This window comes from Mucilaginibacter sp. P4_E8 (assembly GCF_056401495.1).
Map to the genome: position 1 here is coordinate 57,672 of NZ_JBFUJG010000006.1, position 57,671 is coordinate 115,342.

Below are 57,671 nucleotides of genomic sequence, written 5' to 3' on the forward strand. Positions count from 1 at the left end.
TAAACGATGTCGCGAATCTTCAAGTACTGCGTGAACGTTATTATTACTCAGGCTAAGCGGGTCGGCATCATTGTGAACATGATGCTGAAATATGCCTTTTGCTCTGTCAAAATAATCCAGGCCGCCACTTTGAGTAGCAATCCATACATTATCCCTGAAATCCAGTACTATCTTATTAATGGTGTTAGCTGATAAACTGTGAGCAGAATTTTCATCATGCAGGTATCGTGTGAACCGTCCAGATCTTATTTCCAGTTTGTTTAAGCCGCTCTTGGTGGCTATCCATATATTGCCAGTGTGATCAATCGCTATGTCACTGATCACGTTATTACTCAGCGAATTGTTATCTTCAGGGTCATGACGGTAGTTAATAAATTTGTATCCGTCATACCGGTTTAACCCATTTCCAGTCCCAATCCACATAAACCCCCGGCTATCCTGGACTATACAGCTTACATCAATTTGTGACAATCCCTCTCTCGTACCCAGATGTTCGAACTTGAGACTTTGGTGCTGAGCAAAGCTACTAACCGGTATAACGAACCAAGTAAAAAGTACAACAAACTTAAACAGGTGAACGAGCGCCCGGGTCTTAATCATCAACAAACAAATATTAAATATGAGCCTTACCGGCAACAGATAAATAACGGATCGGTGATGTTGTATACGAATACAGAATCAACAAGTTGCATGTTAAAATATAAAAAGCCAGCCTCGTGCTATCGTATAGAAAGAGATTTATTTTTTAATCAATAATCATTAAAAGTAAACAGTTTAAAATAAACGATAGCTGATTGATGATGCAGTACAATTCCTTGTTAAATTGCCAGGCTACCATAGGTTTTCAAAATGTAAGGTTTCATTGACCATGAGGCAAATGATGTTAAAGTTAATGCGCCCTGCCTTGTTCGCTGTCGGCACCACCGGTATCGCGCTTGGCTGGCACATTCGTCAATTTACCCAATATATCCATATACAAAGGTTTCACTAAAACAGATGGTATCACCTACCCTGCCACTACAGAATCTTCTGACGGCAAAACCAGGATTACCACAACCACCACTTCTATCGAGTTCAATCCTGTTTTGACGGACAATGACTGGAAAACACCATAAAAATGAAAAATCTGCAGGTTATGAAAAGTCACTGCCTGTGCAGCGCCCCGGTACCAATTATTCTATCCCTACCGGGCGTCAAAAATTATTTGCAATTGCGTTATTTTTTTAAAACCAGGAGCGGTTTCCCTTTTTCAACAATATAGGTTGCGAGTTCTGCACCATTCACTTTACCTACATTTTTGGCCGAATGGTTTTTACCGGCCGGCACAAAAAACACATCCCCTGCCTTAAGCGTTACCGGGCGCTCGCCTTCAATCTCATATTCCAATGTTCCTTCCAGTACATAGATAATTTCTTCGCCCGGATGGGCATGCATTCCAAAAGCAGTACCGGGTTTAAAGTCTACGCGCACCTGAATAGCCTCGTGTCCGGCAACACTGATATCATGCCGCTGAAGATCGGTGCGTACGATTCCGGTCTGCTGCGCTATCGCCTGGCCTGGAATAAAGAGTAACGTTAAACTAAAAATAGTAAGTAGGCTTAAAAGGAGTTTTTTATATGGTTTCATTTCTTTTATTTTAATAATTCACGACTTGTTGATCAGCGGAGATACTTGTCCTTAGTTTCATTCCTACTGGTTATAGAGGGGCAACCAGTTTGAGGTTGCCCTTCGGTTAAGATTTGCGTAATGATTTAAAAGCTGCCCTTAATTCCTCAGCAAAGAGTTGTGGTTGTTCCCATGCTGCGAAATGCCCTCCTTTTGGGGCCTGGTTATAATAGATAAGATTAGGATAAGCCTGCTCTGTCCAGCTCCGGGGAGCCTCATATTGCTCACCGGGAAAAACTGTTACAGCTACCGGGATCTTAACTCCCTTGGCGTTGAAAAAGCCTCCTTTATATTCCCAATAAAGACGGGATGCCGAAACACCAGTGTTTGTAAGCCAATAAAGTGTGATATTGTCCAGAATCTCATCCCGGGTCAGTTCTCCAGTACTGCTGGTAGTTCGGTTAAGACCCGCAGCAACTGTAGCTGCCGGCTGGCTATCAGCATCATTATGATCTAAGAGCCATGAGGCAAGGCCCACCGGTGAATCCGCAATGCCATACAAGGTTTGCGGACGAGATCCCATCAGTCTCGCATAGTCGACTTGTTTAAACGTTCTTACGAGTTGCTCATAAGCACGCTGTTCCGGAGCTGACAAACCTGATGGCATCGGTGCACCAGCCAAAAGTGCCTTATCAACATATGCCGGCACTGTAGCCGGCATATTGGTGTGGATGGCAAGTAATCCCTCGGGTGCCTGCAAGCCCATTTGGTCTACCACAAACGCCCCCCAGTCGCCACCCTGGGCAACGTAACTTTTGTATCCAAGGCGTTTCATTAGCACATTCCAGGCCCGGGCCATACGCTCTGGCCCCCAACCGGTAGTTGTTGGTTTGCCTGAAAAACCATATCCAGGCATTGACGGTATGATCACGTCGAACGCATCTTCGACTTTTCCACCATAAGCAGTTGGATTCGTCAGCGGTTCGATAAGCTTGATCTGCTCAAGCAGTGAGCCCGGCCAACCATGCGATACGATTAAGGGTAGTGCATTTTTATGTTTTGAACGAACCTGGACAAAGTGAATGTCAAGGCCATCAATGTTAGTCACAAATTGCGGTAAGGCATTCAGTTTTGTCTCTATTTTGCGCCAATCGTAATCTGTCGCCCAATAGTGTGCCAGTTGCTGAACTGTCGCCAACGGTACGCCCTGAGACTGATCAGTAACAGTTTCTTTTTCCGGCCACCTTGTTTCTAAAATACGTTGGCGAAGGTTTTTCAAATCGGCATTTGAAAAATTAACCTTGAACGGTCGGATGCTCTCATCGTTTTTTACATCCGATTTTGATACGCCCTGTGCAGCAGCAATCGTAAACTGCAAAGCCAATATTCCCTGTAATAATGTTCTGGTTAAAATATTAAGCGTTTTCATTTTTGACGATTTTAATGTCTGATAGGAATTGTCCATTTTCAGCGGTTGGCTGGCCATATATTTTTCGTTCTTGAACATGAGTTGCCGGGGTACGGTCGATAAGCAAACTAACTAATTCAGGTCGGCTGTAGTGGCCGTTTGCATCCATTAGTCGCTTACGCGCATCTATTTGAGCAAAATCTATATCAGCAATTACTTCACCTTCACCCGATTTTAATGGTTCACCGATTATTTGCCCATCAGGGGCTATAATGGCAGTGAAACAACCTCCTGAAATTGGGCCAATAGGGCCACCTGTATCCTTTGCAATCTGAGCCTGTTGGTCGGCATCAAGCCAACCGGTCGCACAAACTACAAAACAGGCTGATTCAAGGGCATGCTGGCGGACATTAATTTCTGTCTGCTCACTGTGCAATGGGCCCAAAAAAGATCCTGGATACATTGCAGAGTGGATCTGCTCACCGTCAGCTATCATAGCGTATCGGAATAGCGGATTGTAGTGCTCCCAACAAGCCAACTGACCTATACGCCCGACTGCACTGTCAACCGCACGTAATCCGGAAGCATCTCCCTGTCCCCAAACCATGCGCTCATGGTAGGTGGGTGTAAGTTTGCGTCTCCGCTGGATCAAGGTTCCGTCTGCATCAAACAATAGCTGCGTATTATATATGGAGCCACCATCTCGTTCATTAACACCGATCGATACGACCATGTTGGCCAATTTAGCGGCTTGCCCAATAGCCTCTGTATCAGCAGATGGAACTACGATCGCCTCATCCATCAGGAGTTGGTGTTGTTTTCCCATGATGTAGGGAGCCTGGATGAAAGAGAAATACGGGTAATAGGGAATAATAGTCTCTGGAAAGGTTGCAAACTGTACACCTTTTTCTCCCAGCTCACCAATTTTATTGATAATTTTTTTAACTGTCCCTTCACAACTGTATAACACCGGGCTGATTTGTACAGCTGCAACTTTTACAACTCTACTTCCTTTTGTTTTTTTGATATTTTCCATTTTTTTATGATGACGAGATCGCTTCCTTCAGAGTGTACATACAAAATCCCTCGGGTTGGGGATATTTAAATTTTCCATACTTTGAATTCAATTATTTTGTCGAAAACTGTTTAATTTTCGGTTCAAAGGTATTGCGGTAATAGATTAGGGGCAATCACAAACTGGGTGAGTCAGACAAAATAATCGGTGAGCCGGGCGTTCTGATGCCTGGGACAGGATGAAATTTTATATTTATTTTGCGGTTATGACCCACAACCCTTTATATAAGAGTGTTTGTTCAGGGCGTATAAAAAAATTGGGCAAGCGATGAAAATTCATGCTTGCCCAATCCGTTTTCCTGCATGGGCTCGAACCACGATCGTCTGAACCAGAATCAGAAGTGTTACCATTACACCACAGGAAAATAATACGCAGCGGGATGAACATCATGCTGCAAAGCAAATATACTACCTACTGCCTCACTAAGCAAAAATATATGTCAGATATCAGTTATATTATTATCTGTTCACCAAACGCTACCGTTAATCTGCTGACATTTACTTACCCGGTACCTGCTGCAGTAACCACTGTACCACATCGCTTGCAGCTTTATCGTTCTCGTAACCGGCTGGGAGCCTGCCGTTGGTGTATTCATTATATAACCAGGGATCGCCAATGGCAATTACGGTGCCTTTACCATATTTAGCGCTGGCTATGATAGTAGCACCACTACTGTTTTTCAGGACTGACGTTGCAGGGCCGCTTAAGCCTATGGAACACACATCCTTCATGTATATTTTGTGGGCTGTTTTAAATACCTGGTTACCCGTTGTTTTTACGGCACCATCCTCAAAGTGCGCATCATCAATTACATGGTTTTGCAGATCATTATTAAAATGCATCCCGAATTTGGCAGCAAGGGTATTAAAATGAGGCAGCTCCACATTGGCGCTGTCGTTAGCCATCAGTAACAGCACACCGCCTTTTTTTACCCATTTGGCAATTTGCTCTACATCCTTTGGCTCCATATAATTGGGCGCGGGGCTTTCCTTCTTGCTATCAGGATCAACAATAATATAGATGGATACATCTTTTAAATTATCAGTGGTTGGTGCCTGGTCAAGGGAATCTAACTTGGCGCCTGCTGTTGTAAAAGCTTCACCAAAAATGGAGAACCCTGTATTTTGTTTCTCACCCCACAAGTAATGAAAACGTACCTGTTGCCCAGCGGCATCTTTATGTACTTCGTGGTTAAAATAATAATCGAGCGTAACAGTTTGGGCACTGGCCGCTAAACCGGTGCTCATCAACAAGGCTATTATAGCTAACTTCAGGTTCATAAAGGTGCGTTTAWGCAAATATAATGTTTTTAAGCTTGTGTTTTGTCCCCTTCTTGAGTGGGAAGCGCAGGCTTTGTATAATGGCAGGGGTGTGTTATGCTACTTACAGATTAACACACCCCTGCTACATCACAATCTTACCCGCCCCCTCTCAAGAGGGGAACAAAAAATTTATTTCTTATACTCCACCAAATATGGAGAAACCGCCGTCAACACATATCATTGATCCGGTTACAAATGCCGAGGCATCACTTAATAACCAGGTCAGCGCGCCTTTTAATTCGTCGGCATGGCCAAAACGTTTAAAGGGGGTTTGTTTGATCACCAGTTCGCCCCTTTGGGTGTACCCGCCTTCGGGTTTGGTTAATAAATTACGATTTTGCTCGGTCAGGAAAAAGCCAGGTGCCAGCGCGTTCATCCTGATCTTATCGCCATAACGATTGGCCAGCTCCACCGCAAACCATTGGTTATAGCAATCAACCGCGGCCTTGCCAATGTTATAACCCAGCACTTTGGTTATGGCGCGTTTGGAGTTCATGGATGATATATTTACAATACTGCCTGCACCAGCAGTTTTAGCGATAGCCTCGCCAAATATCTGTGTAGGGATAATAGTACCCCAGGTGTTGAGGTCCATTACCTTTTTCATGCCCGCAATATTCATTTTAAAAATATCCTCCTCGGGTGCCAAAACACCTTCGGGCATGTTACCTCCTGCACCATTCACCAGTCCGTCAACACGACCAAATGCATCCACTATTTTATTTTTAGCAGCTACAAGTTCTTCTTCGTTCAGCACGTCGGCCACCAAAGCAATGGCTTTACCACCATTTTTGTTGATAGCATCCGCCCTTTCTTCGGCTACCTCTTTTTTTCGGCCCAGTATGCCTACCGCGCCCCCTGCTTCAACTATCGCGTTTACAAATGCGTCGCCCAGTATGCCGGTACCACCGGTCACTACGATCACTTTACCGGCTAATGAAAATGAATTTTCCAATGTTTGTTATATTTTTTAAATGATATATTGATTATCTGATGTCAGGTATAGCAATGGGGTCCATATCGGTATAGTCCAGGTTTTCGCCTGCCATGCCCCAAATAAAACTGTAGCTGGCCGTACCGCTGCCCGAGTGGATGCTCCATGGCGGCGATACCACCGCGTCATAATTATCCATCAGGATATGGCGTGTTTCCTGGCCTTCGCCCATGTAGTGGAATATTTTCTGCCCGGCGGGTACATCAAAATAAAAATAAGCTTCCATACGGCGGTCATGAACGTGAGCAGGCATGGTGTTCCAAACACTGCCTTCGTGCAGTATGGTAAGGCCCATTACCAGCTGACAGCTTTTTATGCCTTCCAGGTGTATGTATTTATTGATGGTGCGTTTATTGGCAGTTTCGTTTGAGCCCGTATGAACTTTTGCAGCATCGGCATTGGTCATTAATGTAGTAGGATAAACCGCATGTGCCGGGGCCGAAAGAATATAAAATACCGCTGGTTGCGCGCTGTTCTTACTGGCAAATGTTACGCTTTTTGTTCCTTTACCAATGTAAAGGCAATCGAGCTTATTTACCTGGAATGTTTTGCCATCGGCAGTTACCTCGCCATCGCCGGCTACGTTGATGATACCTATCTCCCGGCGCTCTAAAAAATAGTCGGCACGCAGGTTAGGGTAATTTTCAAGTTCGATCGATTTAGCTACCGGATGCGCCGCGCCAACTATCATGCGATCATAATGAGTATAAGTGCAGTTCAGCTTATCGGTTTGCACCAACTGATCAATTAAAAACCGCTCCCTTATTTGTGCCGTTTGATAACTTTTAAAATCTTCGGGGTGTACGCTATGTATTACTTTCAAGGCTTTATTTTTTTTGGTTCAACAATTCTACAACGTATCTTCTTTAAATCAAAAGTATTCGGCTGTTTATTCTACTCAAACGATTGCGCTGCCTGTTAATGCGGGTAAAATGGCATAAAAAAGCCCCCCGATGTAGTCGGGAGGCTTCATAATTATTTAGATGCAATTAGTCTTCGTTAACAAACGAACGCAGCATCCAGGTATTTTTTTCGTTAAACTGCATAAAGCGGTTTACCATATCATTAGTACCATCATCGCCGGCTTCGGCAGTAATATCCAGTATTTCCCTTTCCTTTGCAATTAAAGCAGCGATATCATCAATAATGGCTTTAACCATTTTGGTATCCTTTAAACCAATGGTTTGTATTTCTTTAATTTCTGATGTTTCAATATAATCTTTAAAAGTGCTGTAAGGAGGTTTACCTAAAGTAAGGATCCTTTCGGCAAGTTCATCAATGGTAACCAACGCAGCAGTATATAATTCTTCAAACTTTAAATGCAGCGTAAAAAAGTTTTGACCTTTAATGTTCCAGTGGCATCCGCGCAGCTTTTGGTAGTGAATATGGTAATTGGCCAACAGGTCGTTCAAATGGTCAACAACAGGTTTTACTTTACTTTCTTCCAGACTTATTTCTTTAGCATTCATATATAAATAGTGATTTTAATGTTTAACAACGGCTTAGTTGCAATGTTTTGTAAATATAAACAGATTTGATTTTAATGAGCATATTTGCACACTTTATGACAAAGCAGCTACCTTATATTAACGAACAATTTAACTGGCCTATATGGCGTATGGAAATTGACGAAATAAGCGCCACTTTGTTTGTTGAATTACGGAACAGCGAAGAAAAAAAAGTAGCTTTTGGCGCTGTGAACCTGCTTAACGGCCACGTTAATTTTAAAGATGTTACCACTCCCGAACGCTGGCTCACCGGCATTGAGGCCGCATATAATGAAGTATTGCTGGTGCATAACTACCAATCAACAACAGGGCCGGTACATAAAGGTCTTATAGCCATTAACGGCATTACCGGCGAAACCCGCTGGAGCAATTATACCCTGGCTTTTGACCATTTATCGGCCAATGGTCCGGTTGTATATAATGCTCAGATACAGCCTAAAAAATTATTTTTGGTCGATATTAAAACCGGCGAAACATTAAGGGCTTACGAACCTTTAATAGATACTGTATTACGTAACAACATTAACAGCCCGCAACTGCTGCCCGCTGCTTTTTTAAAAGGGCTGACATTGCCTGCCGAACCTTATGGAAATACGGTGCATTATATGGAGCACAATAGTTATAGAATTGTATCTTTGCACACGTTTTTTCAAGAAAAAATCAAACAGCACTTATATATTATTAACGATAAAGGCGCGATTGTTTACCAGGATTTGTTGAACAGCGATATACAAAAATTGCAGCCCGAGGCGTTTGTAGTACATAAGAATAACCTGATCTATTTAAAAGAAAGATCAACACTGATAGTTTTACACTTATAAGTTACTGTATTATAATTTATTATGAAATTAAAATTTTTTTTATTGTTCGCTCCCCTACTCACACTTTCTATATCCGTTTTTGCAAATCCTGTTGTAGACTCCGTTGGAGTTGAAAACCTGAACGGCAAAAAAGTGGTTCTGCACAAACTTGACCCTAAAGACAATTACTATTCTATCGGTCGCCGCTATAATGTAAGCCCTAAAAATATCATACAGTTTAATAATAACGCGCCGCTTAAAATTGGCGGTATTATAAAAGTGCCTACCGAGCAGTCATTTACACAAACTGCCGCAACAACACAGCCCACGGTTACACAAACCAAACCACAGGTGCAGCCACCGGTTACGCAACAGCAAAACAAACCGCAACCACAACAAGCGGTTACGCAACAACAAAGCAAACCACAACCCCAACAAGCAGTTACGCAGCAAGCCCAGGTAACAATGCAACAGCCAACTGCTAGTGCAACACAATCGGCAGATACTACACCGGCAAAACCGCTTAATTTAGATAATGTACAACAGTACAAGGTATCGGCAGGCGAAACGCTTTTTTCAATAGCCAAACGCTTTGGTACTTCTGTTGAGGATATCACTAAACTTAACGGCTTAACATCAAACAGCCTTACTCCAAACCAGATCATCAAGGTCCGCTCAGGCCTGCCGCCAGAAGAAAGATCAGTAGTAAAACAGGATGTTGTAAAACAACAGGATTCAACCGTGGCTGCTCTTGATAGTGCTGGTGATAAACTCAGGGCCAATAAATTTGGCTTGTATGAAAAGAACGAAACCGGCGTAGCTACCTGGATTGATGATACCAGCCTTGACCCTAAAAAGGAGCTGGTATTACACCGCACTGCCCCTATTGGTACAGTAATAAAAATCACCAACCCTATGAACAACCATACCACCTATGCTAAAGTAGTTGGCCGTTTTACTGATAGCGAAGCCACAAAGGATGTGCTTATTGTAATGACCAAGAACACTGCCGATGCATTAGGGGCTTTAGATAAACGCATTCATGTAAATATCAGTTACGGCAGTCCAACCCCGAATGAATAAACCTTATATTATTGGGATTGCCGGTGGTAGTGGCTCTGGCAAAACCTTTTTTTTGAAATCTTTCCTGGAACATTTTACTGCCGACGAGGTGTGCCTGGTATCGCAGGATGACTATTATTTTCGCGTGGCTCATAAGATGACGTCAGAAGAAAATAAAGAGTATAATTTTGATCTGCCATCCACCATTGACCATGAGCATTTTCAGCAGGATATCAGTAGGCTTTTTAATAATGAAACCGTTATTAAGCCCGAGTATACTTTTAATAATCCCAACATTGTGCCTAAAATGCTGGAAATAAAACCAGCACCTATTTTAATTGTGGAGGGTTTGTTTATCCTGCATTTCAGGGATATTGCCGATATGCTGGACATGAAAATTTTTATTGAAGCCGACGAAGAAGTTGCCATGGGTCGTCGCCTGAAGCGCGACCTGATAGAGCGCGGCTATTCGCACGATGATGCCATGTACAAATGGGTAAACCATGTGGTACCAGCCTATAAAGAATACCTGTTGCCCTACAAAGATGAATGCGACAGGATCATCACCAATAACAGCCACGTTGCCCAGGATATTATTGTTGTAACAGAGGAAATATCTGCCGGCTTGAGGAAGAAATTATTTTGATTTGAAGATGTGCTGATTTGAATATTTGAAAATGATTACTAAAACCAGACATTTTCAACTATTCAAATTCTCAAATTAGCAATATAAATTGCTGATTGTTATGATTGCAGATGAAATTAAAATAAAGTACATAGGCGGCCCAACCGCTTTATTTGAAGCAGGCGGATTAAGGCTATTAACTGATCCTACTTTTGACCCGAAGGGATCGGCTTATCCAACTAACATTTATACTTTACATAAATTGGCCGACCCAGCGGTTAAGGCCGATAAACTGGCACATGTTGACCTGGTATTATTGAGCCACGATCATCATTTTGATAATCTTGATAATGCCGGCCGCGGCTTTTTAAGTGATGCCGGGCAGGTTATTACCACCCCGGCGGGTGCAGAGCGACTTGGCAGCAATTCTGTTGGGCTTAATAACTGGCAAACTATTGACATACCTACTAAAGACAATCGTATATTAAGCATTACCGGTACACCATGCAGGCACGGCCCTGTTGGTGGCGACCGCGGTCCGGTTACCGGCTTTGTACTAAATTATAAAGGCGATACAACCGGCGGCGTTTATATAACCGGCGATACCGTATGGTACGAAGGTGTTGAAGAAGTTTCAAAACGTTTTGACATACAAATTGTAGTTGCATTTTTAGGCGCCGCAGTTGTAAAAGCAGTTGGCCCGGCCCACCTCACCATGACTGCCGCCGAAGCGGTTGAACTGGCCAGGCATTTTAAGAACGCCACCATCACCCCGCTCCATTTTGAAGGCTGGGAGCACTTCACCGAATCGCGAACAGAAATTGAAGCTGAATTTAAAAAAGCCGGACTGCTCAACAGGCTACAGTGGGCACATTAATTTAATTTGAAAATACCTATTTAAGTCAAATCGGGTATTTTCAAATTAACACATTTTCAAATTAAAGAACTATCTCCGGTATCTCGCCTTCTACTATCAGCTTACCGGAAGTGGCATTTTTAATTTCTTCCACGCTTACACCCGGTGCCCGTTCCAGAAGTTTAAAGCCGCCTTCGGGCAGTACATCAAACACACCTAATTCGGTCACTATTTTTTTTACGCAGTGAACTCCGGTTAGGGGTAGCGAGCATTGGGGTAACAATTTTGATTCGCCGGCCTTATTTACGTGCTGCATCGCTACTATAATGTTTTCGGCCGATGCAACCAGGTCCATAGCGCCGCCCATGCCCTTCACCATTTTACCGGGGATCTTCCAGTTGGCTATATCGCCATTTTCTGATACCTCCATAGCACCCAGTATGGTCAGATTAACCTTTTTGGCTCGTATCATTCCAAAACTCATAGCCGAATCAAATATGGCCGAACCAGGTAGCATGGTAATGGTTTGCTTACCCGCGTTAATTACATCAGGGTCCTCCTCGCCGTCAAACGGGAACGGCCCCATACCCAGCAGGCCATTCTCTGACTGCAGCACCACATCCATAGTTTCAGGTATATAATTGGCCACCAATGTTGGGATACCTATACCCAGGTTAACATAGTAACCGTCTTTTATTTCTTTAGCTATTCGCTTTGCTATTCCTTGTTTATCAAGCATGTTGTTAATTTGAAAATTTTTTCATCTTCCCACGCGTCATTGCGAGGCACGAAGCAATCTCTTTAGGACAAGTGCGAGCTTTGCATTTACGACCTGCTTCCTCGCAATGACGCGCGGTTTTAGTCCTTAATCCTCGTGTTTTTACTCCTTATTCCCAATGTCCTTAATCTTTATTCACAAAACCCCTACTCCTTCGCCCTCACCGTTCTTTGCTCTATCCGCTTCTCATAATTTTTACCCTGAAATATCCGGTGTACATATATGCCGGGGGTATGAATATGGTCGGGGTCAAGCTCACCAGGTTGTACCAGTTCTTCTACCTCGGCAATAGTTATTTTGCCAGCCATGGCCATTACCGGGTTAAAATTACGCGCGGTTGAGCGGAAAACCAGGTTACCCATAGTATCGCCTTTCCAGGCCTTTACTATGGCAAAATCGGCATCAAAAGCCATTTCCATCAGGTAATCCTTACCATTAAAATTGCGTACTTCCTTGCCTTCTGCAACTTCGGTGCCTACACCTGCCGGAGTAAAAATAGCAGGCATACCATACCCTGCCGCCATGCAGCGGGTGGCCAGCGTACCCTGTGGCAACAATTCCACTTCCAGTTCGCCGCTGAGTAACTGACGTTCAAATTCAGCGTTTTCGCCAACATATGAAGATATCATTTTTTTTACCTGCCGCTGTTTCAGCATCAGGCCTATGCCAAAATCATCAACCCCGGCATTGTTTGATATACAGGTAAGTTGTTTTGTTCCCTTTTTAACCAGGGCGGCTATGCAATTTTCGGGCAAACCACATAATCCAAAACCACCTACCATTAAGGTCATACCGTCCTCAACATCGCGGATGGCCTCATCGGCACCACTAACTACTTTATTCATATTCAATAATTGGTTGTTTCAAATTTAGATATAAGAATTAAGAGTCAAGAATCAAGACGTAAGAAATACCATAGATAAAACCCGACTAACCGTTTTCCCTTCTTAATTCTAATTTCCTGACGCTATTGGGTATATCTCACCACTTCACCTGCTTATCAATAAAGCCGATCAGATCATCGGCCATAACTTGTTGTTCCTTAGCGCTGGGATGGCCATTGGTGTTTTTATAAGGAAAAAAATGGGTATAAATGCTTTTATCGTTTAAACCGGCAACCGCTTTTTCAATGTAACCGGGCCATGGCGAACCTTCTTTAGTAGCATCCATGCTGCCCAATGCGCAAATGATCTGTGCTTTAGGGTATTTTTTGCGGATGTTTTTTACAAGGTCACGATACGCTTTGATAATCTGCTCTGGCTCCGGCGCTTTGGTGCCAAACCTTTCCTTAAACTGCTGCTCTTCGGGTTTCTTAACTATCCATGAATCGTTTTGGAACAGGTTGATGACCACCAGATCGGGCGTATATTTTGAAAAATTCCATAAGCTGGTGGGGTCAGTAGGATCAAGCCTGTTATACATTTCGGGCATAATGAGCGGGAACCAGCTCACCAAAACCCCAATACCACTTTTGGAGGTGCATACATAATCGGCATCAAAATGGCGGGCGGTAATAGCCGCGTAGCTGATATAGCCGTTTTCATAGGGAGCAGCGCCCCTGTCCTTTCCCGTAGTATCTTCTACCGCATATCCGCAGGTAATGGAGTTACCAAAAAATTCTGTTTTTCGTTTTTTAGCAACAGGCACAGGTAAAATATCAGCCTCTTTGGCTAAAATAAACTGGTAAAAAATGGTTTTGCCCATTTCCCACTCCGTACGTTTAAATAACTCCAGGCTATGCTGCCCGACTGGCAAACCTTCGGCAAGTGTATAAACCCTTTTGGTGTTATCCAGGTGAATAGTATTGATCACTTTATCATCTACTATTATGGTAAAATAATTATCCCCGCGCTCATCCTGCAGCATGGCCGAGGCGCCGGTACCGTTAAAGTTAATTTTAATTGATGAACCTGTCCAGTAAAGTTCTGCCGCTTCATCGGTCATGTTGATACGCCCGGTATAACGGATATGCTGATCCTTGCTTTTAATTACTACACTTTGGGCAGTACAGTTGCTTATTCCTGCAGTAAAAAAGAGAAACAGAATGATAAAGTAGGTTTTGCGCATGTTGATCAGTTGAAATTGGAACTAAAATACATTATTGCAAGGTATGAAGCAAGTGCCTCACCCAACCCTCTCCAAAGGAGAGGGCTTTAAAATGCTTTTTAAAATCTCCCCCTTTGGGGGAGATTTAGAGGGGGCTTTCTGCTTCGCAAATGACTCTTGATGTAAGCCTCCCGCTTTTTACTTCAAATACGCGTAAGTTATCCCATCCCCGCCCCTGTCGGCATGTTCATCTTCCAGGCGGTCAACCTGATCATACTTTTTAAGGTATTGCCGTATCATTTTACGCAAAATACCATCGCCCTTGCCATGAATTATTTTCAGGTTGTTAAATCCCATCATCAGGGCACGGTCAAATAGTTTTTCAATGGCATGCAGGGCATCCTCGGTACGCATACCACGCACATCAATCTCCGGACTAAAACTTGCAAAATCGCCGGTATGTGAGTTGAAACTTTTCCTGATCTCTTTTGGTACAGATGATCTGGAAACTTTGATCACCCGTTTCTTTTTGGCCACCGTACGCAGATCACCAATGGCTATCACTACATTATCTTTTATCAGCTCAATCACCTGCCCGGTGGTTTCTGAGTCGGTTAGTTTTACCCAATCGCCGGGTTTCAGTTCCTCATCAGCAACCGGGTTTGGTTTTACCGGTTCGGCCTTAACCGTGTTCTTTTTAAGCTCTATGTTCAGGTTTTCGCGCAGGTTACGGGTTGTTTCCTTATCGGCGTTACTGCTTTTTATTTCAGATATAGTATTCTCCACCAGTTTATTGGCATTCAGGATGATGTTTTTGGCTTCATCCTTAGCTTCTCTGATCAGTACCTTTTTATTTTCTTCCAGATAGCTTTTCAGCTTTTCGTTCTCGGCTTGCAGTTCGTTAACCCGGCGTTGCTGTTTATCCAGCTTTTGTTTGGTTTCAAATATCTCCCGTTTCTCACGCTCCAGGTCAACCAATAGCGTATCTACCTTTTTTTGGCCTTCGCTTACTTTGTTTTTGGCCAGGTTGAGCACATTTTGTGGCAAACCTATTTTTTGGGCTATTTCAAAAGCATAGGAGCTGCCGGGTTTACCAATTTCCAGCTGATAAAGCGGTTTCATCTCTACGTTATTAAACAGCATCGATGCATTCTCTATCCCCTCGGTATTGCTGGCAAATATTTTAAGATTGGAATAGTGGGTGGTTACCATACCCTTTACCTTTTTATGGTTAAGCGATTCCAGCACGGCCTCGGCAATAGGCCCGCCAAACTGCGGATCGGTACCGGTACCAAACTCATCAATCAGCACCAGCGTTTTGCCGTTGGCATCTTCCACAAAAGTTTTCATTTTGGATAAATGCGCGCTATAGGTACTCAGGTCGCTCTCAATTGACTGGTCATCGCCAATATCAACAAAAAGCTGCTTAAACACCCCTACCACACTGGCTTCGGCTGCAGGTATCAGCAAACCAGCCTGCACCATCATTTGCAGCAGGCCCACGGTTTTCATACAAACCGATTTGCCCCCGGCATTAGGGCCTGATACCACGATAATGCGGGTACCCTCATCAATGTGTACATTGAGCGGCACCACTGTTTTTTGCTCTGTTTTAAAGTTCAGGAACAATAGCGGATGCCGGGCATTAAACAATTTCAACTTAGCCTCGTTAACCACCTGCGGCATTTCGGCCTCAATATCAATGGCAAACAAGGCTTTGGCGCGTACAAAATCAAGCTTGGTTAATAAGCTATGGTACGATAACAAAAGCGGCGTATAAGGCCGTAATTCGTTTGTAAGGGCTGTTAATATTTTAACTATCTCGCGGCGGCGTTCAAATTCAAGGTCACGCACCCGGTTATTGAGCGTAAACACCTCCTCGGGCTCCATGTACACGGTTTGGCCCGATGCCGATTCGTCATGGATAAAACCTTTAAGTTTACGTTTGTTTTCGGCTAATAATGGGATACACAAGCGCCCGTCGCGCACGGTCAGGGAACCATCGGCTGTCCATCCGTTTCCTGATGCTGCTTTAAATATCTGGTCTATCTTTTTACGGGCTTCCTGCTCAGCTTTGGCTATGCCTGAGGTAATTTCCAGCAATTCGCGCGATGCATTGGGCCTTATTTTTCCTTTGGCATCAATAACCTGGTCAATTTTTTTCAGGATAGCTTTTTCAATAGGCAGGTGCTCAAATAAAGCTTCGAGGTTAGGATATAACCCTTCGCGCTCGCTGAAATAGGCAATTACTGCAAACACGGTTTGCAGGGAGGCCTGCACCTGGTAAAATTCTTCCTCAGATAAAAACACGCCTTCAATACGGGCTTTATTGGCCAGGGATTTGATATCGAAAAAATGATGAATGGGTAACGCGGCATCGTTAACCAGTATATTTTTAAACTCGTTGGCCTGGTTTAAAAACTTATATATCTGATCGTAATTGCTCATTACCTGGATCTTGTCAACCATCTGCTGACCCATTTCACTCAGGCAATGCGCTTTTATTAATTCTTTTACCTCGGTAAACCCCAGCTTATCAACACTATTTTTTGGGTAAAGCATCAGGATGTTTTTTGTTTTAACTTTTTAAGAGAATCGGCAATGTGAATGGTTTTTCTTTTTTGCCGTATTGCTTTTCTAATTGAATCGGCCTTTTGAGCTGGCTTAGTCATTTTTTGCATTGATTTTTTCAATGAATCGGCCTTTTGAGCTTTAGCCATTTTTCGCATCGCTTTTTTCAATGAATCGGCGGTATGAGTGGCTTTTAATTTTAGCTGCGTCATCTTTTTCAATGAATCGGCCTTTAGTTCCGACTTCGACATTTTTTTCTGCGCTTTTTTCACTGAATCAGCCTTTAATGAGTCGGCCTTCATTGCGGCCTGGCGTATTTTTGTTTGCACCAGGTTAATTGAATCTAACAGGGTCTTAATTCTGGCATCAACCTGATCATATATAGCCGAAAACTTTTCAGGATCAGTTGAATAATAATCCATACTTTTTTTAAACGCGGCCGAGTCGGTATGAAACCTTTCAAACGCGGCAAGATAATTACCCATGCCATATTTATATAAAGTATCTGGGCTTTGCAAACCCTTATATAAACTGCCGTCAATGAGGTGAATTTCGGTAAGTAAACCGGTCATGACATTCGGTTTAATGATCCCTTTAGGGACGCCGTCACTTTTACAGGCACACAAAAAAAGCGTAACTGAAAAAAACAAGATTAAATATTTATGCATTCTGTAATTTAGCGGCTAATTAATTAAGCAAATTTACGGATAAATGAGCATTGCAGATAATATCAAAAGCTTAAAAGTAGAAACGGGGCCTGGTGTAACTTTATTGGCGGTATCAAAAACAAAACCTGCAGCCGATCTGCAGGAGGCATACGACGCCGGTCAGCGCCTGTTTGGCGAGAACACTGTTCAGGAACTGGTTGAAAAATACGAACAACTCCCAAAAGATATTGAATGGCACCTGATAGGCCATTTACAAACCAACAAGGTAAAATATATTGCTCCGTTTGTGAGCATGATACAATCTGTTGATAGCCTGAAACTGTTGCACGAGATAAATAAACATGCCGAAAAAGCCGGCCGGGTGATTGATTGCCTGCTACAAATTTATATTGCCGATGAGGAAACCAAATTTGGGCTGGGCTTTGACGAAGCTATTGAACTGCTTCGCTCCGAAGAGTTTTGTATGTTCAAAAACATCCGCATCCGCGGCTTGATGGGCATTGCTACCAATACCGATAAAGAAAAGCAGATCAAAGATGAATACTACGAACTGAAAACGTTTTTTGATGGCATAAAGCAAAGCTRTTTCAGGAAAATTGATAGTTTCGATACGCTATCTATGGGCATGTCATCAGACTATAAGCTGGCCATTGAACAGGGCAGTAACATGATCCGCGTAGGAAGTACTATTTTTGGCAGCCGGGTTATTAAACACTGGAAAAACAATTAGATTAGGGTGCGAGTTGCGGGTTGCCGGAACCGGAGTTTTCAGAATTAAAAAATAACAAAATAAGTTTTGCTGGTTTGAATAACCAAATGTCGAATCTAAAAATGGATAATACAACCAATCATATCAATCAAAAACTCCCCCTTCAGGGGGTCGGGGGGCTTAATATTCGTGTTGCACAGCGGGACGATTGTCCGCGTTTAATGGAACTGGTGAATGAGCTCGCGCTTTATGAAAAAGCGCCGGAAGAAGTTACCGTTACCCTGCAGGAATTTGAAGATGCCGGCTTTGGCGCCAAACCGGTATGGAAGGCTTTTGTTGCCGAGGCTGATGGACTTATAGTAGGCTTTGCGGTTTATTACATTCGTTATTCTACCTGGAAAGGCTGTCGTTTATATTTGGAAGACCTGATTGTTACCGAGGACTATCGCGGCAAAGGTGTTGGTAAATTATTGTTCGACCGGTTAATTACCGAGACCAAAGAGCTTGGCTATAGCGGCATGGTATGGCAGGTACTCGACTGGAACGAGCCGGCATTAAACTTCTACAAAAAATATGAGGCCAGTATTGAAGCCGGCTGGCTTAACGGATCTTTATCCAAAGAACAGCTTCTAAATTATTAAAGTATGAAAACCAGATACCTGCTTTGTTCTGTTGCTATTGGCTTCGCGCTTGCATCATGCCAATGGGGTGTGCCTAAACAACAAAAAGAGGCCGTGGTGACCGATACGCTTGTTTATACTTATAAAACCATACATGAGCGCGCGGCAGATTGCGGAGATAAACCCGACAGCTCCTGCACGGTGGTACAGGTGAAATATCCGGTTTTTACCGGTCAAAAAACGCTGAATGATTCGGTTGCGGGCAAGCTGACCAGCATGTTTGCTATGGATGGCAAGCCGGATAGCAGTGTGGCGCTCATGAGCAAAAAGTTTTTGCAGGCCTATATGGACTTTAAAAAAGGCGACCCCAGATCTGAGATGTATTTTGAGCTGAACAGCTATGCCAAAGTGCTGGTACAGGATTCGAGCCTTACAACATTGGAGGTTGGCGGATACTCCTATCAGGGCGGGGCACATGGTGCATCGGCTACGTTTTTTATTAACTGGGATACCAAAGCCAATAAAGATATCGCCTTAGATGATCTTTTTGGAACCGGCTACCAGGATAAATTAAAGAGCATTGCCGAGGCAATTTTCAGAAAGGATGAAAAACTCAGCGATACCGCATCTTTAGCAAACGATTATTTTTTCAAGGACAATAAATTCGCCCTGAACGATAATTTTTCCATCACACCAACAGGCCTTAAGTTTATATATAACCAGTATGAAATTAAGCCTTATGCAGCGGGTATCACAACGCTGGTTATCCCCTATTCACAAATCAAATCATTACTGCGACCAAATACGGTTGTGACCAAATACGCTAAATAAATGCTTGTTTTTAAATTCGGAGGGGCATCAGTTAAGGATGCCGGTGGTATCATTAATTTGGCCAGTGTTGTTAAAAAATATACCGGAAATCAATTGCTCATCGTGGTATCGGCCATGGGTAAAACCACCAACGCGCTCGAAAACCTGACCCGCGCATATGTGGATCAAACCGAAAATATGCACCTTATTTATGATGGTATAAAACAATATCACTTTGATATATTGCAGCAACTGTTTGAACCTAAACACCCCGTGTTTGATGAGATAGCCAATACCTTTGTTGAAATTGACTGGATGATTGAGGACGAACCACATGATGACTATGATTTCATCTACGATCAGATCGTATCCATCGGCGAACTGGTATCAACCCGTATCATCAGCGCTTATTTGAATAAGGATGGCGTAAAAAACCAATGGGTTGACGTACGCGGCTATATCCATACCGATAATACTTACCGCGAAGGTGTTGTGCAATGGGACAAAACAAGGGAGAGCATCAGCAAGGATATTCCTGCATTGCTTGATAAAGGCGCCGTGGTAACCCAGGGTTTTTTAGGCGGCACGTCCGAAAACTTTACCACGACTTTGGGCAGAGAAGGGTCTGACTATACCGCATCCATATTCGCGGCATGTTTGGGTGCCGAGTCAGTTACTACCTGGAAGGATGTGCCGGGCATATTAAACGCCGATCCTAAGTTTTTTACAGATACCGTAAAGTTTGATGAGCTATCCTACACCGAGGCTATCGAGATGACCTATTACGGGGCAAGTGTTATCCACCCAAAAACCATAAAACCGTTACAGAACGCCAAAATACCACTGCTGGTTAAACCGTTCACTGATCCCGGCGCAACCGGAACAATAATCAAGGAAGATGGCATAAATCAGTTTGTAAAACCAGTGATCATCCTGAAACAAAACCAGGTATTGCTGTCGGTATCCACCAAAGATTATTCTTTTGTCACCGAAGATCACCTGAGCGATATCTTCCGCCTGTTTGCGCAAAGCCAGGTAAAAGTAAACGTGATGCAAACATCGGCCCTGAGCTTTTCTGTTTGTTTTGACTTTTATGAGGAGCGTTTTGAAAAACTGCTTGACAACTTTAAACAAGATTTTAAAGTAAAATACAACAGCGGGCTTACCCTGATCACCATAAGACATCATACTGAAAGCGCACTAAAGGAATTAACCGAAGGCAAAACTATTTTATTGGAACAGATCAGCAGGAACACGGCGCAGGTGGTGGTGAAGTAATATTCAGAACAATAAGGATTTTGCAGTCGCTTGGCAGGAATAAAAGAAAGCCCGGAGGCCGTGCGATTCCTTCCCTGGGGAAGGGGAGGTAGGGGTTTAGTAAGCATTGCAAGTTTGTATCGCATGTATAAACCCCTCCCTGCCACAATCCACTTCACCCCTCCCAAGGGAGGGAATATATACTGGGATTACAATCTTCCGAACACCTGCTGGCTCCAGCCGAGCGACTGTGAGGGGTCATAATTAATAGCAATATTCCGTAGAGACACATTACATTTGTCTCCTTTTATACCTGGTTTATCCATTTCTAACAAACAAGCAGCCTCATTTTAGCCTTAATCTGCTATATTTGGGGATGAACGCTATTAAGACAATAAAAGATACAATAACGATCGGAATTGGAATATTATCTGCCGGATTTGGTTTAAAAGGCTTTTTATTGTCGAGTCATTTTATTGATGGTGGGGCTACGGGTGTATCCATGTTGATATCAGATATTACGGCCGCCCCTATTTCTATCCTGATCTTTCTTATTAATGTACCGTTCCTGTGGCTCGGCTACAAAAAACTGGGCCTTCAATTTGCCATTAAAAGCACGCTGGCTATTGGCTTATTATCCGTTAGCCTGGCGGTTATTAGTTTCCCCGATGTTACGCACGACAAGCTACTCACCGCTATTTTCGGCGGGGTGTTTATAGGTACGGGCAGCGGTTTGGCCATGCGGGGCGGGGCTGTACTTGATGGCACCGAAATTGCCGCCGTTTTAGTAAGCAAAAAAACGCAACTGCTTAAAGTGAGCGATTTTATTTTATTGCTCAATGTAGTGATATTTACCCTTGCAGCCTTCTTTCTGGGTGTTGAACCGGCCATGTACTCCATACTTACCTATATGGCTGCCGCCAAAATGATCGATTTTATTTTGAATGGTATTGAGCAATACTCAGGCATTACGGTTATTTCTACCCATAGTGAAGCTATACGAAAAGCCATTACCGAAACCCTGGGCCGCGGTGTTACCATTTACCAGGGTAAAAGTGGCTATGGTAAAGATGGACATATCAATGACCCACGCGATATTGTTTTTACCGTAGCCACCCGCCTCGAGATCCCCTCGCTCAAACAAACCATTCTGGATATTGACCCTAAAGCATTCATTGTGCAGCAAAGCATTGATGATACTACGGGTGGTTTACTAAAACGCAAGGGACTTCATTAATGCAGAAAACTTTTGTTTAACAAGTAAGTATTTTCATTTGCTTTTCATTTATGACTTTTAGCTTTAGGCCCTACGCTAATAAAGTATTTTCTTTGCGGCTTGAACCAAATCATATATGAAAAAAATCCTTATCACAATTATTATTCTTGGCGTTTATACCGTAACATTTGCACAGCAAAAAAAGGGCGATGTTGAACTGGGCTTTAATACAGGATTTAATGTTTCTACAGTAACCAATAATAGTTATACCAACTCCTCAAACATACCCGGAGTTCAATCATACAGAACTGGTTTTAATTTCGGAGCCTCTGCCGACTTTTACTTTTCGAACAGATGGAGCCTGAAAACCAAATTGATTTTTGACCAAAAGGGCTGGGGTAATGGTTTTTTTAGCGATGCAAACAACAAAACTTTTTCTACCAGCTATAACCTGAACTATATTACGCTGCCCGTTATGGCCAACTGGCATTTTGGTAAAAAACGTAATTGGTATTTAAATTTTGGTCCTTATGCCGGTTATTTGGCCGGTGCAAAGGCAACCGATGTTAGTGTTGACGTAAAGGACTACTTTCAAAATATAGATGTTGGATTAACACTTGGAATTGGCACCAAAATAAAGTTAGCTGATAACCTTAAACTATTGCTTGAGTATGATAACCAGGGAGGCATAACAGACATATTTAAAATGAATGACTATTCTGCTGTGCGTAATTCCCGTGCAAGCCTGAATGTTGGGCTTGCCTTTATGTTAAAATAGGCTAAAGGCTAAAGGCTAAAGGCTAAAGGCTAAAGGCTAAAGGCTAAAGGCTAAAGGCTAAAGGCTAAAGGCTAAAGGCTAAAGGAAGAAAAGCGGGGCATGCCCCGCTTTTCTTCCTTTAGTATCACAAACTACTAACTGGCTTTATGCTTTCAGCCTTTAGCTTTAAGCTCTTCTACAATACGCTTACTTTCTGCTTATGCTCATCAATAGCTACAAAGGTGAATGTGCCGGTGATGGCCTTTTCGCGTTCAAAGGAATACATTTCTTCAATATAGATCTCTACCTGTACTTTTAGGCTGGTATTACCAATATGAGATATTTTGCCTATCAGTTCAATGATGGTACCGGCAGGAATAGGCCGTGTAAAATCTATCCTGTCTGACGATACGGTTACCATCCTTTTACGGGTGAAACGGGTAGCGGTAATAAAAGCAACTTCGTCCATCAGGTGCATAGCGGTACCGCCAAAAAGGGTATCGTAATGATTGGTTGTATTAGGGAACACGGCTTTAAATATCCGTGTTTCGGATGTTTTTATTCTTTCTTCTGTTGTCATTTTTGATATTTTGTTGTTTTTCCAGGAAAAACTAAATACACGCGTCATTGCGAGGTACGAAGCAATCTCTAAGCTATACAGAGCAAACAGAAAAGCATAAAACCTGCATGATTGACCTGCCTGTGTAGAGATTGCTTCGTACCTCGCAATGACGCGTTGATTAACAAGTGGTAATTGGTATTAAAGACTTAAGCAGTTCTCAGCTTTCCCCATTTTAAATAGGTGGCACCCCATGAAAAACCAGCTCCAAAGGCGGTTAGTATGATGTTGTCGTTATATTTAAAATCGTCTTTAAAATCCCAAAGACATAATGGTATGGTTGCAGCAGTAGTATTTCCGTATCTGTCAATGTTCACCTTTACCCGCTCGGCAGGTAAGCCTAAATGATCGCCAACGGCATGTATTATCCGATAATTGGCCTGGTGTGGTATCAGCCAGTCAATATCCAAAATGTCAAGATCGTTACGCTTTAATATAGTTGTACAGGTATCGGTCATACCATTAATGGCAGCCTTAAAAACTATACGGCCATCCTGTTGTATAAAATGCTTGCGATCGGCAACGCTTTCGGGTGTAGCCGGGCATTTAGAACCACCGGCAGGTACATACAGGTGCTCCCTGCCCTTGCCATCGGTTTTAAAAACGCTGTCAATTAAACCTACATCATCAGTTGTTGGTTCAATTAATACTGCTCCGGCACCATCTCCAAAAAGGATACAGGTGTTCCTGTCCTTGTAATTTATAATGGCGCTGTTCTGATCGGCCCCAACAACAATAACTTTTTTATAACGACCGCCTTCAACCAAACTGGCGCCCATAGTAAAAGCATAAAGAAAACCACTGCAAGCAGCATTAACATCAGTTGCCCAGGCATTGGTTAAATCAGCCTTATCGCAAACAATACTGGCTGTTGATAACAGCAGGTGATCAGGAGTTGATGTAGCAATGATGACACAGTCAATTTCGTCGGGAGAAACTTTAGTATTATTAAGTAAATCTTTTATGGCCCAGGTGGCCATATCAGAGGTAGCGAGCGATTTATCGGTTAAAATTCTTCTTTCTCTTATCCCGGTTCTTGAAACTATCCATTCACTATTAGTCTCAACCATTTTTTCTAAATCGCTGTTACTCAAAATGTTATCTGGAACATAACCACCTACACCCGTTATAACCGCGCTACTCTTTAATCTCATAAATACTAAAATTCAACAAAAAACAGGCAATTATACGGAAATTGCCTGTTTTACCTGTCAGGAAACTGTTGTTTCTACAACTAACTTACGAAGTTGTTTTGCAGCCTCCACCATATTTACCAACGCGGTTTGCGTTTCGGGCCATCTGCGGGTCTTTAAACCACAGTCGGGGTTAACCCATAAATTACCGGCCGGCAGTAATGCCGATGCTTTCTCGAGCATGCTCACCATCTCATCAACCGTAGGTACGCGGGGCGAATGGATATCATAAACACCCGGACCAATTTCATTTGGATATTTAAAATCGGCAAAGGCGGCAAGCAGTTCCATTTGCGAGCGTGAGGTTTCTATCGTGATCACATCGGCATCCATATCGGCAATGTTACCTATAATGTCATTAAACTCGCTGTAGCACATGTGGGTATGGATCTGCGTTTCGTCCCTCACCCCGCTGGCCGAGATCCGAAACGCCCGTACAGCCCAATGCAGGTAAGCCGCCCAATCCTTTTTGCGCAATGGCAAACCCTCTCTTATAGCCGGTTCATCAATCTGGATCACTTTAATACCTGCCTGCTCCAGGGCAACCACTTCATCGCGGATGGCCAGGGCTATCTGGTAGGTAGTTTCGGAACGGGGCTGATCATCGCGCACAAACGACCATTGCAGTATGGTTACCGGTCCGGTAAGCATACCCTTCATCAGTCTGTTGGTATTGGCCTGCGCAAAGCTGCTCCAACGCACGGTCATATCCGCCGGGCGACTTACATCGCCATAAATTACCGGTGGTTTAACACAGCGGCTGCCATAGCTTTGCACCCACCCGTTTTTGGTGAATAAAAAGCCATCCAAACGTTCGCCAAAGTATTCAACCATGTCGTTACGTTCAAATTCGCCATGAACCAAAACATCAAGACCTATTTCTTCCTGCCAGCGGATGGCATCAATGGTGGCTTTTTCTATCTGTTCGTCATACTGGGCGGTGGTTAGCTCGCCTTTTTTTAGTCGTGCCCTAAGCGAGCGGATATCATCTGTTTGCGGGAATGAGCCTATGGTAGTTGTAGGGTACAGGGGTAATTTAAAGCGCTGCTGTTGTATTTTTTGACGTGTGCCGAATGTACTATCACGCTGGGCATCGGCATCGGTGATGGCGGCAGTACGTTGTTTTATTTCCTGCTTGTGGATCAGTTTTGACAGGTTACGGCTTGATATGGCCTGCAAATTGGCTTGCAACAAGCCATTATCGCCATTAATAATTTCAGCAAGTTCATTAACCTCGTTCAGTTTTTGTTTGGCAAAGGCCATCCAGTTTTTTATTTCGGGGTTGATGGCTGTTTCCAGATCAAGATCAAACGGGGTATGCAGCAGGGAGCAACTTGGCGCTATCATCACCCTGTCTTCACCAATAACTGCTATTGCTTTTTTGATGTGTGATAACGACCTGATATAATCGTTTTTCCAGATGTTGCGGCCATCAATTACTCCTAACGAGAGGCTAAGCTTTTCGGGCAGCAGGGTAAGCACCTCATCCAATTGCTTCGGTGCACGTACCAGGTCGATATGCAGTGCGCTTACCGGCAGGTTTACAGCCAGTTGGGTATTACCCTGCAGGCTTTCAAAATAGGTGGTGAGCAGTACTTTTATACCAGGACAGTTTTTGCTGATCTCGTTATAAGCATATACAAAAGCCTCTTTTTCTTTTTGGGTAAGATCAAGCGCCAGGAAAGGCTCATCTAGCTGTACCCAAACCGCGCCATAGCTTTTCAGCCTTTTTAATACTTCAATGTAAACAGGTACCAACTTTTTGATCATGTCTATCTTATCAAACCCGGCCTGCTTTTCCTTACCCAGCAACAGGTACGATACGGGGCCTATGAGTACTGGTTTAGGTGTTGTGCCGGTATGTTGTTTGGCCAGGGTAAATTCGTCAAATACCTTTTCACTGAATAGCCTAAACTGCTGATTTTGTACAAACTCCGGCACAATGTAATGGTAATTGGTATCAAACCATTTGGTCATTTCCATGGCGGTTATATCCAGGCCATCCTTTTGATAGCCGCGGGCCATGGCAAAATAAAGGTCGATCTCGGTATTGGCCCTGTTTTGTGTTAACACCGGGGTATACCGCTCGGGGATTACGCCCAACATGAGCGATGTATCCAGCACCTGGTCATAAAAACTAAAATCGTTACAGGGGATCAGATCGATACCGGCTTCGGCCTGGGTTTGCCAGTGGCCAATACGGAGCTGACGGGCAACGGCAAATAGTTCGTCGCGGCTGGATAGGCCGGCCCAGTACAATTCACTGGCCTTTTTGAGTTCACGGAGGGCACCTACACGAGGATACCCGAGATTGTTTTTGAGCATACGCATAAAACTTTTTTGGTTAAACATTAAATTGAATTAATGCTCCTTACGGTTTTCGGTATGCTTTCGGGAAATGGTAATAAAAGGCAAAAGCTTAACGCACAAGCATGTGAAAGCCTGCGGTTATTCTTTTTCTTCGACTACTGCTTCAAAACGCGAAAGCATTGTCTTTATACATTGGGGCAAGTATCCTGGCTTGTAACATTGTTGCCGTCCTTCTCATCTGCCTTAAAGCAGACAATGGACCTGGTAAAGGCAACAATTTTTTGTGTTACTTACAGTTGCGCGACAGCCCGTGATTTACACACGGTTCCTTTTTAATCCCTGCCTAAATATAGCAGGAAACCTCATGCAGAAAAAAAGTAAAGAACTTTATTGAGGGCAAATATAGGGAATAGATTGATACGGATGTGCAGATTTCAGATATGCAAATGTGCAGATTGGAGATGTGCACATTTGCATTTTCTTTTAACTCTTTCTAAAATACCTGTTTTTCACGAAAGATTTGATCAGGATACCGGCCACACAACAGGCAACCAATAGATAAACAATTAGGATGTGTTTCTGCATTTTGGTTTATAATTTTCCTAAATGTAACGGATGTGATACAAACAATGCAAGTGATTTGAAAAATAATCTTCTAACCGATTTGGATAAAAAGTCAGAGAAGTGTAATTTTTGAGCGCTATTTGAAGGTAAATGAAGTCTTCTCAAGTCAGACAAGTGTAAATTTAAATCATATTTTACCGTAGCTGCAGTGACTCCCACAGGTCCCCACGAGAGACCCTGAGGGGACGAAAAATGCAACTTTTCACATTCCCGGCTTTTTTGCCGAACCAATTAAATTTACATCTACAACCTCTAAAAAGCTAACCATGTGCTGAACGGTTTCTTTGTACTTTTTAAAATGCGGGGCTTGTATATGAGCTTTGTATGCTGTTGAATCGGCGTACACTTCAAAGATTGTAATGTGAGAAGGTTGTTTTTTGTCGGCAACTGCATAATAACTAAGCACTCCCGGTTCAACACGAATAGCAGTAGTCATTTGCTCCTTTAAAGCAATATTATACTTATCCAGTTGTGCCGGGTCGACTTGAATTTTAGCTATTCTATACATATGGATATTTTCCTGACCCATACCTTTTGTATTTATAATAAATGCCAGTAACACACTGCCTATGACWTAAAGTATCTTCTTTTTCATTGAGTTGTTGTTTACCCTAAGATACGAAAGCCCATTAAATAAAAAGGCCTTATTTCTACCCCTCTGGATCTCCTGAAGATATACCTGAGGTTCTTAGAAAGTGTAAATTTTGAATATACCGGTCCTCCAACCAACCACCTCGCTTTTTCTTTGAAATGTTTAACTTTGAACATGCAAGCGTTAAACACACCCCAAAACGGTTCTTATAATTTTGAAAGCAATAAAGGCGACTCTACACAGTTCAGGGTTGCTACTATATACGAGGGTTACTGCAACCTCGCCTCTTACAACCGCCGCGACTTTTACAAGATCACCTTAAAACTCAGTGGCAATAGCCAGTTACTTTATGCAAACAGGGGTATCGAGATCAATAAACCTGCCCTCGTATTTACTAATCCTTTAGTCCCTTACTCCTGGGAGGGTGATCATGAAGGAGCTGCAGGTTATTTTTGTGTGTTCACGAATGAATTTCTGCAAAGCGGGAATCGCATGGAAAGCTTGGAGGAATCATCCTTATTTAAAGCCGGCGGCGACCCTGTTTATTTCCTGAATGACACGCAAGCTGATTATATCCACAGCATTTTTTGCCGGATGCAGCAGGAGCTTGACAGCGAATACATATATAAATATGAGCTTATCCGTAACCACCTGAACCTGATTATTCATGAGGCTATTAAGATGCAGCCCGCCGTGGCTTATTTCACACCTCAAAACGCGGCCTCACGTATAGCTAAACTATTTCTGACCCTGTTGGAGAAACAATTTCCTGTTGAATCGCCACAGTATTCGCTGGCGCTGAAAAAGGCCGGGGATTACGCCGACAAGCTGGCGGTACACGTAAACCATTTAAACGCTGCCGTGCGTGAAATTACCGGCAGATCAACCACCACCCATATTAATGACAGGGTACTTGCTGAAGCAAAATCATTATTAAGCCATACAGATTGGAGCGTTGCGGAAATAGCCGCCAGCCTGGGTTTTGATTATGCTTCTTATTTTAATAACTTTTTTAAAAAGCATACAGGCTTTACTCCTATGGCTTTAAGAAAAGCTCTTTGAAAAGTATAATTATTACTTTGAAATGTTTAGCTACCAAACAGGATAATCATTATAAATTTGTTAACATAAAACATAAAACCTATGATACAAGCCAAAGGATATGCAGCTCAAACCGCTGAAACAGATTTAGCCCCCTGGGATTTTGAACGCAGGGAAGTTGGACCACGCGATGTTCAACTGGAAATATTATTCTGTGGTGTTTGCCACTCAGATCTTCACCAAATAAAAAACGATTGGTTCCCGGGGATCTTCCCAATGGTACCAGGCCACGAAATTGTAGGTAAAGTAATTAAAGTAGGCGATCATGTAAAGAAATTTAAAGCAGATGATCTTGCAGGCGTAGGTTGCCTGGTTGACTCCTGCAGAACCTGTGATAACTGCAAAGATGGATTAGAGCAATACTGTTTAAATGGTAATGTACAAACTTACAATGGCAAGGGTAAAGATGGTGTGCCAACTTACGGCGGCTATTCAAACACTATTGTGGTTCATGAGGATTTTGTACTGCACATTTCTGATAAGCTACCGCTTGCTGCTACTGCGCCGTTACTTTGCGCGGGCATTACCACTTACTCGCCGCTGCGTTACTGGAAAGTAGGCAAAGGACACAAATTGGCCGTATTAGGCCTTGGCGGATTAGGCCACATGGGCGTAAAATTTGGCGTTGCTTTTGGTGCCGATGTTACTGTTTTAAGTACATCACCATCTAAAGAAGAGGCTGCCAAAGCTTTAGGTGCACACCACTTTGTGGTAACATCAGACCCTGCCCAGTTAGAAGCTGTTAAAGGTTCGTTTGATTTTATTCTGGATACGGTTTCTGCCGAGCACGACATGAATCTTTACCTGTCGTTATTAAAAACAAATGGTACACACATTTGCGTTGGCGTACCATCAGAGCCTTATGCCATTCATCCATTTTCGCTTTTGGCTGGTCGTAAAAGCGTTTCAGGATCAGGAATTGGCGGCCTGCCCGAAACTCAGGAAATGCTTGATTATTGCGCAGAACACAATATCGTTTCAGACATCGAAATGATTGACATGAAAGATATTACCGCGGCTTATGATCGTATGCTTAAAGGCGACGTTCGTTACCGTTTTGTTATTGATATGGCTACGCTGTAATCTTAAAAAATCACTTTATAAAAAAGAGCGCCTGCTTGTAAGCAGGCGCTCTTTTTTGTTTCGTCTATTTAAAGTATTACTTATCCAACCCGCCACTGCGTGTTGCCTTAACCTGAACGGGCCATTTTATCCCTTCGGTTTTGGTGTTCACCGTTTTTGCAGGGTCTTCACTGGCCATGTACGCCATGATAGCCGCCAGCATGGCGTTATTCCGCAAGTCGTCAAAAATAACTTTATCATACGTGTCGCGGTTGGTATGCCAGGTGTATGCACCGTATGACCAGTTAAGCGAGCTTAAGGAAAATCCGGGGGCGCCAACTGCCACAAACGAGGCAAAGTCAGACCCACCACCACCGGGCTGACCAGGGAAATTGGTCTTTATCCGGTTTTTAATGGTATCGGGTACTGCTGCCAGCCACCTGCCCAGGTAATCCTTTGCTTCAGCAAAGCCTTGACCCGACAGGTTAACTACCCGTCCGGTACCGTTATCCTGGTTAAACAGGGCCTGTAAATTTTTAACTATTTCGGGGTGATCCTCCACAAATGCGCGCGAACCATTCAAACCCTCTTCTTCACTCCCCCAATGCCCTACCAGTATGGTGCGTTTAGGATGCGGATAGAATTTTTTTAACAGGCGCATAGCCTCCATCATGGTAAGGGTAGCGGTACCGTTATCGGTAGCGCCGGTGCCACCATCCCAGGAGTCGAAATGTGCGGAAAGCATTACATATTCATCCGGTTTCTCCGTGCCTTTTATTTCGGCAATGGTATTAAAGGTTGGCACTACACCCAATTCTTTTGATTCGGTGTGCATACTGATCTTCGGTTTCCCTCCTGATTCACTTAGGCGGTAAAGCATCCCATAATCTTCCAAGGCAATATCAACCGTAGGCACTATTTTGGTATTGGCGCCAAATATTTTATCAACCCCAAAACCAGCCGACCAGTTATTGGTCAGGATCCCTGCTGCACCGGCTTTTTCAAGCGCAACAGGAAGCGTTTTGGTGGTATAACCGGTTTTGCTGATACGCTTGCGCCAGGCGTCGGTCATGGCGGTACGTTCAGTCTTCATTTTGTCAAATGATTCTTTGGTAGCAAATTCCTGCCAGTTATAATCGGGCCGGCCGGTTGGCTGGCACATGGATATCATCACGAATTTGCCCTTAACATTTGGCAGCCACTGCTGAAAAGCAACCGAGTCGGCAAGGTCTGGCAGTATGATCACTTCGGCGGTAACCGTTTTTTTGCCCATACCCGGGCTCCAGGCCAGTTGCGTACCTTCCAGTGATTTTATACGCGGCGAAACCATATCAATGTGCGATATGCCCCGCTCCCAGCCACGCCATTCGCCCCATTTTTCGTTATGGGCGGGTATGTCCCAGCTTTTGTATTTGGCTACAGCCCAATCATTGGCCTGTTTCATTTGCGGTGTGCCTACTAAACGCGGCCCAACGCCATCAAAAAGTTCATGCGCCAGTTTTTCCAGTTGCGAATTGGCGGTTTCCTCTTTCATGATAGCGTCAATAACAGGGTTACTGGACTGCGCGGCGGCAATGCTGCTGCAAAGTACCATGCCCAAAGCAAGTGGCTTTACTTTATGCCAGATATTATGGTAAATATTTTTCATAAACCTAATTTATAAAAAACAAGCAAACTCCCTAACACTTATGATTTGGGTAACAGGTTTAATACATTCTTTAAAAAAATGCCCTGCGGTATGACTTACTGTGTGAACACATCTTTTTGAAAAATGTCATTTCGATAGAGCAAAGAAAGGGAATAAGGGTGGCGCGAAAGAGAAATCTTATACATCATGCATAGTTCGTATGAAAAGTTGTAGAAGATTTCTCTCTATCGTTCGAAATGACATAGTTTTTTTTACTTAGCCATAAAGAACGTTTTTTACATCCTGAGTATGTAAGAGGAATACTTACTACTCCCCCAACTTCGCAATGATCTCATCTGTAGTACCCACCTCGCCCAAACGCGGAAAAATGTATTTGAAGCTATGGGCATGCGCTTCAGGAAACAGATCGGTCATGGCATCGCTGGCAAAGGCAATATGGTAACCATACTCATTGGCCGACCGGGCCGTGCCTTCCACACCAATACTGGTAGAAACACCGGCCAGTATAATACCGGTAATACCCTGATGTTGCAATTCGGTATGCAGCGTGGTATTGTAAAAAGCGTTCCAGGTTTCTTTCGTGATTAGGATATCCCCTTCTGCTGTTTTTATTTCAGGAATAATATCCAATGCGTTATCCGGCAAAGGGCCATTGACTGATCTGTTGGCGTCTTTGCGCGTTTTTGATGCGGCAGAACCTACCGGGTTAACATTAACGATCACCACGGGTAATTTAGCTTCACGAAATGCGGCTAATAATTTGGCCGAGTTTTTAATTACAGGAGTAATCAATTGCTCCGCAGCCATTTTTACAACCATATTTTGCAGATCAATTAATACAAGGGCGGTGTTTTTATCTAACGAAGTTATCATGTTTCTTGTTTAATTTATTCTTAAGCGAGTGTGTTGATGGGTTGCTGTTCTAATGTTTGCACGGTGGCTTTTTTTAATTTGCTTTTCTGCAGGAAACGGATGTGCAGCAGGCCTATTGACAGTGCTACCATCCCTTCGGCCATCACCGTATTTGCTGTACCTATCCATTGCGAAACGGAACCTACCAGCAAACCACCAAGCGGTTGCATCCCGAAGAAGGCCATAGCGTAAAAGCTGATCACCCTCCCGCGCATGGCGGGTGCAACAGTAGTTTGGATCAGGGTATTACTGATGGTGATCTGCGCCATCATCCCGAAGCCGGTTATAGCTGCAAATAACAGGGCCAAAGGATAGTTATGCATGTGCGAAAAAATGACCAGCCCGCCCCCGAATATCAGGGTACTGATGGCCAGGATCTTTTTCAGGTTGTGGCCAGGCTTTAATGAGGCCAGGAAAATGGCACCCGAAAACGCGCCCAATCCTATCACACTATCAATAACCCCAAAGGTTGATGCCGTGCCTTTAAAAATATCCTTGGCATACACGGGTATCAGCGTACTGAAGGGTAAAACCATGAGACTGATCATAGCCAGCATAGCCAGTACAAATTTGATAGATGGGGTATTTTTGATATAGTCGAACCCTTCCTTTAGTTCAAAGAAGATATTTTTATCATGTTTTGCAGATGCTAATTTTGGCAGCCTCATCATCAGTAACGAACCTATTACCGCTATAAAACTTAGGGCATTCATGCCAAAACATACCGTATCGCCAAATTTTTCCAGTATCAACCCTGCTATACCCGGACCTATCAATCGCGATAAGTTTACCATGGATGAATTAAGCGCGAGGGCATTAGGCAGATCGGCTTTGTTCACCATTTCGTACACCAGTGATTGCCGGGCAGGCACATCAAACGCGTTGATGACACCCAGAACCACACTAAGCGCTATAATTTCCCAAACCACATAATGCCCCCAGAACACCAGCGCGGTAAGCAATAAGGCCTGTATCATAGAGGCGGCCTGTGTGGCCAGCAGCAAACGGAAGCGGTTATACCTGTCAGATACTACCCCGCCCAAAAATGACAATAAGAACGATGGGAACAAGCTGGCAAAAAGTGTAACCCCAAGCATAAACTGCGAGTGTGTTAGCGAGTAAACCACCCAGCTTACAGCGGTTTTCTGCATCCAGGTACCCACTAATGATATGGATTGCCCGGTAAAATAAAGCCGGTAATTGCGGCTTTTAAAAGCATTAAATGTATTTATATTCATTACTCATCTTCCCCTCCTTTTTTGGGGATCAATCAAAATCAACTAATTTGGTTAAAGGCCCTATGACCTTTTTAAGCAGTGCCTTTTCCTCTGCTGTGCAGGTGGCTTCCAGTGCCTTGTTAAGCCATTCATCGCGCTCATTACGTACCTGGTACAACATGGTGCGCCCCAGATCAGACAGGGTGATGATGGCCTTACGCTTATCGGTTTCAGATATGCGCCTTTTAATAAGCCCCATCTCCTGTAGCTTACTCAGTATCTGCGACATGCTCTGCGTAGTGATCTTTTCCATAGCAGCCAGTTCATTAGGCAACAATTCGCCATGCTGATCTAAAAGGGCAATGGTTGACCGCTCGGTAAGCGACAATTGCGCGGCCGTAGACGACTGCTTGCGTAGTTTTTTAATTAGGCGCGTTACTACGGTACGTAGTTCAGATGCCAGCAGGGTATCTTTTTGCTCTGTCATAATTAATTAAGCAAACTTGTAAGTTTACCTTACAAATATAGGCATAGTATTATCCGTTGAAAGTCATAAAGAAAAAGATGCGGGGATATGGATTATATGGTGCGCCCCTATATATCTTTAGGTTAAACAAATAATTTGACCGGGGAAATGCAACCTTTTTTATTTTCAGTGCGTCTTCCTCACAGCTAACTTTTTTAACATGCATCAACGCCACAAAACCCTCATCCTGATTACCTTACTGCTTGCTTTTTATGTACATGGTTTTGCACAAAGCGGTTTTTCTAATTCGCCAGACAGCGCCCGGTTTGTAACCAGCGACATCGATAAATTTTGGAAAGCTTACGATGATTTTAAAAAAGATACCACCGTAAACACCTTTGGCCCGGAGTATATTGCTGTTGGAAGCGAGGGAGTGGCCGGTTTTACGCCCAACCGCATACAAAGCGCAGAGCACCTGTACCAGGTGGTAAAAAAGCGACAAGGTGATTACGCGAAAGTACGGGCCAGCACCCTGCGGATAAAAGAAAAGGAAAAGCAATCCCGGAGCACGTTTTACGCCTTAAAATATCTGTACCCGGCAGCTAAGTTTCCGCCTGTTTATTTTGTTATTGGCGCCTATAACTCCGGCGGAACATCTGGTAAACAAGGCCTATTTATTGGCGCCGAAATGCAAACCAACATTGATGGCATACCGGGTATTGTAGCCCATGAGCTGATACATTTTCAGCAAACCTGGCCCAGCGACGACCCAACCCTGCTGCAACAAAGCATACTGGAGGGCAGCGCCGATTTTATAGGCGAAATGATATCCGGAGCTCACGGTAACGAGGCCCCCAACAACTATGGCAACATGCACGCTGACAAGCTTTGCCAGGAGTTTGTTTCAAAAATGAACGGCACCGATTATAACGACTGGCTTTACGGGACCTCTAAAAAAGACGACCGCCCCAATGACCTGGGTTATTGGATAGGTTATCAGATCATCGCTCACTATTACGCCAAAGCGACTGATAAAAAACAGGCTATACATGATATCCTGAACATTAAGGATTATACGGATTTTTTGAAAAAAAGTGGCTACCTGGATAAATATCTGAAATAGCCGGTTCGCACGGAAATCACTTTTAAAAGGCCAACCACAGAAAAGTTTTTGGCTAAAGCCTTTTTAGGCACTTGAATTTAACCGTTGGCTAAAGCCAAACGGCAATGAATAAAAACACATCCCGAAATAGTATCAAAATTCATTGCCGTCCCATTTATGGGGCGGTAATTACAAAATTGAAAAGTGGCTTTAGCCCAATAAACTTTAAAAGCGATTGACACAGTCTCTGCCGCCACCAGTTCTAAAGAATCAAAAGAAAGCTTAGGGCCAGTGCGATTCCTTCCCTTGGGAAGGGGGAGGAAGGGGTTTGGTGTCCATGCAAGTTTGTATCGCCTGTAGAAACCCCTCCCTACCACCGCACTATCCACCTCACCCCTCCCAAGGGAGGGAATATATGCCGGGATTACCTTGGCCATCAAAAATTACTCCGACATTAAATAACTATCAACCCAAAACCTCACCTTTGTGATAAGTGAACATGGAACCCAAACACGACATAGCAACGCTTGATGATATCAAACTGCTGGTAGATACTTTTTATACCCGGGTAGCTGACGATGCCCTGCTGGCTCCTGTTTTTATGGAACGCCTGGGCGGGCGCTGGACAACCCACCTTGAAAAAATGTATACCTTTTGGCAAACCGTTTTACTGGAAGAGTATACTTATAACGGCGCTCCTTTTCCACCCCATGCCAAACTCCCGGTTGATGCCGCGCACTTTGACACCTGGCTCAGCCTGTTCAATGCCACCATTGACAGCCTGTTTACCGGTGAAAAAGCTGATGAAGCCAAATGGCGCGCAGGTAAAATGGCTCAGCTATTTCAACTGAAGATAGCGCACTTTAAAAATAATCCGCACAATATATTGTAAGCTCATGCCGGGGCATAAAGGCAAATTTGTAAGTTTGCACTGTGCCACCCCCAGTTAAAAAAACTCCTGTTAAAGCCCAAGCGCCCGCAAAAACAAAAGCGCCCGTGAAAAGAAAACCTACTCCTAAAAAGAAAAAAGACCAGGCTGCATCCGTTTATTGGAAAATAGCCATTGCGGGCCTGCTCCTCATATTACTTTCACCTTTTTACTATGGTTACGTTTTACGGAGCTTTAGCGCTACCTGGCGCTGGATAATGGATATTGGCCAGGATCAAAACTACCGTACCTATAAAAGCTTTAACGTGCGCATCCCCTCAGGTTATACCGTTCATGGCATTGATGTATCATCGTACCAGGGCAAAATAAACTGGCAAAAGGTTAAAGCCATGAACGATGATGGCGTGCATATCTCCTTCGCTTTTATAAAAGCAACTGAGGGGGTTTTAAGTATGGATCCCTATTTTCAGCGTAACTGGCGCGAGGCTCCCAAGGCCGGCATTATTTGCGGGGCATATCATTTTTTTCTGCCTCAAAAAAGTGGTTTATGGCAAGCCCGGTTCTTTTTGCAAACCGTAAAAGTTGAAAAAGGCGACCTGCCCATGGTGGTGGATGTGGAACAGCTATATAAAACATCGCCTGCAAAAATGCGCGAGCAGCTACTGTCTTTTGTTAATCATATAGAAAACAAGACGGGTGTAAAACCTATTATTTATACCAACATCAGCTTTTACCAGGACTACCTGAGTGGTTATTTTGACGATTATACCTTATGGATAGCGCACTATTATCAACCCGTATTAAACGTAAGCAGTAAAACCAACTGGCAGTTTTGGCAACACTCAGATAAGGCCCGTATAAATGGCATTAACCAAAAGGTTGATTTTAATATTTTCAAGGGTGATAGCACTGCTTTTCGGAAATTGCTGATACCGTAATTTTCAATAAACAATTTTACTGAACGGGATCCCTACGGTTAAACCTATAGCGGTTTTATTACCCGGAAGCTGCGTTTTATTGATAGAATTACTCATGTCTGAAAACAATAGCTGGCATTCAAAATTTATAACCGGAACCCCTTTTTTATCTATCAAAACAATGGGTACCCCCAATATGGAATTAAGCGCGTGATAGCTGCCAAAGTTTTTCTCGATCCGAAAGCTTACACCTACATGCGAATTACCGGGGATGTATACTAATTTGCCCGACACTACCGGGGTAAAAAAGTTCTTGTAATTCCCTATAAAACGATTGCCCTGATTCAAAACAATTGTGCTGGTTCCGTTGTCAACTGCCTGTCCGTTTACATCGGCATAATAAAGGGCTCCGCTTTGTACCGAATTATTAATAAACCCTTTGGCGTTTAAAGTGAGAAAAACTCTTCCAAACTTAGGCCTTTCATAAAACCGGGTGTGGGTTAAAAAAACCTCGAACGGATAATTATGCCGTTTAGTAACATCAGCAGTAAGATCGGTACTTATTTGAAACTTTTGAGGTATTACCGGTACATAAACGCCAAACGTAGTCCAGTCGTCGGTTATTAGTTTAAAACCATTGCTTTGTACCAGCAGGTCTGATTGTGCCTCCGAAAACTTTTGCAGATAGTCAAGTCTTAGGGCGGCATAAAAATCACGCCTTAAATTATTCTTTGCCGTAGCCATATCCTGACCAGGGATCTCTGTTTGTTTAATGGAATCTAATGCCCGCTCATAATCGGCAGCCTTTTTTTCTACCTCTGTTTGAAGGCTATGTAAAAGCACGGCCCTTTGTGCATCCATTGATAATTTTTGGCTGCCGCATCCATCAAACCTGGTTACTGGCTTTCCCATCCAGGTTTTTTGAAGCGTAAACCCTAACTGGTTATCAAAGTATTTGTTTGAAAACCGGGCGGCGTAGGTATTGGCTACATTAACCCTTGCACCTATAACTATAAACCCTCGTACGTAGTCGTCAGAATCAACCGGTTGGTGAAAATTATGACTGATAGAAAGCCTGCCTTCGGCCGTATTCAGGTTCACGTAATTTTTGTACGGCGAAAGATCGGTACCATCAGAAAGATAAGAGCTCACCTTGTTGGATAGGAAAATGTTCATCGCCTTATTGGATATGAGCATACCCTGCCCGGTGTTGCAGGGCGTAGCGGCAACTTTATTATTCACCTCCTTTAATTGGGTGATGATTTGCGCGGGAGTTTGCGCTTGCGTTAATAAGGCAATAAAATTAAACACCACGATGATGAATAATTTTGCCGCCTTATCAGCCGGCTTAGTTTTTAAACAATCACTTTGTCTAACCCCCATTGTTGTATAATTGGATTGGTAAAAATCCTCATGCTATCCGCGTCGAGCAGTTTGTTACGGGCCGCTATCCATGAGTCAACAGCGGGACCATACATATTTGATAATCTTTCTGGCGATAGTTCATTCACCTTTCCCCAATGAAAAGTAAACGGAATTTGTTCATCCTCCAGTTTTTCCCAAACCTTGGTATAATAACTATAGGTACGGTCAGAGAAAGCGCCGTCGAGCTCCATTACACAGGTATGTTCAAAACGGGTAAAGCCCAGCGTGGCCTTGGTTTGCTTCACAAACCTGAAAGAAAACAGACCGGTAAAAGGCCCTATGGTTTCATTAATTTCCAGCATCAGGTCGGCCACCCGGGTAACCTCAGCAAGCGGAATGCCTATTGCCGCGCTTAACAGCTTGCCGTGTAGGGTGGTATTGCTGAAAATTTCGCCTAAAGTGCCAAACTGTTTATCATAGGGTGTAATACTTGCGCCGAGTACTTTATTAACCATCAGCGGCACCAATGCGGGTATGGCCTCGGTTACCGCTCCAATAAAGGTGGGGGCGTCATCACCGGGACCAATCCCGTTTACGTTTTCGACAGGAGGCTGGTATCCATCAACATAAGGGCGTTTATACATCGTAGTAACATAAGCGCCACCATCCATATCATAAGGATTAAGATATACCGAAAGATGGAACGGGCGTTCGTTACCGCAAGGTAAGTTGGCGTTGCTAAAATCAAGTGTGTTCATGATGGCCTTTAGCGAATCATCATAAGGCAATCGCTGCATATAGGTTTCCAGCAAAAACAGATCTTCTGCCTCAATCATTACCCCGTGAATAATACCAAAGCTCCCAAAACCAATCAGCGCAGCGTTAAAAAGATCATCATCCTGAATAAGTTCTGTTTGTAAACGATCAATAAAAGCCTGGGATACTACCGGTGCGGATTTTCTTTCGAGCCATACGTGCCTGTTGGCCCCTACTATAAGATGTATACCCACAATAAAATCCTGAGTGGCCCCAAAATCAAAAGCGGCGCCATGGGTTCCCGTACTAAAGGCCCCGGCTATAGTTTGCCCGTTGCTGGCACCCGAAGTTTTTAGTGAAAGCCCCTTTTGCCTTAAATGTTTGTTGAGCTCCCATACACCGTTGCCGCTCTGCGCAAAAACCAGGTGAGCCGGGTTCCCTGCATAATCGGGCGAAACACTGTTAGCCGTAATATCAAATATGGTATTTAGCGGTTTGGTATCCAGCATTATACCCTTATTTACGGTCGCTATTTTCATCCATGACCACCCCGCACCCAATGCGCGCAATGGGGTATTGGTAGCTATTGCATTAGCTATAAGTACCTGAATACCTTTTGTACTATCATTATATCCATCCAGGGCATCCAGATTATCCTCATTAGCTAATTCATACAGGTCATTAATATCTTCAACAAATACTTCATGCCGGTTTTCCCAGGTTTTATCTCCCGTTTTAATAACTTTCATCTGCTGCTGATTTTATAGTTTTCCTACTTTTTGACATGGTTTACCACATTTCCACTCTACCCGGGTTGGGCTCCAGATGCCCAGGGTAACAACTGTAATAAGCGAATAACCAAAATTATTTTTCACGGTTACCTCGGCCAAACCATTAACACCCAACGAGTCGCAAATTGGGGTATTTACCCTTTTAGGATTTTGAATTAGTCCCCAAAAAAAGGAATTAACGGTTCTGCCAGAAACCTCAGTACCGGCTTGCGCCTGCGTGGCCACGCGGGTGGTGTAGCAGCTGTTTAAAGTAAGTGTGATGGTCAGCGCCAGCAGAAATTTACGGCAATGGCCTTTAAGGGTTAGTTGTGGTGATATCATAGGGCTTATAATTAATAGAGTTATTAACCTGTGCTATGTAAATAAAGATACATAAATAACTGATTTTCAGTTTAGTAAAATCACTTTATTTTTATACGTAGTTTTACGCATTTTACAGAGTTCATTAAACCAGTGTTGATTTTTTGTATTGAATAGGAAGCTATAACTTATTGTATTGGCAATAAGTTAATTTGCTGTAACGGTTAGCACCAGCCAAACGTCTTTAAGATAAAAAAATGAGAACCTCTATATTGAATTTCCTGATAGTACCTGTTGTTTTGTTTATTACCGGGGTTTTACCTCAGCATGCTCAGGCACAAACAACCCAAAAACATTTTGACCAGCAACTGTACAACACCATTTTACACATGGACAGTGTTTGTTTTGACGCCTTTAACGCCCGCGATATGCAAAAGCTAAAAACCGTTTTTGCCGATAATGTAGAGTTTTACCATGACCTTGGGGGCCTTACCTACTATGATGAAACCATGAAAAACTTTGAAAAAATGTTTGTGCAAAATAAGGCTACCGGCTTAAAAAGAGAGCTTGTAAAGGGCAGCCTTGAAGTTTACCAGATCAAAGATTTTGGGGCTATTGAAGTAGGCTTACATAAATTTACACATGTTGAAAATGGCAAGGAAGTAGTTGGTCTTTTAAAATTTTTGCACGTATGGCAATACAAGAATAACGAGTGGAAAATTACGAGGGTGATTAGTTATGATCATTGATCCAATAACATATAAAAGCCAGATAATTAACTCTTAAATCACAGATCAATTAATCGTTATTTTAAACCGCTCAATGCCAATGAAACTATCTTTTATTATCCTGTTTTTGCTTCTCATCGTTAATAACGACGCTTATTGTCAAACATATAAGCCATTAATAGAACCTTATCCGAATATGGTTAAAGCTGATTCACGGCTGATCCTTAAAACGGGTTTTCTGGTTGTACCTGAGAATCGCGCGCAACCTAACGGGCGTAAAATAAAAATCCCTTTTTTCTTTGTGCGCAGACCAGATCAGGACCCTAAAAAAAACATTTCGCTGTACACTACAGGTGGGCCTGGTTACAGCACTACTGCCAATATTGATAGCATCAGTTATAACTCCGGCTTTTTAAGATACGGCGGTTTTATTGCTTTTGACCAACGGGGAACCAAAAGGGCGCAGCCCTGCCTGGATTGTATGGAAGTAAATGCAGCTATCAGAAAAAGCTATAAGGATAGAAAAAATAAAGACAGCCTGGTACTTGCAGCCGTAAGGCAATGCCACGATAAATTCACCAAACAGGGAATTGATCTATCGGCTTATAATACAATAGAAAGTACCGAGGATATTAATGATTTGAGGCTGGCTCTGCACGTTGATTCACTTAACCTGGTTGGAATATCATATAGTGGCGGGCTTATGCTGACTATGGCGCGAAACCATCCGGAGGGTGTTCGCAGGTTGATTTTGAATTCGCCTCTTCCCAGCTATGTAAATTATGAAGAACATGGTTTGTTAAATATCAATGAAGCCCTGGAGCAAGTATTTGATAATTGTAATGCAGACTCCGTAAACAAGATTGTTTACGGAAATTTAAGATCAGGTTTTCATAAATACTTTACAGAAATTACTGGAAAAAAGTTTTCCATAAGATATCTTGAAAAAGGCAGCAAGGACAGCCTTAATATCGTTTATACTAAAAACGAACTACTTGATGCGATTATTAACCGATTAAATACCAGCCAGGTAAGCACAGTCCCTTTGGTGATAAGCGACATAATAAAAGGCAATCACCGTAAATATGTAACTGAGGTGTTTGATGGGTATTTTTCTGGAGACAATAATATTTCTCTCGGCATGAGATACTCCGTTTATTGCACCGAACAAATACAATATTCAGACCCTAAGCTGGAAAAGCAGCAGGATATTGTGTTACCCTGGCTATCAGCATACCCATTTAATAATGTAAACCATCCCATATGCGCTTGCTGGCAAGTAAATCCGGAACCCAAAATAGCCAAGAACCCGGTGTATTCAACCGTTCCGGCGATAATTACCTCGGGTGATATTGACCCCTGGTGCAGACCATTTTATAATAGAGTCATTAAGCGTTATATGCCCAACAGCCAATTGTTAATTATTCATAACCGGGGGCACGCGCCTGGGTTTTCAGTAGATGGCATTGATTATGTAGATATGTTTTTAAATAACCCGTTTAAAAAAATAGTTTCACAATCAAAAAACCTTACTGTAGAGTAACATTTGATTACACCACCAGTAAACACTTATACTGCCTATTTATAATCCCCGACATACATTTCAATCCTGAAATTTGAGGGGTGCTTACGACAGTGGGGTATCAAAATCATTTACCCCAATTAAAATTCTTACAAACAAAAAAAGCCTTCAAAGTTTGAAGGCTTTTTTTATAGGAAAATATGGTTTTAGTCGACCTTATTAACCCGGCCTGAGCCGGTATATCTTGTTTCGCCAATGGTGGCATTGCCTGCGTATGACACGCTTCCCGAACCTGTTATACGTGCAGATACTGTTTTATTTGCCCTGATATTAACACCGCCCGATCCGCTTATGGATGCTATTACTGTTTCGGCGGTCAGCCCTTTTCCATCAATCTCTCCAGAACCGGAGATCCTGACTTCAGCATCACCCGTACTTCCTTTCAGGTTTATACCGCCCGATCCGCTGATCCTTGTTTCCAGTGAGCTTGATTTAAGAGCGGCCCGCACATTGCCTGATCCGCTTAGTATTACCTTAACATTATCGCCGGTTAAAACCCCATCCAGGTCCATATTACCTGATCCGCTGTTTGCAAGGGCGTTAAGCGATTTCGCGGTGATATAAATATCGGCCCTTTTAATATTGCGGTGAAACGAAAAATGGTTTTTAAACCCTACCCGCAAGGAACCGTTCACTACCTCGGTTTTAACGTCGTTAACAACATCGTCATCAATATCAAGCCTTATGCTTTCTGTTCCGCTAATTTTAATATGAACATTAAATGGCCCGCCTGATTCAATACTGTTAAAGCCCGAAACCGACCTGCTTTGTCCACTCTGGGCAAAGGTATTTAAGGTCATCATCACTATAGCTGATGCCAGTAAAAAAAAGACTTTTCTTTTCATAATATGGTTGTTTTTTAAAAGACGCTTTGTACGGGTAAATAGTTGCAAACTGTTTTATATATTCTCATCGCTTAGCCTGAAATTAAAATTAAATCTAATAAATATATCTCTTAACAACCATACAGATCATTCATTTTTAAGCAATTAAGATCACCATTAATCCAAACTTTAAAATAGGTAATTACTGTTTGTTTGGAGCCAGGCATGCCCATATAACCAAAACTATGGTTAAAAATGAAGCTACCGTACGGATATTGTTAAGGCTGTTCCAGGGGCCTTCAAACTTTTGCCTTTGTTCGGCAAGTTGCTGAAGGGTTAAAGATTTGAGATCAACCTTATCAAGCAAATTATTCATAGGTACATTGCCAAACATGGTTACACCAAAAACCCCGATGGCATACATTAAGGTAGCGGCCAGCAGTAAGTAAAAACGCAGGGACAATGAGCTATCAAAATTTATATAGGTGCATACAGGTAACCATAACATCGTCCCTAAAAAACTGGCAAAAAATACCGGGTTTAAAATAGCCCGGTTAATTGATTGCATAGCCGAGAGATAGGCGGCATCGGCTAAACGGCCCAAGCCAAGTGTAACGGAACAGGCGTAAGCGTAAAACAGCCCGCCGATTAAAGAGGTTGATACCGCGGTAATGAGTAATACAATGGTTTTGTTTGTCATGACTTTTTTATTTTGTTATAACAAAAATCAGTGATCTGTAGATATGAAGATAGAACAAAACCGACAGCATTAATCTTTAATGGGACAAGCGCTTTTATAAAGCGCTTGTCCCATTAAAGATGACGAAGTTTCTCTACTCTGGTGATTTTACTCACTCCTCAAACTTTTTACCGGGTTTGACAAAGCCGCTCTGATGGATTGAAAGCTGATGGTTATAAATGCGATCAAAATGGCAACGCAACCGGCACCTCCCAATATCCACCATTGTATATTTGTACGGTAGGCAAAATCCTGCAGCCACTTATTCATAACCAGCCAGGCCAGTGGCGATGCGATCAAAATAGAGATCAGTACCAGTTTGATAAAATCCATAGAAAGCATACTTACTATCGCGGTAACACTGGCCCCCAATACTTTGCGTATGCCTATTTCTTTATTACGCTGTTCGGCAGCATAAGCAGCCAGACCAAATAAGCCTAAACAGGCAATTACAATGGCCAGTGTGCTGAATGATATAAATATTTGCCCTACACGCTGTTCTGCCCGGTAGGTGGCATCAAAATCCTCATCCATAAAGGAGTAGGCAAAGTGCTGATTAGGCGAAAAGCTTTTCCATTTATTTTCAATTTGCGACATTAGGGCTGTTATATCGGCTGTGTGCACTCGTACACTAATGGCCCCATTATCGGGCGCATACGATAAAACAACCGGAGCTATCTTATCGCGCAGCGACGAAAAATTAAAATCCTTCATCACCCCTATAATACGAAATGGCTGTATGCCGTAGCTATCGCGATAAACGGTTTTACTCAGCGGATCCTTCGCCCCTAACCTTTGAACAAATGCTTCGTTAACAATTATCGCTGCCGTATCAGTTTTCATTTCCTTTGAAAAATTGCGGCCGGCCACCAGTTTTATACCTATGGTGCTGATATAATCTTCATCAACCGGCCAAAACTCGGTCAGCATATCTTTTTTAATATCAATGGTGCGGTCGGGGAACAAGCCTGTAATATTCCTATCATCGCCGGTTGGCAGGTATGATGTCATGGTTGCATTTACCACGCCTGGCAATTGCTTCAACTCCTGTTTCAAAACTTCGGCCTGATTGCCTAACGAGGTGGTATTTTTAATAACCAATACCTGGTTACGATCAAACCCCAGGCTTTTATTTTGAATATAATTTAGCTGATTATAAATAACCAGCGTACCGATGATGAGGAAAATAGATATGGAAAACTGGAAAACTACCAGGAAACTGCGAAGAAAGCTACCTTTAAAACCTGTTGACAATTTCCCCTTTAACACCTCAATAGGCTGAAATCCTGACAAATAAAACGCCGGGTATGATCCTGCAAGGAAACCAACTACCAAAATGATAACTAACAATGAAGGTAACAGCCAGGTAATGGATTGTGATGTAAAAACCAACTCTTTGCCTGCCATTTGATTAAACAAAGGCATAAATATCCAGGCCAGCAGCACAGCTATAATGGTTGAAACCAATGTTACCAGTGTCGACTCTACCAAAAACTGGGCCACCAGTTCTTTACGGCCCGAACCCAATACTTTACGTACACCAACCTCACGGGCACGGTTTGATGAGCGGGCGGTAGACAAGTTCATGAAATTAACACAGGCTATCAGCAATATAAACAGGGCAATAACCGAAAATATATAAACATACTGGATACTGCCATTTTTACTCAACTCGTATTGGCTATTGGACCGTAAATGGATGTCGAGCAACGGTTTTAAAACAATCCTTAAATAATTATCGCCCGAGCTCCAGGCAGCGGGAGAGTAGGAATTTTTAATTTCCACTTTTCGGATCTGGGCTTCCAGGTTTTTTACGTTTGCTCCGGGTTTAAGCAATAAATAATTACGCATGCCGCCATAACCCCAGCTATTAACATGGCTTTCGGGCAACGTTGAGAAAGATAAAAAGAAATCATAATTAAAATGCGACTGCGAAGGAACGTCTTTTATTACCCCCGTAATTTTATAGGTGCTGGTGTCATTAAAAGTTAAGGTTTGCCCTACTACATTTACATTATTAAAATATTTTTTTGCTGCACTTTCGGTAACTACTACGGAATGTGGTTCATTTAAAGAGGTGGATGGGTTGCCATCGATCATAGGCAATGTGAAAATATCAAACAGACCTGATTCAGCAAAAACGATTTTCTTTTCCTGGATGTTTTCGTTTCCTTTTTTAACATGATACTTCTGGGCCGAAATAAAAAGAGATGATGTGGGCATTAACCTTGCAGATCTTTCAATTCCCGGAAAATCCTTTAAAGCGTTAAGCAAGGGGGCCTCTGAACTGGCGTATGAATTTTCATGACCGTTTAACTTTACTTCCTCCGTTATCCGGTATATCCTGTCGGCTTTGGTATTATAACGGTCATAGCTTAACTCATCAACCACATAAAATACAATGAGCAAACAAGTGGCCAGGCCAACAGAAAGGCCCAAAACATTTAATACCGTAAACCCTTTGTTTTTTAAAAGGGTACGGATGGCGGTTTTAAAGTAGTTCCTGATCATAAGGGTAATGATTAAATACGGGGAGCCAGATTTAAATATCATGCCTTATTTATAACTAATTGATTATTAAATAATTAATAGACAATTATTATTTAGAACCTGTATCAAAAACGGACAACAATCGTTCGTTTTTGGTATAATCGGTTTTGTTAAAAAATCCTTCTTGTTTTACATAAACAGGCCAATAAAATCGTTTATACCGCATTTGTTAAAAAAACAAAATCACTGCTGCTATGTTCCATATATCACATAGTATAAGCTATGATTTACAGTTCAATACCAAAAAAATTATGCTGCAAGACCTACCCATCCGCCCACCGGGAAACCAGGGCGATAAAAACGGGATAGACAGATCACCACCACCGGAGGCTGATCAAAAATTTAAAGAATTGGTAAGAACTTTGCCTGTCGCTATCTATACGTGTGACCAGGACGGCTTTATTACCTTTTTCAATCCTGCCTCCGTTGCTTTATGGGGCCGCGAACCTGAAATTGGAAAAGACCTGTGGTGCGGCTCGTGGAAGATATATTATCCCGATGGCAGCCCAATGCCGCTGGATGGCTGCCCAATGGCCCTTACCTTGAAAGAAGGGAAATCATACGAAGGTGCAGAGATCGTAATTGAAAGACCTGATCATACCTTCCGGAGTTTGCTGGTGTTTCCGCGACCAATTTTCAATGAACTTAATATCATTATAGGTGCACATAATACGCTGGTGGATATTACCGACCAGAAACAGGGGGAAGAAAAACAATCGATCCTATCAGCTATCGTAGAATCTTCGGATGATGCCATTATAAGCAAAAACCTGGATGGCATTATTCAGAGCTGGAATGCAGGAGCGCAAAAGATATTTGGCTATACCGAACAGGAAGTGATTGGCAAACATATCAGCATACTGATACCGTCATTCCTGCAAGCCGAGGAAGATGTCATTATCAGTAACATCAGGGCAGGCAATAAGATAGATCATTTCCAAACTATAAGGTTGCACAAATCAGGCAGGGAGATCCCTATTTCTCTAACCGTTTCTCCGGTGAAAGATAGTCATGGCCGCATTATAGGCGCTTCTAAGATCGCCCGTGATATTTCAGAACGTTTGCAAACGGAACACACCATCAGGCAAAACGTACAGAATCTCAGAATATTGAACACCATCGGAAAAGTGATTTCCGAAAAACTGGATGTGCAGGCTATCTTAGACCAGGTAACCGATGCTACTACCAAAATTACGGATGCTGAGTTTGGCGCTTTCTTTTACAATACAATTGATGAGCGTGGGGAAGCTCATAGACTTTTTGCCTTATCTGGCGCTCCGCGCGAAGCCTTTGAAAAATTTGGCATGCCGGGCGATGCCGCCATTTTTGATTCTACCTTTAGCGGTGACCAGATGGTAAGGGTTGACGATATCCGGAAAGATCCGCGTTATGGCCACAATGCACTTCATTATGGGATGCTCAAAGGGTATCTGCCGGTGGTTAGCTATCTGGCTGTTCCGGTTATCTCTTCTACCGGCACCGTCATCGGTGGTTTATTTTTCGGGCACCAGGAGCCGGGTGTTTTTACTATTGATCATGAAGTCCTGGTATCCAGTATCGCTTCGCAGGCAGCGGTTGCTTTAGATAACTCTAAGCTATTTGAGGAGGTTAAGGCCCTGAGTGCTAAAAAAGATGAATTTATTGCCCTGGCCAGTCATGAACTCAAAACGCCGTTAACCACGATCAAGGGTTATTTACAGGTGCTTGACCGGGCAGAAAAAGATCAGGCGAGTAAATCATTTATCAGCAAAATGCTAAAACAGGTAGATAAACTGAATGCTTTGATTTCAGATCTGCTTGATGTATCCAAAGTAGAAGCAGGGAAATTAAAACTGGATTTGGAACTATTTGACTTGCGGGCACTGGTAGAGGAAGTGACCGAAACATTAAATTATACAAATAAAACACACCAGATCATTTTTCAGGGTGAAGGCGAAGCTGTGTGGATCAAAGCTGATAAACAGCGAATGGAACAGGTAATGGTAAACTTGCTGACCAATGCCATTAAATATTCGCCCGATGCTAACCAGGTGCAGATAAGCCTTGAACAAGCTGCCGGAGAGGTAACCATTACAATCAAAGATCAGGGTATGGGGCTGACTACAGATCAGCAAAAACAAATTTTTACCCGCTTTTACCGTGCCGAAGGAAATGCCAATATCCCCGGCCTTGGCCTCGGACTTTACTTAACGAAAGAGATCATTGATCGCCATCACGGCAAAATTGGTGTTTACAGTGTACCTGAAAAAGGATCAGAGTTTTATTTTTCTTTGCCTTTAAACTTAAATCATCCGGYTAATGAATAATTCTTGCTGTCACTTTAAATGGAATGGGTTATGAAAAAAATTATTTACCTGGTTGAAGATGATAACGATATCAATGATTTAATTAAATACCTGCTTTCTGACGTAGGGTATGCGGTATTGGCTTGTACTACAATGACGGCATTTAAGCAGGCCCTTGAAATAGCCCTTCCTGATCTGATCATCCTTGACATTATGCTGCCTGATGGCGATGGCGTGGAGATTTGCAGAGAACTTAAATCGATTGAAAATATGCAGAAGATACCGATATTCCTGATGTCGGCTCATGTCAATGGCAGCAGGATGGCTATAGAAGCATGTGCCGACGATTTCATCAGCAAGCCATTTGATATTAACGATTTTACAACAAGAGTTCAGCAAAAAATAGCCTCCTGAAACTATCGAAAAAACCTGGATTGCCCCTTGCCACACATATCATACAAAAAACGATGATAGATGAAAGCAACCAATAAATTAGAAAAAATAGCAATTTCGGGCATTACCGGAACCAGCTTTATGACCCTTTTCAGCTACCTGGTATCGTTAGCTGAAAAGGAAAATTTTAGTGAGCCCGAACATTTGGGCACCTTGATTCACCGGCTGCTGCCGGGCACAAAAAAACTGAACCAGGTACAAGGCTGGATGGCACATTATGCAGTGGGGATATTATTTGCCACGGTATATGTAGAACTTTGGCAACAGCGTAAAGTTAAACCAGGCCTTAAAGAGGCGCTGATACTGGGCGGAATGAGTGGTGCATTAGCAGTCATGGTTTGGAAACTAACTTTTAAAATGCACCCGGCACCACCCTGGATCAGGTATTCCAAATATTATATACAATTAGTGCCGGCCCACGTGGTGTTTGCCATATTTGCCACCCTAACCTACAGGCTGCTGCAAAACCAGCCAACAAAGTATAAGCACCTAAAAGTTTTATTATAATATATTCCGGGGCATAGGCTATAGTAAGTTTAAAGCATTGATTTACTTCAATTAATTGTAAATTAAAAAAATAAACCTAACTTTATTATACACAGCCAATTACCCCCAAATGGCAACCGAATCTAAAAAAAACATCACATCGTTAACCTGGGTTATTATTTCCGGTGCGAGTTTCGTGCTTTTTGTGATAGCGGCAGTGGTACTGATGATCTTCAGCAGCAGGTCCAGTAATCTAAGTCCGCAGGTTTACTTTTTTCTGTTGGTATTTGTAGCCCTGATCGCCGCGGGCTTTTTGTTCGGATCGTTGAAATCACATGCAAAATATAGCGGGCAGCTATACCATGGTACACTGGAACTTGGGGGACCAACCGTAATTTTTTGCTTAATTATCTATTTTGGTTTAAAGCTTTCCCCAACAGCTGATTCCATTAGTTTAAAATTCATTGTTTTTGGCGATGAAAATAAAAATGAGCTGGTAAGCGGCGGATTACTCAAAGTTTTATTCAACAAACCCGACTCCGCGAGGATTGAAAATGGAGTGGCTACCTTTACCGACCTATCAAGTACTTTATCGGGCAAAAAAGTTTCTGTCATCCCGGCGGTAAGTGGTTATTACAGGCAATCACAGGAGATAACTGTTCCTGCTGATGGGCGTACGCCTGTTGAACTGCACCTTAAAAAGCTGGCAGATTCTTTAACCATCAGCGGTTTAGTAATAGATATACATGGGCAGCCTATTTCAAACGTACAAATTGTAATTGCCGATGGTTTGTATAAAACCAAAGCCGACGAGTTAGGCAATTTCCGCATTACCCTGCCCGTAAAAGATGGCGCGGAATTACCGGTAAGAATTTATAACAAAAATAAGCTACGCTATAATAATACGCAGGTCTTTTCGTCAAAAATACCCCTCACCTTTCAATTGCATTAGTTATGAAAGCAATCATCGGCATCATACATTTTTGCATGGTTTGGCTATGTGGCTATGGGCAAACTGTTCCTTTTAAGGGTCAGCTTATAAACAATAATGTAGTGGTTAAAAACTACACGGTAATTATTAACGGCAAACCCGCTACTACAGACGACTCCGGGGTATTTACAACTGCTATAGGCAATAGCATTACACAGGTTACTATTCAGCCATCTGATAAAAGCTACATTATCGCCTACCCCATAGCTGGCAGGGTGCTGGTCCCTAAAGATCCGGCGCTATTAACCCAGATCATATTTGAAGGTTTTCAATCAAACGATAAAATTAAAAGTTACCTCACAACATTAAGCCAGTTAAAAGACGCGTCAAAAAAGGGGCAATCTGAAACAAAGGCCTTGCAGGTGAAAATAGATTCGATAGCTGCCAATCTCAAAAAATTAGGTTATACCAATGATGATCTGCGAATAGCCCGTGAAAAACAAGATGGGATTGATCTGTTTTACCCCGAGATAAGCAGTACGTTACAAAACTATATTTTGCAGGCGCACAATGTAAAAAATGCCATTATATATATTTCAGACTATGCTTTTAGCAACGCAAACGCCGTTATTCAATTGGCGCAGGTCACCAATGCTTACAATTTGGCATTTGAAAAATTAAATACAAATTACCCAACCTACTCCAAAAAAATAGCTGATTATTGGGCCGACCCATCTCTTCGTACCGAATTTGATGGCATTGCCGATACCTTAATTAACATTATCCATAACAGGGATATTTTGCCTTTGAATGATCTGAAAACCCGGATCAATCAGTATTTTCTTTTAAAACCTTCGAAAAAGGACAAAGAAGCTATTCAAAAAGACATTCAATCCAAAATCGCCGCGCTGGCCCCTCCTCTTACTGATGAGCTAAACAACATGGAACTATGCATACAAAAATTTCAGAATCGTTTAAAAAATTAATATTTAACCYTAAAGATCATGAAAAAATTAAATCCCCTGCTGTGTATTATTCTACTAATAATTACAGCCCTTAGCTTCACAAATTGTGGTACTTCCGATGACCCTTCACTAACTGATATTTATTTACCTGATTTTTCTAAGAACTGGGTAAATAATGCTAATGCGGAAGATAAATTTTTCTTTCCGGATGCACCTGCCGACCAGCCTACAGGTTCATTCACAGGCAATGAAGTTATCAGTGACATATTGGTTGCAACTTTAGCTGGCACATTTGACCATTCAAAAGTAACTTTTGTATTAACATTTAAAGACAATAGCCCTTCCAAAACCTACACCGGGACTATGACCGGAACAACAGACCGTGTATTAACATTATCCTCTGGGGGCCAAAATCTTGTTTTAAAACAGCAATAGCTCCGCAATTATTGAATCAAAGTTAAACAGTTATTGCACAACAGTTTACACATTTGCGTACAATTATAATTATGTGTTATACATTTCATTGCAAGCTATTGTTTCTTTCACTGTAGTTAAATACCTTCATTACCGAATTACACTTCTACTAACACCAGTTCTACATCTTTTTTACTTGATTTTACATATTTTCTTAAGCCATTCATAAACATTTGGATGGAGTTTGAGCGCACCGGGTTTAGCATATAATTAAATTTTAAAGATTTATTATGAGCCTACAGGAAATTAACACTATTCTTTTAAAACTGCTAGGCCCACTAAAGCAACAGGAACAGCCGGGTGGTAACCTTAATAAACTGGAAGAATTATTAAAAATATGCCTCACGCAGGATAAATGCTATGTAGAGTGGCAGTTCTCCCTGTTCCCAGATCCGCCAGATCCTGATCAGCAAATTATTCAGGAGATCAGTGACCTTGCCGCTTTAATATTTGCCGACATACCAGACCGGGCGGCAAACGAAAAAGCATACTGGATAAGGCAAAGGAATTTCCCTTTTTATAATGGCCCGGAAGCTAACCTGGGTAATTTGATGGAGCCCGCCTTTTCCTTCGGCCCTTTTACAATTAACGCTTATAGCGAATTGTACTATGATTTTTTTCTGATCGATAAACAGATTGTGTTTTATACACCCGGCAGAGAGGCTCCAATCGCGGTAGTATTCCCCCATCAGGAGGTGAAAATTCCGGTAGCTGACGTGCAAATATTATTAGGAGACTGTTCAATCTGGATTGATTCCCGGGTATTAAGTAACAATACTGCTCCGGACAGATCATTTACCGGCATCCGTGCTAAAAACTGTATGGCCACTTTTTCGCAGCCTGTTATAATTCTTGATCAGTTGCGTATTAACATTCCGCCACCAATGGCATTGGCCTTTGATTTTGAACCGGATGCTTTATCAGTAAATAATAATGAGGCAACAAATGATGCTCAAAATGTAACTGCCAGTTTACCTGATAAGGTTAACATCACTATAAACAACAATAATGCTATGATTGTACAGGCCGGGCCTGCAAAAATATCATTATATGGAACAACGTCGTCTTTTAATGAGGGCAGTGACATTAAGCCGGAATTTAATACAAAACTGAATGTAGTACGGATCCCCTTAACATGTAATGAAACAGACTGGGGTGTTACAGATTGCCAGTCGGATATGATGGTGGTATCGGGCAAGGCCGGGCTGCTAAATTCCGGATGGTACCATGTTCTTGCCAAACCAAACGATGAGATTGGTTTGGCCCAATTAGGCAAGTGCAATACAGCAGGCCAGCTGGGTTTAGAGCTTGGTAAAGGCATACAGTTCAAGTGGGAAGGACTTGAAAATGGTACATTATCAGCAGATACTTTTTTCCTGAGTGGAACCCAGGGCCGGTTAAGCTTTAATTACACACACCAGCTCAGCAAATTATTAGTACAGCATATTAACCTGTGGCCCGGCAAAAGTGATGCGGGCCATTTCTCAACCCTTCAATGCAAACCTTTAACCTTATTACCAGGTTTTTTCGCAGCAGATGCCATAGGGTACCAGTACCATCGTCAGTATACCGAAGTTAAAACAAAAACCGACAGGCCGATAGCGAGCAACGGCAGGAGATTTGATTTTGAGTTCCCGGGCATTACGGAATTGACCAGGGCTGGTGGTTTTAGCTGGTTTCTGGCCATTGCGGCAAAAGACACTCCTGATAATCCGGATGAAACGCTGGAAGATAAACTAAACAAAACAACCAGTATAGCGCTTGAAAACGCCCTGATAACGGTTCAGGCGCCTATTTTTTTGGCCATAATGGGTAAGGGGTCAAATATTGGTACACTTACCCAGGGTACGGTGCTCAATTACCTGCCAATATTCCGGATCGTCCATATCCTGCCCGATCCTTATATCAGCAATCAAAGAGATCAGGAGGATATATTTGATGAGGCTAACCAGTTTAATACATTTCCGCTCAGATCAGCATTTTTAATCGCTACCATACTTTGGGACAATACAGAGGTTAAGCTCGATATGCAGCTTGCCGAGGCCATAAGAAACGCCTTCAAACAGCGAATCACTGTACCCGACCAGGAACTGCAGAACTTTTTCTTTAACAATTTCATGCACCCCTGCCAAATGGCCTATAATAACAGGCTTGATACCCCACTACAAAATCACCCTATTACGCAGGCATTTATAGGCAACCGGGAAAGTCACGACTATGACCCTGTAAATTTGGTGGGCGCATTTGGTTTTTTGCAATGGATCCCCGGTAATTTATGCCTTGTAGATGTATCAGGAAGAGCATCCAGAATGGGTGTCGCGTTCTCATCAGCATGGTCTGCTAATGTAAATGAGCGTAACCAGATACTCATTAATAATACAGGATATACCAGCCAGTTCACCTATCAAATACAAAACCTGGAACTGGTAAGCTCAGGCCGACTTGTTCGCGCATTCACGCTCCCGCATATTCAGTGGGAGCCGGTAACCAATATCCCTAATCCTAATCTTACAGAAGCCGAGATCCCTTTCCCTTTATATTTCAATTCAAACGGGGCCCCAACACGTATTGCCAGCAGCAATAATGAAAACATTGCATTATCGCCCAAAAAGGTAATACAGTTTATTTATGACTCTTATACGCAGGATAGAAAACATGCCGCCGCGGCTCATTTTAGCCTGCCGTTTGGTATGTGCGCCCTGGCTTATTTTAACCCCGAAAAAGAAAATAAAACAGATTTGCCGCTTGCCTCTTTAAACCTCAACCAACCCAATTTCAACACCAAAAAACAAGGCAAGCTAAATGGTGCCATACAACTTAGTGCTGCCGCCTACTATCAAAACAAGGATGTCCATATTTCGCCCGATCCTTATTTTCACGGCTCGGCATTGCAGGTGGCCATTACCAGCCGGCAAACAGTTCATGTAAAAATACCCGTTTTCTTTTTTGATATAGAATATGATATGGAGGTTGAAAACTCCATTCTTGGTATTCCTATAACCCGCCAGTTTAATGCCGAATTCTTTGGTGCTTATAAAAATAACGAGAAAACCATATCAGAGTATTCTGTTAATGCCAAAGTACCTTTAAAACGTATTGATTTCTCGGGTTATGGCGCCAGCATTTTCAGCAACTGGTTTAATAACCGGGCCAACTTTGGGCGGGTAAGCCAGGTACAATTTACTGTGATGATGGGCCGCACCGCGCATGAAGTGGTGCAAATTAAAAGCTTCATCGTTGGTTTCTGTATCCCGGTGGTACGGTCTATTATTATGCAGCGGCAAAACCATGGCCTGGTTACACGTTATGATACCGGCTGGGTGGCTACCGGTCCGGGTAAATTCAACTATATACTTAACCCGGTTAATGGCGCTCAAAATAACACGTATGAGTTTCACCCGGGTGTGGTCAGGGAAATTGACAATGTAAGGTCAATCCGTGATACCAGCATAACCCTTATGCATGGCAGCAACCAGTTGGCCGGGGTATATTTTGATGGTGATATTTTGCTGGAAAACATTGAGAAGGGCTTTATCTCTGGTAAACAAAGCGGTAACGAAAGTTATGTAGCATCCAAAGGTCAGTTTGGTTACGTTTTGCTTTGTGATGCATCCAAAGTTACTGATTCCACAAAACTGGAAGATATATTTCCTGCTGCCGATTTCCAGGCATTTCTTAACCGCCCTGATGTAGGTTCAATAGGTGGCCCGGTTGATTGTGTGATGAATGTAGCCGGCTCTGACCAGCGTATGCATGTTACCCGTATTGATATATCTGCAAGTAATAGCGCCGCGCTGTTCCCGGTTGCAGCACAAGGCACCTTGGAGCTACCTAAAGAAGGCTCCTGGTCGGTAGTAAAATGTTTATCCAATAGTAAAGTGGTACAATTGGGTACCGGAGAAACTGTTTCGCTGATCAGGCATGGAAAACTCTCCTTTAACAACTCCGGTACAGATATGGTGCCGGTTGTGGATTACCAGGGATCGCGCTATATTATCGGTAACCCCGATGAGATAGCCAAATACGCGGTGGCCGAACCTGTAAATCTCGACTTGCAGTACGGTTTATTGCAAACAACGCCCACTCAGAAAATACTTTTCAACCGCCCTATGTTTGCTCCCGGCGCCGGGCCAGTAGTAAATGGTGTAACCGAAGGGATCCCACAGCTATTTACCGATACACCCCGGCTTGCTGATGCATTTAAGCTATTAAGTACCAATAGCATCTTCCCTGCCATAGGCGATGCTTTTTCGTTACCCAACGGTATAAAAGCATTGGATGTTAGTAACCTAACCGGCGGATATAATTTTCCGGATGATGTAGTAGGTCAGTTAACAAATTTCGCATCGCCAAATTTCGATGCGTTGAAAAAGCTTTTCATTGTAAATGAGGAAGCTTTTAAGATATATATTGTTTATGATGGTGGTTCGGCAGCAAGCCCCTTTTCACTTGATCTGAGTTCAGACACACCGGGAAGAAAGAATTGGGAAATGATCAATGCCAAAGTTTCTATAGTGGTGGAGATTGGCACATTGGCCCCGTTACTTACCGTACAAGGAAATTTCCATGCAGAATACGGTAAGGAACCCTTGATTGAAGGCGCTAAAATTTTATGGGGCAGCGATGAGACTTTGCAAAATATGGTCGAGATCCTGGAAGTACTCTCTAAACTGAACAGCTTAGGTGGCGACAAGCCCGATGCTTTTGAAGAAGGCCTAAAATTTGTACCATCGAATGCACCCGACAGCTGGAATTATAAATGCAGTATAGAAAAATCCATACCCGTTATTCAGTTCCCAAGTACACAAATGATCACGCTTTCCGGTCCGCCGCCGGTGATCATTGAAGCTTCTTTAACTATTGGTGTATTTTTTAGCCTCTCACTCAATCCCGACCCCAAGGCCCTTGTTAAGGCAGGCGCCGGGGTAACTTTTGGCTTTGAGGGTATGATGCAGGTTATGCTGATCACCCTTGAATTTGCTACAGTTTATGGGGCAGGCAGTGCCAAGGTCCGGATCTTTATTGATATCCAAAACCCGGTTCCTGAGTTTGATTATACCTGCGGATTTGGAGCCTCCATAGCGGTGCAGTTACCTGTTGTAG

General features: G+C 42.8%; 52 protein-coding genes and 1 riboswitch (2 of these 53 cut by a window edge). Of the genes, 25 read left to right on the plus strand and 27 right to left on the minus strand.

Annotated elements, in window-relative coordinates; genetic code table 11:
* Window positions 1-600 carry the start of a hybrid sensor histidine kinase/response regulator gene (locus AC1DRQ_RS04275; RefSeq protein WP_477422508.1) on the minus strand. 3,606 nt of this gene lie to the left of the window's left edge, so only the first 600 of its 4,206 coding nucleotides appear in the window; the start codon lies at window positions 598-600; its stop codon lies beyond the left edge, outside the window.
* A gap of 335 nt (window positions 601-935) precedes the next feature.
* Here AC1DRQ_RS04275 and AC1DRQ_RS04280 point away from each other — a divergent pair, with 335 nt between their 5' ends.
* Window positions 936-1,115 carry a hypothetical protein gene (locus AC1DRQ_RS04280; RefSeq protein WP_429395441.1) on the plus strand — a complete coding sequence of 60 codons (180 nt, stop codon included), beginning with the start codon at window positions 936-938 and terminating at the stop codon, window positions 1,113-1,115.
* A 100-nt stretch (window positions 1,116-1,215) separates the two neighbouring features.
* Here the strand turns inward: AC1DRQ_RS04280 and AC1DRQ_RS04285 are convergent, their stop codons facing one another.
* The 7 genes from AC1DRQ_RS04285 to AC1DRQ_RS04315 all read right to left on the minus strand — a co-directional run bounded on the left by AC1DRQ_RS04285 (window position 1,216) and on the right by AC1DRQ_RS04315 (window position 7,873).
* A complete protein-coding gene (locus tag AC1DRQ_RS04285; protein ID WP_477422388.1) occupies window positions 1,216-1,626 on the minus strand; it encodes a cupin domain-containing protein in 411 nt (136 codons plus the stop codon).
* Between the two features lie 106 nt (window positions 1,627-1,732).
* Window positions 1,733-3,091 carry an epoxide hydrolase family protein gene (locus AC1DRQ_RS04290; protein ID WP_477422389.1) on the minus strand — a complete coding sequence of 453 codons (1,359 nt, stop codon included), beginning with the start codon at window positions 3,089-3,091 and terminating at the stop codon, window positions 1,733-1,735.
* The gene (locus tag AC1DRQ_RS04295) at window positions 3,021-4,049 is read right to left on the minus strand and encodes a nitrilase-related carbon-nitrogen hydrolase (RefSeq protein ID WP_477422390.1); all 1,029 of its coding nucleotides are present in this window, start codon (window positions 4,047-4,049) and stop codon (window positions 3,021-3,023) included. Before AC1DRQ_RS04295 ends, AC1DRQ_RS04290 begins: the two co-directional genes overlap by 71 nt.
* Window positions 4,050-4,585: 536 nt before the next feature.
* Complete coding sequence (locus AC1DRQ_RS04300) at window positions 4,586-5,368, minus strand: DUF4350 domain-containing protein (RefSeq protein WP_477422392.1); 783 nt, start codon at window positions 5,366-5,368, stop codon at window positions 4,586-4,588.
* 178 nt (window positions 5,369-5,546) lie between these two features.
* Window positions 5,547-6,365, minus strand: a complete 819-nt coding sequence (locus AC1DRQ_RS04305; RefSeq protein WP_477422393.1) for an SDR family oxidoreductase — start codon at window positions 6,363-6,365, stop codon at window positions 5,547-5,549.
* Window positions 6,366-6,396: 31 nt separating this feature from the next.
* A complete protein-coding gene (gene kduI / locus AC1DRQ_RS04310) occupies window positions 6,397-7,227 on the minus strand; it encodes a 5-dehydro-4-deoxy-D-glucuronate isomerase (RefSeq protein ID WP_429395426.1) in 831 nt (276 codons plus the stop codon).
* Window positions 7,228-7,393: 166 nt separating this feature from the next.
* Entirely contained in the window at window positions 7,394-7,873 is a 480-nt protein-coding gene (locus AC1DRQ_RS04315; RefSeq protein ID WP_429395423.1) for a Dps family protein, read from the minus strand.
* Between the two features lie 95 nt (window positions 7,874-7,968).
* Between AC1DRQ_RS04315 and AC1DRQ_RS04320 the strand changes: the two genes are divergently transcribed.
* The 4 genes from AC1DRQ_RS04320 (at window position 7,969) to AC1DRQ_RS04335 (ending at window position 11,276) form a co-directional block, all read left to right on the plus strand.
* Window positions 7,969-8,733 carry a DUF4905 domain-containing protein gene (locus AC1DRQ_RS04320; RefSeq protein WP_477422396.1) on the plus strand — a complete coding sequence of 255 codons (765 nt, stop codon included), beginning with the start codon at window positions 7,969-7,971 and terminating at the stop codon, window positions 8,731-8,733.
* Between the two features lie 21 nt (window positions 8,734-8,754).
* On the plus strand, window positions 8,755-9,795 hold the full coding sequence (locus AC1DRQ_RS04325; protein ID WP_477422398.1) for a DPBB and LysM peptidoglycan-binding domain-containing protein: 1,041 nt from the start codon (window positions 8,755-8,757) through the stop codon (window positions 9,793-9,795).
* Window positions 9,788-10,420, plus strand: coding sequence for a uridine kinase family protein (locus AC1DRQ_RS04330; RefSeq protein ID WP_477422399.1), 633 nt, complete (start codon window positions 9,788-9,790; stop codon window positions 10,418-10,420). Before AC1DRQ_RS04325 ends, AC1DRQ_RS04330 begins: the two co-directional genes overlap by 8 nt.
* Window positions 10,421-10,520: 100 nt before the next feature.
* Window positions 10,521-11,276, plus strand: coding sequence for an MBL fold metallo-hydrolase (locus AC1DRQ_RS04335; RefSeq protein WP_477422401.1), 756 nt, complete (start codon window positions 10,521-10,523; stop codon window positions 11,274-11,276).
* 61 nt (window positions 11,277-11,337) lie between these two features.
* On the opposite strand, the gene AC1DRQ_RS04340 is transcribed toward AC1DRQ_RS04335, so the two are convergent.
* The 5 genes from AC1DRQ_RS04340 to AC1DRQ_RS04360 form a co-directional block, all read right to left on the minus strand.
* A complete protein-coding gene (locus AC1DRQ_RS04340) occupies window positions 11,338-11,994 on the minus strand; it encodes a 3-oxoacid CoA-transferase subunit B (protein WP_477422402.1) in 657 nt (218 codons plus the stop codon).
* Between the two features lie 185 nt (window positions 11,995-12,179).
* Window positions 12,180-12,878, minus strand: coding sequence for a CoA transferase subunit A (locus AC1DRQ_RS04345; protein WP_477422403.1), 699 nt, complete (start codon window positions 12,876-12,878; stop codon window positions 12,180-12,182).
* A 136-nt stretch (window positions 12,879-13,014) separates the two neighbouring features.
* The gene (locus AC1DRQ_RS04350; RefSeq protein ID WP_477422405.1) at window positions 13,015-14,100 is read right to left on the minus strand and encodes an SGNH/GDSL hydrolase family protein; all 1,086 of its coding nucleotides are present in this window, start codon (window positions 14,098-14,100) and stop codon (window positions 13,015-13,017) included.
* A 177-nt stretch (window positions 14,101-14,277) separates the two neighbouring features.
* Window positions 14,278-16,641 (minus strand): endonuclease MutS2, encoded by a 2,364-nt coding sequence (locus AC1DRQ_RS04355; protein ID WP_477422407.1) that lies wholly within the window; start codon window positions 16,639-16,641, stop codon window positions 14,278-14,280.
* Window positions 16,641-17,318, minus strand: coding sequence for a DUF4296 domain-containing protein (locus AC1DRQ_RS04360; protein ID WP_477422408.1), 678 nt, complete (start codon window positions 17,316-17,318; stop codon window positions 16,641-16,643). The genes AC1DRQ_RS04355 and AC1DRQ_RS04360 overlap by 1 nt, the downstream gene beginning before the upstream one ends.
* 43 nt (window positions 17,319-17,361) lie before the next feature.
* Here AC1DRQ_RS04360 and AC1DRQ_RS04365 point away from each other — a divergent pair, with 43 nt between their 5' ends.
* The 6 genes from AC1DRQ_RS04365 (at window position 17,362) to AC1DRQ_RS04390 (ending at window position 22,708) form a co-directional block, all read left to right on the plus strand.
* Window positions 17,362-18,048 (plus strand): YggS family pyridoxal phosphate-dependent enzyme, encoded by a 687-nt coding sequence (locus AC1DRQ_RS04365; RefSeq protein ID WP_477422410.1) that lies wholly within the window; start codon window positions 17,362-17,364, stop codon window positions 18,046-18,048.
* 200 nt (window positions 18,049-18,248) lie between these two features.
* Window positions 18,249-18,668, plus strand: a complete 420-nt coding sequence (locus AC1DRQ_RS04370) for an N-acetyltransferase family protein (RefSeq protein ID WP_477422509.1) — start codon at window positions 18,249-18,251, stop codon at window positions 18,666-18,668.
* Window positions 18,669-18,671: 3 nt separating this feature from the next.
* Window positions 18,672-19,478, plus strand: coding sequence for an RsiV family protein (locus AC1DRQ_RS04375; RefSeq protein WP_477422412.1), 807 nt, complete (start codon window positions 18,672-18,674; stop codon window positions 19,476-19,478).
* A complete protein-coding gene (locus tag AC1DRQ_RS04380) occupies window positions 19,479-20,735 on the plus strand; it encodes an aspartate kinase (protein ID WP_477422414.1) in 1,257 nt (418 codons plus the stop codon).
* Window positions 20,736-21,090: 355 nt separating this feature from the next.
* The gene (locus AC1DRQ_RS04385; protein WP_477422415.1) at window positions 21,091-21,951 is read left to right on the plus strand and encodes a YitT family protein; all 861 of its coding nucleotides are present in this window, start codon (window positions 21,091-21,093) and stop codon (window positions 21,949-21,951) included.
* Window positions 21,952-22,066: 115 nt separating this feature from the next.
* Window positions 22,067-22,708, plus strand: coding sequence for a porin family protein (locus AC1DRQ_RS04390; RefSeq protein ID WP_477422417.1), 642 nt, complete (start codon window positions 22,067-22,069; stop codon window positions 22,706-22,708).
* Window positions 22,709-22,883: 175 nt separating this feature from the next.
* Here the strand turns inward: AC1DRQ_RS04390 and AC1DRQ_RS04395 are convergent, their stop codons facing one another.
* The 4 genes from AC1DRQ_RS04395 to AC1DRQ_RS04410 form a co-directional block, all read right to left on the minus strand.
* Complete coding sequence (locus tag AC1DRQ_RS04395) at window positions 22,884-23,267, minus strand: acyl-CoA thioesterase (protein WP_429395388.1); 384 nt, start codon at window positions 23,265-23,267, stop codon at window positions 22,884-22,886.
* A gap of 188 nt (window positions 23,268-23,455) precedes the next feature.
* Window positions 23,456-24,460, minus strand: a complete 1,005-nt coding sequence (locus AC1DRQ_RS04400) for a beta-ketoacyl-ACP synthase III (protein WP_477422419.1) — start codon at window positions 24,458-24,460, stop codon at window positions 23,456-23,458.
* A gap of 57 nt (window positions 24,461-24,517) precedes the next feature.
* A complete protein-coding gene (metE, locus tag AC1DRQ_RS04405) occupies window positions 24,518-26,824 on the minus strand; it encodes a 5-methyltetrahydropteroyltriglutamate--homocysteine S-methyltransferase (protein ID WP_477422511.1) in 2,307 nt (768 codons plus the stop codon).
* A 163-nt stretch (window positions 26,825-26,987) separates the two neighbouring features.
* Window positions 26,988-27,189, minus strand: a riboswitch (cobalamin riboswitch).
* A 446-nt stretch (window positions 27,190-27,635) separates the two neighbouring features.
* Window positions 27,636-28,028 carry a putative quinol monooxygenase gene (locus AC1DRQ_RS04410; RefSeq protein ID WP_477422420.1) on the minus strand — a complete coding sequence of 131 codons (393 nt, stop codon included), beginning with the start codon at window positions 28,026-28,028 and terminating at the stop codon, window positions 27,636-27,638.
* Window positions 28,029-28,199: 171 nt separating this feature from the next.
* On the opposite strand from AC1DRQ_RS04410, the gene AC1DRQ_RS04415 reads away from it, so the two are divergent.
* Together AC1DRQ_RS04415 and AC1DRQ_RS04420 are read left to right on the plus strand one after the other, a co-directional pair.
* A complete protein-coding gene (locus AC1DRQ_RS04415) occupies window positions 28,200-29,087 on the plus strand; it encodes a helix-turn-helix domain-containing protein (RefSeq protein WP_477422422.1) in 888 nt (295 codons plus the stop codon).
* 81 nt (window positions 29,088-29,168) lie between these two features.
* A complete protein-coding gene (locus AC1DRQ_RS04420; protein WP_477422424.1) occupies window positions 29,169-30,209 on the plus strand; it encodes an NAD(P)-dependent alcohol dehydrogenase in 1,041 nt (346 codons plus the stop codon).
* A 76-nt stretch (window positions 30,210-30,285) separates the two neighbouring features.
* On the opposite strand, the gene AC1DRQ_RS04425 is transcribed toward AC1DRQ_RS04420, so the two are convergent.
* From AC1DRQ_RS04425 to AC1DRQ_RS04440, 4 genes are all read right to left on the minus strand, one after another.
* Complete coding sequence (locus tag AC1DRQ_RS04425; protein WP_477422426.1) at window positions 30,286-31,836, minus strand: M20/M25/M40 family metallo-hydrolase; 1,551 nt, start codon at window positions 31,834-31,836, stop codon at window positions 30,286-30,288.
* A 306-nt stretch (window positions 31,837-32,142) separates the two neighbouring features.
* On the minus strand, window positions 32,143-32,709 hold the full coding sequence (locus AC1DRQ_RS04430) for an isochorismatase family protein (protein WP_477422427.1): 567 nt from the start codon (window positions 32,707-32,709) through the stop codon (window positions 32,143-32,145).
* Window positions 32,710-32,729: 20 nt separating this feature from the next.
* Window positions 32,730-33,986, minus strand: a complete 1,257-nt coding sequence (locus AC1DRQ_RS04435) for an MFS transporter (RefSeq protein WP_477422429.1) — start codon at window positions 33,984-33,986, stop codon at window positions 32,730-32,732.
* A gap of 28 nt (window positions 33,987-34,014) precedes the next feature.
* Window positions 34,015-34,452, minus strand: a complete 438-nt coding sequence (locus AC1DRQ_RS04440) for a MarR family winged helix-turn-helix transcriptional regulator (RefSeq protein WP_477422431.1) — start codon at window positions 34,450-34,452, stop codon at window positions 34,015-34,017.
* 199 nt (window positions 34,453-34,651) lie between these two features.
* Here AC1DRQ_RS04440 and AC1DRQ_RS04445 point away from each other — a divergent pair, with 199 nt between their 5' ends.
* From AC1DRQ_RS04445 to AC1DRQ_RS04455, 3 genes are all read left to right on the plus strand, one after another.
* Window positions 34,652-35,554: a gliding motility protein GldB-related protein gene (locus AC1DRQ_RS04445; RefSeq protein ID WP_477422432.1), complete on the plus strand. Its 903-nt coding sequence runs from the start codon at window positions 34,652-34,654 to the stop codon at window positions 35,552-35,554.
* A 478-nt stretch (window positions 35,555-36,032) separates the two neighbouring features.
* Window positions 36,033-36,425: a group III truncated hemoglobin gene (locus AC1DRQ_RS04450; RefSeq protein WP_477422434.1), complete on the plus strand. Its 393-nt coding sequence runs from the start codon at window positions 36,033-36,035 to the stop codon at window positions 36,423-36,425.
* Between the two features lie 104 nt (window positions 36,426-36,529).
* Window positions 36,530-37,360 carry a glycoside hydrolase family 25 protein gene (locus AC1DRQ_RS04455; RefSeq protein WP_477422435.1) on the plus strand — a complete coding sequence of 277 codons (831 nt, stop codon included), beginning with the start codon at window positions 36,530-36,532 and terminating at the stop codon, window positions 37,358-37,360.
* 3 nt (window positions 37,361-37,363) lie between these two features.
* On the opposite strand, the gene AC1DRQ_RS04460 is transcribed toward AC1DRQ_RS04455, so the two are convergent.
* The 3 genes from AC1DRQ_RS04460 to AC1DRQ_RS04470 are packed head-to-tail and all read right to left on the minus strand — an operon-like array spanning window position 37,364 to window position 40,572.
* On the minus strand, window positions 37,364-38,722 hold the full coding sequence (locus AC1DRQ_RS04460) for a hypothetical protein (RefSeq protein WP_477422437.1): 1,359 nt from the start codon (window positions 38,720-38,722) through the stop codon (window positions 37,364-37,366).
* Window positions 38,695-40,209, minus strand: a complete 1,515-nt coding sequence (locus AC1DRQ_RS04465) for an FAD-binding protein (protein ID WP_477422439.1) — start codon at window positions 40,207-40,209, stop codon at window positions 38,695-38,697. Before AC1DRQ_RS04465 ends, AC1DRQ_RS04460 begins: the two co-directional genes overlap by 28 nt.
* A 12-nt stretch (window positions 40,210-40,221) precedes the next feature.
* On the minus strand, window positions 40,222-40,572 hold the full coding sequence (locus AC1DRQ_RS04470; protein ID WP_477422440.1) for a Bor/Iss family lipoprotein: 351 nt from the start codon (window positions 40,570-40,572) through the stop codon (window positions 40,222-40,224).
* A 236-nt stretch (window positions 40,573-40,808) separates the two neighbouring features.
* On the opposite strand from AC1DRQ_RS04470, the gene AC1DRQ_RS04475 reads away from it, so the two are divergent.
* Both AC1DRQ_RS04475 and AC1DRQ_RS04480 read left to right on the plus strand, forming a co-directional pair.
* Window positions 40,809-41,300: a nuclear transport factor 2 family protein gene (locus AC1DRQ_RS04475; protein WP_477422442.1), complete on the plus strand. Its 492-nt coding sequence runs from the start codon at window positions 40,809-40,811 to the stop codon at window positions 41,298-41,300.
* A gap of 79 nt (window positions 41,301-41,379) precedes the next feature.
* The gene (locus AC1DRQ_RS04480) at window positions 41,380-42,822 is read left to right on the plus strand and encodes an alpha/beta fold hydrolase (protein ID WP_477422443.1); all 1,443 of its coding nucleotides are present in this window, start codon (window positions 41,380-41,382) and stop codon (window positions 42,820-42,822) included.
* Window positions 42,823-43,007: 185 nt separating this feature from the next.
* Here the strand turns inward: AC1DRQ_RS04480 and AC1DRQ_RS04485 are convergent, their stop codons facing one another.
* The 3 genes from AC1DRQ_RS04485 to AC1DRQ_RS04495 form a co-directional block, all read right to left on the minus strand.
* Entirely contained in the window at window positions 43,008-43,706 is a 699-nt protein-coding gene (locus AC1DRQ_RS04485; RefSeq protein WP_477422444.1) for a head GIN domain-containing protein, read from the minus strand.
* A 181-nt stretch (window positions 43,707-43,887) separates the two neighbouring features.
* Window positions 43,888-44,385 (minus strand): anthrone oxygenase family protein, encoded by a 498-nt coding sequence (locus AC1DRQ_RS04490; RefSeq protein ID WP_477422446.1) that lies wholly within the window; start codon window positions 44,383-44,385, stop codon window positions 43,888-43,890.
* Between the two features lie 147 nt (window positions 44,386-44,532).
* On the minus strand, window positions 44,533-46,935 hold the full coding sequence (locus AC1DRQ_RS04495) for an ABC transporter permease (RefSeq protein WP_477422448.1): 2,403 nt from the start codon (window positions 46,933-46,935) through the stop codon (window positions 44,533-44,535).
* 290 nt (window positions 46,936-47,225) lie between these two features.
* On the opposite strand from AC1DRQ_RS04495, the gene AC1DRQ_RS04500 reads away from it, so the two are divergent.
* From AC1DRQ_RS04500 to AC1DRQ_RS04530, 7 genes are all read left to right on the plus strand, one after another.
* Window positions 47,226-49,280, plus strand: coding sequence for a PAS domain-containing sensor histidine kinase (locus tag AC1DRQ_RS04500; protein ID WP_477422449.1), 2,055 nt, complete (start codon window positions 47,226-47,228; stop codon window positions 49,278-49,280).
* Between the two features lie 30 nt (window positions 49,281-49,310).
* Window positions 49,311-49,673, plus strand: a complete 363-nt coding sequence (locus tag AC1DRQ_RS04505; RefSeq protein ID WP_429395339.1) for a response regulator transcription factor — start codon at window positions 49,311-49,313, stop codon at window positions 49,671-49,673.
* Window positions 49,674-49,733: 60 nt separating this feature from the next.
* Window positions 49,734-50,219, plus strand: coding sequence for a hypothetical protein (locus AC1DRQ_RS04510; protein ID WP_429395337.1), 486 nt, complete (start codon window positions 49,734-49,736; stop codon window positions 50,217-50,219).
* Window positions 50,220-50,328: 109 nt separating this feature from the next.
* The gene (locus AC1DRQ_RS04515) at window positions 50,329-51,150 is read left to right on the plus strand and encodes a carboxypeptidase-like regulatory domain-containing protein (protein ID WP_477422450.1); all 822 of its coding nucleotides are present in this window, start codon (window positions 50,329-50,331) and stop codon (window positions 51,148-51,150) included.
* A 2-nt stretch (window positions 51,151-51,152) separates the two neighbouring features.
* Window positions 51,153-52,115, plus strand: coding sequence for a hypothetical protein (locus AC1DRQ_RS04520; RefSeq protein ID WP_477422452.1), 963 nt, complete (start codon window positions 51,153-51,155; stop codon window positions 52,113-52,115).
* An 18-nt stretch (window positions 52,116-52,133) separates the two neighbouring features.
* Window positions 52,134-52,529, plus strand: coding sequence for a hypothetical protein (locus AC1DRQ_RS04525; protein ID WP_477422454.1), 396 nt, complete (start codon window positions 52,134-52,136; stop codon window positions 52,527-52,529).
* Window positions 52,530-52,798: 269 nt separating this feature from the next.
* Window positions 52,799-57,671: the 5' portion of a hypothetical protein gene (locus AC1DRQ_RS04530; RefSeq protein WP_477422455.1), read on the plus strand. Its footprint extends 290 nt past the window's final position; only the first 4,873 of its 5,163 coding nucleotides appear in the window; it begins with the start codon at window positions 52,799-52,801; its stop codon lies off the right edge, out of view.

Bases quoted from the DNA above. Each gene is read 5' to 3' on its own strand.
- AC1DRQ_RS04285 (WP_477422388.1), bottom strand. From the start codon at position 1,626: ATGAAACCATATAAAAAACTCCTTTTAAGCCTACTTACTATTTTTAGT.
- AC1DRQ_RS04290 (WP_477422389.1), bottom strand. From the start codon at position 3,091: ATGGCCAGCCAACCGCTGAAAATGGACAATTCCTATCAGACATTAAAA.
- AC1DRQ_RS04295 (WP_477422390.1), bottom strand. From the start codon at position 4,049: ATGGAAAATATCAAAAAAACAAAAGGAAGTAGAGTTGTAAAAGTTGCA.
- AC1DRQ_RS04300 (WP_477422392.1), bottom strand. From the start codon at position 5,368: ATGAACCTGAAGTTAGCTATAATAGCCTTGTTGATGAGCACCGGTTTA.
- AC1DRQ_RS04315 (WP_429395423.1), bottom strand. From the start codon at position 7,873: ATGAATGCTAAAGAAATAAGTCTGGAAGAAAGTAAAGTAAAACCTGTT.
- AC1DRQ_RS04320 (WP_477422396.1), top strand. From the start codon at position 7,969: ATGACAAAGCAGCTACCTTATATTAACGAACAATTTAACTGGCCTATA.
- AC1DRQ_RS04325 (WP_477422398.1), top strand. From the start codon at position 8,755: ATGAAATTAAAATTTTTTTTATTGTTCGCTCCCCTACTCACACTTTCT.
- AC1DRQ_RS04330 (WP_477422399.1), top strand. From the start codon at position 9,788: ATGAATAAACCTTATATTATTGGGATTGCCGGTGGTAGTGGCTCTGGC.
- AC1DRQ_RS04335 (WP_477422401.1), top strand. From the start codon at position 10,521: ATGATTGCAGATGAAATTAAAATAAAGTACATAGGCGGCCCAACCGCT.
- AC1DRQ_RS04340 (WP_477422402.1), bottom strand. From the start codon at position 11,994: ATGCTTGATAAACAAGGAATAGCAAAGCGAATAGCTAAAGAAATAAAA.
- AC1DRQ_RS04345 (WP_477422403.1), bottom strand. From the start codon at position 12,878: ATGAATAAAGTAGTTAGTGGTGCCGATGAGGCCATCCGCGATGTTGAG.
- AC1DRQ_RS04350 (WP_477422405.1), bottom strand. From the start codon at position 14,100: ATGCGCAAAACCTACTTTATCATTCTGTTTCTCTTTTTTACTGCAGGA.
- AC1DRQ_RS04355 (WP_477422407.1), bottom strand. From the start codon at position 16,641: ATGCTTTACCCAAAAAATAGTGTTGATAAGCTGGGGTTTACCGAGGTA.
- AC1DRQ_RS04360 (WP_477422408.1), bottom strand. From the start codon at position 17,318: ATGCATAAATATTTAATCTTGTTTTTTTCAGTTACGCTTTTTTTGTGT.
- AC1DRQ_RS04370 (WP_477422509.1), top strand. From the start codon at position 18,249: ATGGAACTGGTGAATGAGCTCGCGCTTTATGAAAAAGCGCCGGAAGAA.
- AC1DRQ_RS04375 (WP_477422412.1), top strand. From the start codon at position 18,672: ATGAAAACCAGATACCTGCTTTGTTCTGTTGCTATTGGCTTCGCGCTT.
- AC1DRQ_RS04380 (WP_477422414.1), top strand. From the start codon at position 19,479: ATGCTTGTTTTTAAATTCGGAGGGGCATCAGTTAAGGATGCCGGTGGT.
- AC1DRQ_RS04385 (WP_477422415.1), top strand. From the start codon at position 21,091: ATGAACGCTATTAAGACAATAAAAGATACAATAACGATCGGAATTGGA.
- AC1DRQ_RS04390 (WP_477422417.1), top strand. From the start codon at position 22,067: ATGAAAAAAATCCTTATCACAATTATTATTCTTGGCGTTTATACCGTA.
- AC1DRQ_RS04395 (WP_429395388.1), bottom strand. From the start codon at position 23,267: ATGACAACAGAAGAAAGAATAAAAACATCCGAAACACGGATATTTAAA.
- AC1DRQ_RS04400 (WP_477422419.1), bottom strand. From the start codon at position 24,460: ATGAGATTAAAGAGTAGCGCGGTTATAACGGGTGTAGGTGGTTATGTT.
- metE (WP_477422511.1), bottom strand. From the start codon at position 26,824: ATGCTCAAAAACAATCTCGGGTATCCTCGTGTAGGTGCCCTCCGTGAA.
- AC1DRQ_RS04415 (WP_477422422.1), top strand. From the start codon at position 28,200: ATGCAAGCGTTAAACACACCCCAAAACGGTTCTTATAATTTTGAAAGC.
- AC1DRQ_RS04420 (WP_477422424.1), top strand. From the start codon at position 29,169: ATGATACAAGCCAAAGGATATGCAGCTCAAACCGCTGAAACAGATTTA.
- AC1DRQ_RS04425 (WP_477422426.1), bottom strand. From the start codon at position 31,836: ATGAAAAATATTTACCATAATATCTGGCATAAAGTAAAGCCACTTGCT.
- AC1DRQ_RS04430 (WP_477422427.1), bottom strand. From the start codon at position 32,709: ATGATAACTTCGTTAGATAAAAACACCGCCCTTGTATTAATTGATCTG.
- AC1DRQ_RS04435 (WP_477422429.1), bottom strand. From the start codon at position 33,986: ATGAATATAAATACATTTAATGCTTTTAAAAGCCGCAATTACCGGCTT.
- AC1DRQ_RS04440 (WP_477422431.1), bottom strand. From the start codon at position 34,452: ATGACAGAGCAAAAAGATACCCTGCTGGCATCTGAACTACGTACCGTA.
- AC1DRQ_RS04445 (WP_477422432.1), top strand. From the start codon at position 34,652: ATGCATCAACGCCACAAAACCCTCATCCTGATTACCTTACTGCTTGCT.
- AC1DRQ_RS04450 (WP_477422434.1), top strand. From the start codon at position 36,033: ATGGAACCCAAACACGACATAGCAACGCTTGATGATATCAAACTGCTG.
- AC1DRQ_RS04460 (WP_477422437.1), bottom strand. From the start codon at position 38,722: ATGGGGGTTAGACAAAGTGATTGTTTAAAAACTAAGCCGGCTGATAAG.
- AC1DRQ_RS04465 (WP_477422439.1), bottom strand. From the start codon at position 40,209: ATGAAAGTTATTAAAACGGGAGATAAAACCTGGGAAAACCGGCATGAA.
- AC1DRQ_RS04470 (WP_477422440.1), bottom strand. From the start codon at position 40,572: ATGATATCACCACAACTAACCCTTAAAGGCCATTGCCGTAAATTTCTG.
- AC1DRQ_RS04475 (WP_477422442.1), top strand. From the start codon at position 40,809: ATGAGAACCTCTATATTGAATTTCCTGATAGTACCTGTTGTTTTGTTT.
- AC1DRQ_RS04480 (WP_477422443.1), top strand. From the start codon at position 41,380: ATGAAACTATCTTTTATTATCCTGTTTTTGCTTCTCATCGTTAATAAC.
- AC1DRQ_RS04485 (WP_477422444.1), bottom strand. From the start codon at position 43,706: ATGAAAAGAAAAGTCTTTTTTTTACTGGCATCAGCTATAGTGATGATG.
- AC1DRQ_RS04490 (WP_477422446.1), bottom strand. From the start codon at position 44,385: ATGACAAACAAAACCATTGTATTACTCATTACCGCGGTATCAACCTCT.
- AC1DRQ_RS04495 (WP_477422448.1), bottom strand. From the start codon at position 46,935: ATGATCAGGAACTACTTTAAAACCGCCATCCGTACCCTTTTAAAAAAC.
- AC1DRQ_RS04505 (WP_429395339.1), top strand. From the start codon at position 49,311: ATGAAAAAAATTATTTACCTGGTTGAAGATGATAACGATATCAATGAT.
- AC1DRQ_RS04510 (WP_429395337.1), top strand. From the start codon at position 49,734: ATGAAAGCAACCAATAAATTAGAAAAAATAGCAATTTCGGGCATTACC.
- AC1DRQ_RS04515 (WP_477422450.1), top strand. From the start codon at position 50,329: ATGGCAACCGAATCTAAAAAAAACATCACATCGTTAACCTGGGTTATT.
- AC1DRQ_RS04520 (WP_477422452.1), top strand. From the start codon at position 51,153: ATGAAAGCAATCATCGGCATCATACATTTTTGCATGGTTTGGCTATGT.
- AC1DRQ_RS04525 (WP_477422454.1), top strand. From the start codon at position 52,134: ATGAAAAAATTAAATCCCCTGCTGTGTATTATTCTACTAATAATTACA.